Source organism: Pseudoalteromonas sp. 0802 (genome assembly GCF_013350085.1).
GTDB lineage: Bacteria > Pseudomonadota > Gammaproteobacteria > Enterobacterales > Alteromonadaceae > Pseudoalteromonas.
Genome location: NZ_JABVXE010000008.1, coordinates 115,344 through 159,086, shown reverse-complemented (window position 1 = coordinate 159,086; position 43,743 = coordinate 115,344). Strand labels below are relative to the sequence as shown.

The following is a 43,743-nucleotide window of genomic DNA, read 5'->3' as shown; positions in this document are numbered from 1 at the left end:
TGAGCGCCATTATCAAGCTGCGCCACAAATTATGAATAACCCTTGGTTACAACAACGCAGCAAGTTTTTTAACAAAGCGCGCCAAACTGTAAACTAAGCTATACAATCAACTTAATAAAAAAGGCCATTTCAGGCCTTTTTTATTGTCTGATAAATACTTAAATTTACCTTTAAATACATACAGATAACCACAAAATAGAATAGTAGGCATTAGTCAATCTAGTGGCTTACTCAGTGCCTTTGATAGTGCAATTGCTGAAATTAAAATCATTGTCCCATTTAATTTACAAAAGAGGCTTTGGCTAAATAATGCGGGGATCTTCCCCTTATTGAGATTCTGGTTAATCATCCGCTCACTACAGAACAATAATTCTTTTTTAGCGCAGTGCTTATAATTGCGGGAGTAATGACAATGAGCGAAGTAAATAATCCGTTAGGCCTAGTGGGCATTGAATTCACTGAATACGCAACACCAGATGCAGATTACATGGACAAAGTGTTTACTGATTTTGGCTTCTCAAAGCTAAAAAAATTCAAAGGTAAAGACATCGTTTACTATAACCAACATGACATTCATTTCTTACTAAACAATGAGCGTGATGGTTTCTCTGCTGAATTTGCTAAAAGCCACGGCCCAGCAATTTGTTCTATGGGTTGGCGTGTAGAGAATGCGCAAAAAGCATTCGAGGTTGCTGTTGAGCGCGGTGCAAAGCCTGCGACAGATTCAACACATAAAGATTTACCTTACCCAGCTATTTACGGTATTGGTGACAGCTTAATCTATTTCATCGAGCAATTTGGCGACAAAGGTTCTATCTATGAGTCAGATTTTGAAGATTTAAACGAGCAAAACATTGTTGAAGACAAAGGCTTCATCCGTATCGACCATTTAACCAATAACGTTTATAAAGGCACGATGGAAACATGGGCTAACTTCTATAAAGACGTATTTGGTTTTACTGAAGTTCGTTACTTCGACATTAAAGGTCAAAAAACAGCGTTATTATCTTACGCACTTAAATCTCCGTGCGGTACTTTCTCGATTCCAATCAACGAAGGTAAAGATAACAACAACAACCAAATCGATGAGTACTTAAACGAGTACAATGGTCCGGGTGTACAGCATTTAGCATTCCTAACGAATGACCTAGTAAGCTCACTTGATAAGCTTGATCAATCAACGATTGCAACGCTTGATATCATCCCTGAGTACTACGACACCATTTTCGACCGTGTGCCTTGGGTTAAAGAAGACAAAGAGAAGATCCGTAAGCATCAAATCCTAGTAGATAGCCAAAGCGAAAACTGTTACCTACTACAAATCTTCTCGAAGAACCTATTCGGTCCTATCTTTATCGAGATGATCCAACGTGTAGATGACGGCGGTTTCGGTGAAGGTAACTTCCAAGCGCTTTTCGAATCAATCGAACGTGATCAAGAGCGTCGTGGTGTAATCTAAATCATCATAATGAATAAAAAGCAGCGTGTGGTTTGGGTAAATTCACACGCTGCTTTTTGTCGTTTTAAATTCTGTTTTAAACTAACTGTTTAAATTGCGTTGATTGCCTCCATATAGATAACTAACAAATCAGCGCGAACAAATAAGGAAAGAGTATGAGCCTAATTAACGAAACCCACGATATTAATCTGAAAAGCTGGGTTGCATCTGCTAACGAAGCGAACTGTGACTTCCCAATTCAAAATCTTCCTTTTGCAGAGGTACGTCGTAAAGATTCAGACGAAGCGTTCCGTGGCGCTGTAGCAATTGGTGATCAAGTTATCGACTTAGCAAAAGTAAATGAACTTGGTTTATTCTCTGGTGATGCACAGATTGCCGTTAAAGCCGCAAGCCAAGCTACACTCAATGAATTTATGGGTCTTGGTCAGCAGTATTGGTCTGCACTTCGTCTAGCATTATCAAAAGCACTTCGTGAAGGTGCGAGTGAGCAAGCGCAATTAAGCGAAGCGCTTATCGCTCAAGCAGACATCGAATTTGCGCTACCGTGTCGTATTGGTGATTACACTGACTTTTATACTTCTATTTACCACGCAACAGCGGTAGGTAGTTTGTTCCGCCCTGATAACCCACTTCTACCTAACTACAAATGGGTACCAATCGGTTATCACGGCCGCTCTTCGTCAATTGATGTTTCTGGTCAAACGTTCCACCGCCCTAACGGTCAAACTAAAGCACCAGATGCAGAAGTCCCTTCATTCGGCCCTTGTAAACGCCTAGACTACGAACTTGAACTAGGTATTTACCTTGGTAAAGGTAATGAATTAGGCGATGCGATTGCCATTGAAAATGCTGAAAACCACGTATTTGGTTTCTGTGTATTTAATGACTGGTCTGCACGTGACTTACAAGCATGGGAATACCAACCGCTTGGTCCATTCCTTGCGAAGAACTTCGCTTCGACAGTATCTCCTTGGATTGTTACCACTGAAGCACTGGCACCATTTAGAACAAACTGGACACGTGACGAAAACGATCCACAACCAATGGACTATTTAGAGTCAGCTCATAACCGTGAGTTTGGTGCATTCGATATCAAAATGGATGTGCAAATTGAAACTGAAAAGATGCGTGCAGCTGGCGAAGCACCAACACAAGTATCTAAATCAAGCTTCAAACACTCTTACTGGACCGTTGCGCAAATGGTGACTCACCACACTGTAAATGGCTGTAACTTCCAACCTGGCGACATGTTAGGTTCAGGTACGCAATCAGGTCCTGAGCACGAAGAAGCGGGTTCATTATTAGAACTATCACGCGGTGGTAAAGAAAAGATCACCCTAGCTAATGGCGAACAACGTGCTTTCTTAGAAGATGGCGACAACGTAATCATGCGTGGTTGGTGTGAAAAAGACGGTTTTGCACGTATTGGTTTTGGTTCAGTCGAAGGTACAGTACTACCTGCAAAATAAAAATAACTAGCTATTTTTATTTCCAGAACAACGATTAAGGGCATTTTTTGCCCTTTTTTTTGCATTTTTTTCAGTTGAGTTACAATTTTTTGCTGGCTTTTTTAAATCAGATTGCTATCTTAGCTCGGTTATTAGCCAAATTTTGTACGCCATGTTAGTTAAACTTAAGTCTTTTTATCGCACGTTTTTTCCAGCTCGTCAGCTGTTGATCCGTCAAAATGGCGAGGTAAAACACTTAGTATTAGCCCCTTGGGTGCAATTAACGACTCTACTAGTCATTTTAACTGCTATTGTTTGGTTAAGCATTTCGACACTACAAATCATTTCTCAAGCTGACAAGATCACCAGCATTGAACAAACCCAGCTTACCAAACAGCAAGAATGGCAAAAACAGCATTATCAGCAACAAGCTGTCTATGAAAAACAGCTCGAGCAATTAGCCGTACTTGAACAAAAACAAGCGCTATTGCAAAGCATGATCGAGTCATTACCAGAATCAATGAACAAACCGGCACTGCCAACCGACGCAGAGCCATTGCTTTTACCTGTTCAGGAGCACGCTGAAGAGTTTCACGCACCTTTAGAAGATGAACAGCAACCAAAGCAAGTTAAACGCTTAGAAAGCATTTCTGAGCGCCTAGCTCGCCTTGATGCAGCTTATAACAACAGCTTTGTTGTATTAGATGAGCAAATTAAACTTCGCCACCAAGAAATTGTTGCTATGTTAGAGGGCGCAGGCCTTGATAGTAGCCTTGCCAATGGTTCGGTATTAGAAGGTACAGATACCGCACAGGGTGGTCCATTAGACTTATTCGATGAATCAAAAATCCCTCTTGAGTTTTTAGCAATTGCCGACAAATTGCTGGCATTAAATAACCTCGAAAACTTACTGAGCGAATTACCACAAACACTTCCTGCTGCCGATTACTACATTTCAAGTAGTTATGGTCTACGAAAAGATCCAATGAATGGCCGCCGCGCTTTTCACAAAGGCGTTGATTTAGCAGGTTGGCATAAAACCGAAATTTTTGCTCCCGCTGACGGCACCGTTTTACGTGCTGGTCGTAATGGCGGTTATGGCAACTTTATCGAACTACAACACAAAAATGGCTTCGTTACTCGCTTCGGTCACCTTAATAAAATTAAGGTTAAAAAAGGCCAAACAGTGACTAAAGACGATGTCATCGGCTTAATGGGTAGTACTGGCCGTAGTACCAGCACTCACCTACATTACGAAGTTTTAGTGAATGGCAAACATGTCAACCCGGTTAAAATAACAAAGGCGCTTTCTCGTGTTCGGTAAAAAAAAACAATCAGCAGCTAGCTCGTCTGGCTCATCTTTAAAAAGAACCAACCACACTCCTTCTATTATTTCTGAAGACGTTCGTTTAACTGGCGGCCTCAGCAGCCAAGGTGAAGTTCAGCTTGACGGTCGCATCGAAGGCGATTTACGTGTTAAACATTTAGTGATTGGTCACACTGGCATGATTGAAGGTGTTATTGAAGCTGACAGTGTCATCGTCAAAGGTAAAATTATTGGTTCGCTTATTGCCAATAAAGTGACTATTGAAAGCACTGCAGAAGTTCATGGCGATGTATTTCATGACACCCTGAGCATCGAAGCCGGCGCAATCATTGAAGGCAGCTTAAAACATCGTAATGAAGAAGATAATGTGGCGCCTATTAAGCCTGAAGAACAAAACAGCTCTTCAATACTGGCTGATGATGACAACGACCTGTCGTTTGTAAACAAACAAGCCGCTGATAAGTCTTAACGTTTTTTAGCGGTTACATACATTGTAATATCCGCGGTGAAAACGAGTTCATCGCGGCTATTATAAACCTTCACGGGTACTAGCAAGTCTTGCTTTTCTAACCACTCACTCGGCACGTCTATCTGGGCAACAGCACGCATGTCTGTGTCAATTTTCGCTAAATAATTCACTGTCATGCCTTTTGGGATCCAGCGATGTGTTTTTGTCGGCACAGTGGCATCAACCATTAAGCCAGCACATAGCTCAGCAACATTACATTGTGCAATTGCATGGATGGTACCAATGTGATTATGGATTGCTCGGCGATTTTTAACAGTTGCGCTGCAATGCCCAGCAGTTAAATCTGTGATCAATGGCTTTATTGAACCAAAGTAAGGGGCTTTAAAGCACACGGCTTTACTAAACAACCAGTTACCCTTCGGCAGTGACTGGCATTTAGTCCAAATTTTTAATAATGATGATTGTGAGCTCACGACGTTTATCCATTATTTTTATGATGTGAGATAAAAAACTAACACATCAGACCAGATAGCGAAATGGAAAATTTTTGTAAGCAGTTTTGATGAATACACATTTCGCTAAGTGAATGCTTTTCTTTTCCTTTAGGGGCACATAAAATACCGTTTTAAAGGAGAGCGAATGCAGTCACGCCAGCACAAAAACCTCAGCTTACTATTTATTCTTGGCCTTCTGGTTATTTTTAGCCCGTTAGCAATTGATATTTACTTACCCGCATTTCCGACCATTGCAGAACAATTCAGCGCTTCAGAAAAGCAAATTCAGCAAACCGTCGCTATTTTTATGCTTACCGTTGGGCTTGGACAGCTCATTGCAGGGCCATTAGCAGATAAATTTGGTCGTAAGCCTGTGGCAATCACCGGTGTGGCAATTTATGGTTTAGCGGCTTTTGGTGCGTACCTGGCACCTGATTTTGCGAGCCTGATGATTGCAAGAGCACTGCAAGGTTTGGGAGCCTGTGCCACATTTGTAGTAGCGTTTGCCATTGTAAGAGATAGATTTGGTAGTGAACGCAGCGGCCAAATCATTACTTATCTTAATGGTATCGTCTGCTTTATCCCTGCCCTCGCGCCAATTTTAGGCGCTTGGCTCACAGTACAGTTTGGCTGGCGCATGAACTTTTTATTCATGGCTGTATTTGCACTCATTGGTTTATTCATAACCTTGTTAATGTATAAAGAAACTCGCCCTGCAGATAGTGTATATAGTGGCCATATTCTTGACCTGCGCCGTTTTATGCCAATTATCAGCACGCCATTGTTTTTATTCCATAGCTTAATTTGCTTAGTAACTATGTCGGCTATTTTAGTCTTCGTTACGTTAGCACCTGGCTGGCTTATTACTGAATTAGGTGGCAGTGTTACCGACTTTACTTTCTGGTTTACCTGTAATGCGGTCTTGAGCATTGTTGCAAGCTTTATTATGCCACTGTACATCAAACGCCAACCAAAACGCGCGTTAAAAGCAGGACTCTTGTTGCTTGTAATCGCAGGTGCCTTAATGTTGGCCTTTAGCCAACAACGTACTGCGCTTGCGTTGATGTTTCCGATGTTTATTGCTGCGTTTGGTTTTGCACTGACACTTGGCTCATCAGCAGGCCGTGCATTAAGTTTGTTTCCTAAACAAGCAGGCACAGCTTCCGCACTTATTGGCTTGATGCAAATGAGTGGTGCAAGCTTATTAGTGTTTATAACGCAATTGTTAAATTTAACAACACCGGTATTAATTGGCGTGCACTTTTTAATGCTCATCCCATTTACCTACTTACTGTTCAAACATAAGCACTTGTCATAAAAAAGTTTTATCATACTTTTCGTTATAACGGGTAAATGAGAATCGTTATATTCTATTTACCCATTTAGACATCCTGTTATTTCCTACAGTTATAAAAAGCACCTTTCTAGAATAATTTGTTCCAGTTTTATGGATTATTTTGCTTGTACCTATAGCACCATTAAACTATTGTTTACTCACGTTAACATTTGGTTAACTCAACAACATGTTTGGGATACGAATTATGAAAAAGAATAAATTAGCATTAGCACTGATCATCAGTGGACTATGTGCAGCAGGAACTGCAAACGCAGCAAATGACCGTTACATCATTCAAGTAGACAACAATAAAAAAGGCGTAGTTAAAGCACTCGCTAAAAAGCTTGGTGGTGATATTAAAGTTGATGGTAATGGTTTTATTGCAGCGCAATTTACAGGCCATGACCTTGCAAGTGTAAAAGGCTTACTAAACAACCCTCACATCAAACTGGTTGAAGAAGACCAAAAACGTGTACCAATGGCGCTTTATAACGATGACGCTGGTAATGCAATGCAGCAGCAATTAACGCCTTACGCAGTTTACCAATCACAAGCTGATCAAGTTACCTTCGATGCGAATGCTGGCATGAAAGTATGTGTGATTGACTCAGGTTTAGATGCTACAAACCCTGACTTCATTTGGGGTAACATTACAGGTGATAATGATAGTGGCACAGGCAACTGGTACGACAATGGTGGCCCTCATGGTACTCACGTAGCAGGTACTATTGGCGCCGCAGACAACAATGTTGGTGTAGTTGGTATGGCACCCGGTGTGGCAATGCACATCATCAAAGTATTCAACGCTGAAGGCTGGGGTTACTCTTCAGATTTAGCACACGCAGCAGATTTATGTTCTCAAGCAGGTGCAAATATCATCAGCATGAGCCTTGGTGGCGGTGGTTCAAATAGCACCGAGTCTAACGCATTTGCTAATTTCACAAGTGCTGGCGGTTTAGTTGTTGCTGCAGCGGGTAACGATGGTAACAGCGTACGTTCATATCCTGCAGGCTATCCATCAGTAATGATGGTTGGTGCAAATGATGCGGACAACCAAATTGCAGATTTCTCGCAGTTCCCTAGCTGTACATCTGGTCGCGGTAAACGCGCTACTACAGATGAAACTATCTGTGTTGAAGTAACAGCAGGTGGTGTTGATACACTTTCTACTTACCCTGCAGGTATGGCAACATCAGCTAGCTTAGCAGCTGATGGCGCAGGCTTTGCTACTTCATCAATGGAAAACTCAGGTAATGCATCAGGCACGGCGTATTACATGGGTACTGCTGAAAGCGTAGATGCTGGTGCAGCGGGGAAAATTTGTATGATTGATCGCGGTAATATCTCGTTCTATGACAAGGTAAATAACTGCGAGAACTCAGGCGGTATCGGTGCTGTTATCATCAATAACGAAGCAGGCATGTTATACGCTACACTAGGCGAAACTAACGATACAACAATTCCAGCTGTAGGTGCGGCACTTGAAGACCGTTCAGCTCTTCTTTCAAGCACAACTATTGATATCGCAATTGGTACTAGTGATTATGGTTTCATGAGCGGAACATCAATGGCAACGCCTGCTGTTTCAGGTATCGCAGCGCTAGTATGGTCAAATCACCCTGAGTGTACGGGTACAGAAATCCGTGATGCACTAAAAGCAACGGCAGAAGATCAAGGTGCTTCTGGTCACGATGTTTACTTCGGTCACGGTATTGTTAAAGCAGCTGACGCAGATGCATACCTAACAGCCAATGGCTGTGCAGGTGGTGGCGATAATGGCGGTGGCACAACACCAGGTGGTGATGATATTAGTCTTTCTACTTCAGGTTATAAGTCAAAAGGCACTAAATACATTGATTTAAGCTGGAGTGGCGCTGCTACAAGCACTGTAGATGTGTACCGTAATGGTAGCAAAGTAGGCTCAGTGGCAAACACTAACAGCTACACTGACACTATCACAACAAAAGGCGGTGGTACTTACACTTACCAAGTATGTGAGGCACAAAGCACAACTGTTTGTTCAAACAATAGCACTGTGACATTCTAATACTTTCCCCAACCCAAATCAGCGGGCATTGATTGCCCGCTTTTTCTTTTTCTAGAAGCTTGTTAAAATCAACTACCTAGCTTTTTATCTTTGTGCCGATGATCAATCCAGAATTTCTACTGTCGTTTTTAGGCGCCAGCTTTTTAATTGCCGTAGCCCCCGGCCCTTCTAATGCATTTTTAATGGCACAAACCTTTGCCAATGGCCGTAAAGCCGGGATGCAAAGTGCCTTTGGTTTTGCCTTAGGTGGTGTGGTGCATACTTTTTTTGCGGTGGTGGGTTTAACAGCAATTTTAAAAGCGTCGACTGTTGCCTATACCACAGTGCAGTATTTAGGTGCGGCGTACCTGTGCTATTTGGGCGTAATGACGCTAAAAGACACCTTTACACAGCCTGAGCCAGACTGCGAAGAAAAACCCCATGTAAGTACCAGTAAAAAGCAAAATGTGATGTTTCAAGCAATGATGACCGAGGTACTTAATCCAAAAGTCGCTCTATTCTTTATTGCGTTTATTCCGCAGTTCGTCGATCCGAGCTTATCTTCAACGACCTTTCAGCTCGCTTTTTTTGGTTTACTCTACCCGCTTTTTGCTTTTCCTATCGACTGCACGTATATTTATTTCGGCGATAAGATAGCCAGTTATTTTCGTGAGCACCCACAAACCCAAATTTGGATTGATCGGATCACGGGGCTGGTGTTTATTGCACTAGCAATTAACCTATTGATATAAGAGCACTTATGGAACAAAAACAACAAGCCTTACCAGCCAAAAAGAATATTGCCCTCGTAGCCCATGATGGTAAAAAAGCTGCCCTTCAGGCGTGGTGTGAAAAACACCAAGACATTTTAAGTAAGCACACGCTATACGGTACGGGCACAACAGGTCATTTAATTGAGCGTACAACAGGGCTTGAAGTGATTAAGCTGCTAAGTGGCCCTATGGGTGGCGATCAACAACTCGGGGCTAAAATTGCTGAACATGAAGTGCACATGCTGGTGTTTTTCTGGGATCCACTTGCATCGCAGCCACACGACCCAGATGTAAAAGCATTACTGCGTTTAGCTGCGGTTTGGAATATTCCTGTTGCCTGTAATGAAGTCAGTGCCGATATGCTATTAAGCTCACCTATGATGGAAACTGAGCTGTGCCGCACGTTGCCAGATTACGAAAAATACCTTGCAACGCGCCAAGTGACTCTTTAATTCTATAAGTCGATATATCAAAGTGGGGGCTATTAGCTATAAAGCTTGTGCGCCCACTTAGTTAAACCTGCTGTAACACTACCAAAGTGATCCCCGTTCAGCATAGTAATATCGCCTAAATGGGATTTTAACGCGGCCTTGATCAGCGGTGATTGCGCGCTACCGCCTGTTAAGTAAATGACATCTGGCGTTGTGCCAGCTTCTTGAATCGCTTGTTTAGCTAGGCTCACTATCTGGCTTATCGAATCATCAACGGCTAAAGCTAGATCTTTTAGCGTTAAGCACTGCGTTAAGTCTGAATCTAAGAAGCGCAAATCTGTAGTAAATTCATTGGCTGACGAGAGCGCAATTTTTGCCGCCTCGCCTTGCTGCACTAATTGATGACCTTGCTTATTTTGCTGCAATTGAATTAAGCGTTTAAAAAGCGCAGGCTCTTTGACTTCACGAAGTTGAGTCAGTAACTCACGATGATGGGCATCGCTATAAAACTGGCTTTGCAGATTTACATCATTGATTTTACACGCTTGCCAAAACGGTTGATTCGGCAGAGGAAGACCCGATTTAAACTCAGTGCCTAAACCTAGTAATGGCATTAAACCATGAAAGCTCAGCGCAATATCTAAATCATTTCCACCCACACGCTTACCACTGTGAGCTAAAAAGTCATTGTCACGGCACTGCTTGTCACGAAAGCTAGGCCCCATTTGTACAAATGAGCAATCGCTAGTCCCTCCGCCAATATCGACAACCAACACTTTTTGGTCTTGCTGCAATGAGGTTTCATAATCAATCCCCGCCGCTAATGGTTCATATAAAAACGACACCTCTTTAAAGCCTGCACGCTTTGCTGCTCGCTCTAATATGCCGAGCGCTTGTTGATTAGACTCTTCACCACCGACTGATTGAAAGTTTACCGGTCGTCCAATTACCGTTTCTGTTAATGTGTCTTGCAATGATTGCTCGGCGCGTTGTTTAATTTTTAAAATCATCGCCGTGGCAATGTCTTCAAAGAAGTTTATTTGCCCTTGCTTTAAGCCCACAGCACCAAAAAATGATTTAGGTGACTTTACAAAGTAACCTTCTTCAGGAAACTGCACATACTCGCTAATTGCTTCGCGACCTATAAATAAGGTCTCATCACCAGCTTGTATATCGAGATCAGATTTAATACGAGGAATGGTATTTAAAAGCGCTTGTCGCTCAGTTTTAAAGTCGTGCTCAAATGGGCTACCCGTAAGGTGTTTTGTCACAAAATCGACAACTAATGCACTGTGATGAGTATAAAGTGTTGATGGTAAATATTGCTTGCCCTGCTCAAGCGGTACTAAAGAGACTTGTTGCTCGTTATCTATTACACCGATTGCACAATTTGAGCTACCGTAATCAAAGCCTGCAAACATTCTAACACCTATACATCAATAAAAAGGCCGCGAAATTTACCATAGTCGCAGCCGTTTTTGAATGACGCTATGGCGTTTCATGCAAAAAGCTTGCAAAACGTGGTAGGCCATTTTTAGTAAAGCCATGATATTTGTAGGTAATAGTACTACCTATCGCTGGGGGCGATGTTCTTTGTTGATCGGTAAACCCCGAGCCAATTTTAAACTCGGTACCATCACTGCTGCGCACCTTGAGTGCACCAAGCATATTTTTGTACTTTCCTTTTCCTGCGATATAACCGATTACAACCGCTTCAGCGTCAAAATAAGGCTTTAACTTTAGCAATGCATCACTTCGCCCTGCACTATGCTTTGCAGCTGCTAGATGCAGCATGACACCCTCAGCTCCTTGTGCGATTAGTTCATCCATAAACAAACTAAGTTGCTTGTTATCATTAAAGTGCATTTGCGCAACGGCTTTAATATGCTCACTTTGCAGCTGGTTTACTAACCTTGTGTAGTTTTCATAGCGTTGACTAAATGGCGTTGTCGCATCCGGCATATCAAATATCATGTAATTGACGGTTTGCCATTCTGATTCTACAGGTGTGACTTTTCGAACGATCCCGCTCACATTGGCAAAATCTTGGTGCTTAGTCCAAAGCTCTCCATCAAGCCAAACACCTGGCAGTGGATCTGTGAACCACTTGGGGGCATAAATTGGGTTACCATTTCGGGTTACTAATTGACTCCCTGTCCAAATAGCCCGAACGCCATCATATTTTTCACTAACTAAATAGTCAGATACATTTACCTTTTCAGCTTGATAGACGTTTGCTAAAAGGACTGAAGGAGCTTGTTGCGCTTCGGCTGAAAAGCCTATAAATAAAGTGATTGCGCACAAAAGCGCACGAGTGAATTTAACCATTATTGCTTCCTTGCAAATTTGTGAGTATTAACTGGCTCTGGCTTTGACTACTTAACAATAGCTACTTAACAATAGCTACTTAACAATAGCTACTTAACAAAAGCAGCTTAGCAATAGTCAGCTAATTATAGTTTAGTTTGTAGCCATTTGAAAAATTCGCTCAAATCAGCAAACACACCCGCGGCTTTACTAAAATCATGCTCTAACGTGAAATGATTCGGCACCGCATACACAGCAACACCGGCATTGCTTGCTGCAGTGACACCGGTAAAGGTATCTTCGACAGCTACAGCCTCATTAGCCTTTATTTCTAGCGTATCTAGAGCTAGTTGATAAGGGTCACCAGCAGGTTTAGGATTATTAACATCATCTTTGGTAACCACACAGTCAAACCAATCGAAAATGCCATAGCCTTTTAAAATAGGATAGGCTTCATCTTTTGCACTACCTGTTACTAATGCCATTTTTAAACCACTGGCTTTGACTTGCTCAAGCACCGCTTTTGCATGTGGCATAAAGGCGGGCAAATTAGTACTAACAAAACGGCCAAATGCAGCGTACTTATCATCCGTTAACTGTTCTGGGCTGATAGTAAGCCCATAATTTTTCACAACCTCTTTAGCGGCTTCAAGTGTTGGTCTTCCTGAGAAGCGCTGACAAAACGTAGCTTCATCATACTGCACGCCAAAAGGAGCTAACAAGTCATTCCAAATATTAAAATGCACACTTTCAGAATCAACCAAGGTGCCATCCATATCAAACAATACTGCTTTTAAAGTCATCCTCATTCCTTCAAAGTAAAAAGGTGCCATAGACACCTTTAAATATGATTATTCAGTTAAGCCCGCAGGTGGCTCAGCAAACGCTTCTTCGCCTGTTTCTACATCAACCAGCTCGTAGCCACGTTGCTTTCTTACCACTTTTAAAATCGGCTTAGAAAACGCTGTTTTTAAACGTTCTGCATCTGCTTCAAGTTCTTCGACTGTATTACCAAATGGTGCTGCACCAGTTTCTGACCAGTTAGTCACTTTACCATTTAAGTTATATTCAACTTCATGAATTTGATATTGTGCCGCTTCATCTTTTGTTGCTTCACAAAAAATTACACGGTAGTTCCAAAATCCAGCCATAGTTATTCTCTTTCTCTTCAATTAATCCTGCCACTTTAGCAGTTACCAACGCGATTATAAACGAAAAAACCCGCTATACAGCGGGTTTTAATAGGACTTATTATTTCAGCTTAGAAGAAGCTTACTTTGAACTCAGCACCGATGTAACGCTCTTCGTTCACCATTGCTGTGTTGTTATTGAAGTCGATAGCACCGATTGATTGTTGCTCGTCGAACATGTTACGAACGAATGCTGATACTTCATATTCGTTGTCGCCTTCAGCCCAAGCATAACCTGCACGTAAACCTACTTCAGTTAATGGCTTGCCTTCAAACTCAACTGACTCGTATAAGAAGTAGTTGATTTCGCTGCGGTAAGACACGTCAGCGTAAGTGAAGAATTCACCGTCAGCCACTTCGCGGCTATAGCGTAATGTAAGGTTAGAGATCCACTCAGGTGCGTGAGGTAAGCTGTTACCATCAAGGATAGCTTGGCCTGCGCTGTTTAATGAGTTTGTTACAGTACACTGCGCACATACGTCAACGGCTAGGTCTTTATCATCAAGCTCAGTGTTGTTGTAGCTTAAGTTAAATGTAGCGTTTAGGTTGTCAGTTAATACCCACTCAGTGTCTAACTCAAAACCGTAACCAGTTGTCTTATCAGCATTAACTAAACGGTTGAAGTTTGCACCACCACCTACAGCTGTTAATTGTTGGTCATCCATTGTGTAGTAGAACACAGTTGCGTTTACACGACCTTGGCCGTCAAGTACGTCTGATTTGATACCTGTTTCGAAAGACGTCACAGTTTCAGACTCAGCAACAGTTACTTCATCACCGAATAAGATACGACCTTGGATACTTGGTGCACGGAAGCTGTTAGCAACACGCGCGTACCAGTTTACGTCGTCGTTGATCTTGTAGTTAGCAGATAAATCCCAGCTAACGTGGTCGTCACTTGGATTTTCTGTTAGGAATAACGCACCGCCACCTGCAGGGCTCAGAGTACGGTTTGCAGAGAACTCTTTTTCGTCATCTGAGTAACGTAGACCTGCAGTGATTTTTAGATCATCAGTGATTGTGTAATCTAATGAACCGAATACCGCCCATGCTTTTGTATCTTGCTGCTGGATAACATAGCCGTTTAACTCACCTGGTGTTGAACCATAAGTGTCGTAGCTGAAGTTTTCGATTGTTAGCGCTTCATCAAAGTAGAAAACACCTACTTGGAAGTTTACGTCGCCAGCATAGTTGCTAGATAAACGAAGTTCTTGCGTGTATTGGTCTTGATCTGGAATACCGTCAGCACTTTCAGAATAGAACGGGATAAAACCTGGGCCCATATCTGGTAAGTAGCTTGCACCGTAACCACCGTCGATGTCAGCGCGAGAATAGATTTCAGCGCTTTCCCATGCAGAGATTGACGTAAGAGTTAAATCATTGATATCCCACTCAAGCTTTAAGCTTGCGCCTTGAGATTCAACTTGTTGTGTCGCACGAGAAGCAGCATCGTGGTAAACCACATCATGTTCGTAGTTATCAGCTAAATCGTTTGTGCCTGCTTTAATAGCGTTACCACGGAATGCGATTGGCGTACCGTCCATATCACGAACGTGGTAGTTGAAAAGACCAGTGAAATCGTCACCTTCATATAAGAACTGAACACGTGCCGCTTTTTCAGTGTAACCACCTAAAACGTCATCTTGTTCAAAACCCGGTGCACGGTTATCGATGTAATCGTCTTTTTCTTGCCAAAGTACAGAAACACGCGTTGATAAACGGTCTGTTAGGCCACCGCCAACAGCACCTTCAAAATCAACTGCGCCACGGCTACCGTAAGATACTGAGCCATAGCCTTCAAATTCTTGTGATGGCTTAACTGTATCAAATTTAACAAGGCCAGCCGGTGTGTTACGACCGAATAAAGTACCTTGTGGGCCACGAAGAACTTCTACACGTGCTACGTCAAATACAGGGAAACCTTTTAAGATTGCGTTCTCTTGAACAACTTCGTCTACAACTAACGAAACTGGTTGAGAAGCATTTAGGTCAAAGTCAGTGTTACCTAGACCACGAACATAAAAGCGTGGGAAAGAACGACCAAACGAAGATTCGATTGATAAGCTTGGGATCTTCGCATTCATAAAACGAATATCCATACCAGCTGAGCTGTAAGCGTCTAAGCTGTCACCTTGTAATGCAGATACAGCTACAGGTACTTCCTGAGCGTTTTCTACACGTTTACGAGCGGTGATTTGAATAACTTCTAGTTGGTTGTTTTTTTCTGCTGTCGCTTCGTCGGCAGCAAGAGTTGAAAATGAAGTACCTGCTACGGCAGAGAACAACGTTGCATTGATAAGTGTTGCTAACGTAGATCTTTTCATTGCTTTCATGTCGGGTTTTAACCTTTTTTATGCACTCTTATTCAACGGTGATGATGTTGCGTCAATTCATTTGACGGGCTCGGCCAATTTTTCGCGCCTTGTAATAAGCTGCGCGGACCTCTAGTTCGAGAGTGCAAAACGAAGTAAAGAGGCTGAACGAACGCTGACGATTATAACACTTTATGACACTTTTACTGCATTAAAAATTATAAATATACAATTTTTTTACAACAATTAGCGGCAACATCGCCGCATTTAGAAGATTTTATGCAATTATTTTTCACCAAAGCGGACATATGTCCTGTGCATCTAATTGCAACAATGTGTAGACATTATGTACAAATGAGAGTCGCTTTCATTTACCCCTTTTTTAGCAACTAATCAGTCACACGTGCGAATTCTGGGTTAGCTAATTCACACTCATGCTCATTTAATAAGCCTAAGATTGCTAAATTTAATTCTTCGATTACTTCCATATAAAAAGCAAAGTCGACGGTCTCTACGTAGCTTAGTACATCCACTTGTAAAGCCCAAGGCGTGAAGCCTTTAAAGCGAACACGGCAAGGCTCAAAGGCAATGTGCTTGTGTTGCTCTAAAAGCTCTCTTAGGGCTTGCATAAACGACATTAGGTTTTGTTGCTTAGTATTGGCACTGAGCATCAATTTAGGTCGATAAGAAATACGCTCCCGTTCCGAGATATTCTCAAGCTGCATATCAACAAACTTTGCATTCGCTACATAGATAACAGAACGATCAAGCGTTCGAATTCGCGTTGCTCTTAGCCCTATTTCTTCTACCGTGCCTAACTGGCTGCCAAACTTACATAAGCTACCTATTTTTACTGGTGCAGAGATATATAAGGTGATTGCTGCAATGATATTCTCAACAGTTTTTTGCGCTGCAAGGGCAATTGCAAGGCCACCAATACCTAAACCTGCCAGTAAGGTAGTGGCATTAAAGCCTAAGTTTTCAAACCACATGAATAGCAACGAAATGACAATCAGGGTTTTAGCTACATTACTTATAGGGCGTAATAAGAAAATCGCTTGTGGTTTATCTTGTCTAATAAAGCGCTGGCTTAATCTGTGTTTGGCAAGATCAACTGCCCGTAGGCAAATCCAGCCCCAAGCGATCAATAACACGGTCGCGCCATGAAATAGCGCCATCACAGCAATAGTTACATTAGATTGGTCGTTCAATGAACGCGCCATAAATACCGCAAGTAACAGGCTAACCGGCCCATTAATAAAACCAATAACGTCTTTTTCTACAGGGACTTTTAAGTGTGCGAGAATAAACGTGATTATGCGGGTAATGATAATCGCGACCGCTAAAAACAGTACAAATGTGAAGGCAAAATAAATCCACTGCCAAAGCATCACACCCAAAAACTCAATGTCTGGTAGGTAATCGTAAAGCCACTCACCAACTCGGTTATAGCCATACTCTTTGGTGAGTAGAGGGATTTGACTTACGGTGGCATTCGATATTTTCCAGATCCGGTTACCTGTTTTATCATCAGGTACACTTTGCAATAAAATTTGCACCTTACCTTGTGAAGTGCTGATTTCTCCAACCAAATCACGATAACTAGGCACGCTTTCTTTTTGTTTTCCTTTAGGCTTATTGCTCAAGTTATCAACATCGACCCATAAGGTACGATCAAGTACCACTGATAGATTTTCAGCAAGCTGAATTTTTCCTAATGCCTCAACTTCTTTGGGTAAGTTACGATAGTCAAGATAATGGCTGGCACGTTCAAAATCTCGGTCCCGGGCCGCTTTTAAGTACCCCTGCATGGAGCTGCGCGGCGTAATTCGGTCAAAAGCATCATAGGGTAAGTCATCTTCAAGAGGCTCCTGCACTTGTTCCGTTGTAGCAGGTGTATTCGTTTCAGATTCTTGTTTGGCCGGTTTTTGTTCGGCTTGCTCTTCCTTGTTGTCTTTATCAATTAAGGATTTAACGGTCACTTCTGGTGTGGTTGTTGCCCATAATGGCGCATTAAACAACAGTAAAAAACACACTAATAACTTACTAAATTGTAATGAAAACTTGGTATTACAACGGCTCACACTCTATTCCTTGTTCAATAAACATTAAATCACTGAAATAATCAGCTAATTAAATTAGAGCATGGTTTGTGTAACTGTACAAAAAATAATTAAAAATCTTTGCAAGCAAGCACTGAAATGTTAGTTATATAGAGACTTAAGCAAAGGATACTATTATGCAAATCTCAAGTTCACTGATCCCCCATTGGTCATCATTAATGATCCACGGTGCCATTGCCATCGTTTTTGGCTTATGTGGTTGGTTTGCCCCAGAAGCCTCATTAGCGATTCTGATGTTTATTTTCGCCGCTTACTTTTTTGTCGATGGTGCCATTAGAACTTGGTTAGCTATTGCTTCAAAAAATGAAAACCCACTTTGGTGGATGCTATTAGTGGGTGGTTTAATTTCAATTGCTGCTGCACTTGTAACCCTGTTTGCTCCCAACGTAACGGCTATCTTAATGCTGTACTTTATTGCCGCATGGGCCATTGCTATCGGCGTGATTGAAATATTGATTGCCAGTAAACTACGCAAAGAGATCAGTAATGAATGGCTGTTAATTGGTAGCGGTATTATTTCGATTATCTTTGGTGGTTATCTGATATTTAACCCTGGCGCGGGCATAATCACTCTACTTTGGCTAGTTGCAACCTATGCCATCGTATTTGGCATAATGATGGTGTTGCTTGCTATGAAGCTGAAAAAGCTCAATGAACAAGCATAAAAAAAGCGGCCTAGCCGCTTTTTTTATTTTTGGCTGTTACGCCTTGTTAAAGCAATCTCACCATCGATATGAATATCGCGCTGCGGGAATGCAATGGTAATGTTATTTTCGGCAAATACTTTATAAATGCTAAAACGCAGCTCACTGCGCACTTGGCGAAGCGGTGCTTCTGATTCAGCACATACCCAGAAAATAGCGCTAAAAGTTAAAGAGCTATCAGCAAAGTCATCAAATAACACAGATGATGCAGGTGTTTTTAAAATGGCAGGGTGATCATCAAGAATTTGCTTCATCAGCTTCTCTACAAGCACCACGTCTGAACCATAGGCAACGCCAACATTCACAAATGAACGGGCATTACGGTCAATTAAGGTCCAGTTAGTTACCGTGTTTTCTAATAACTGGCTATTTGGTACTAGCATATGCACCCCATCGTTACGACGGATACGAGTAGAACGGGTATTAATTGTCTCAACGACTCCTTTAGCTGTGCCCACTTCTAAAAAGTCGCCAATACGAATTGGTCGCTCCCACATTAAAATCCAACCACTAATAAAGTTATTGATAATGTTTTGCGCACCAAAACCAACACCAATTGCAATGGCACCAGAAACAAATGCAAACGCCGTTAGAGGAATATTGAGTACCTCTAGTGAGGTAAACACAAGCACAGCAATAGTAACGACAAGGTAAATACGGGTAAATAAGTGAACCGCGTCAGGGCCTAGGTTTTTTGCCAGTAATGCTTTTTTGATTAATCGACCAATCCAGGTAACCACAAACCACATTAAAAACAGCACCAAAGGCACTTGAATTACTTTTAGTACAGTAATTTGCACGTCATTGTAGGTGAACAATACAAACGATAATGCAGATTGCAGATCAGCAAGGGTCATAAATTAACATTCCTAGTAAAAATCAGTTTGGTTCAGTTGTGACTAAGTTTAGCACGGCATAATAGGTGAAAACTTGGTAAATACTAAGCTCTTTATGCGCAATATGCGCTAATTATTAACTATTTTAGACTACAGCTGCTATATACATAGAGAGAGCTTGAGGTTTCACAGGCTTTGAATAGCACGAGGAGAACACAATGTCACAAATGACACTCACACAAAAACTTGCCACTTTACAACCCTTGGTTGATCTAAACTTATTTGAATCAAGTTTAGAGTACCGTAACCGCATCTTAAACTTACTTGCTGAGCAAGAGCACTCACTGAATTTAATTAACAAAGAGTTTGGCAACGCTATGCCAGAAAGCTTTGGCTCAGAGAAAAAGTTTGTGTTGGGTTACAACTAACCTATGGTGATTTATTACCAACAAGATTTAAACTGGCAGCTAGTGCCACTTTTTACTTAAGTGAGCCATTAATACACAATTGATGGCTTTTTACACATTTTTATCCCTCAACAGCTTTATTTGCGTTCAAATTCCCCATTCAGACGACAAACTTGATTGTTTCTAACCAAAAATTTGATAAGTTAGAAAAGATTTATCCACATTTTTGGAGCTCTCATGCGTAAGACCTTAGTAGCAACTACGATTGCTAGTGTGCTTTTATTATCTGCTTGTAGTTCACAACAAGCCGACACTCAAACTCAAGTTGAAACTGCCGCTGAAACACAAACAGCTAATGTTGAAAACGTTCTTTTCAAGCCAAGCCCTTTACAATACATGGCCCCTGAGTTTGATAAAATTTCGACTAAAGACTACGAGCCAGCGTTTGAAGCAGGCATCGCACAGCAAAAAGCTGAAATTGCAAAGATTGCAAACAACCCAGAACCAGCAACATTTGAAAATACCCTTGTTGCAATGGAGTACTCTGGTGAGCTATTAGACCGCACGTCTGCGGCATTTTTTAATTTATCAGGTTTAATCTCTGACAGTGAGTACCAACGTATCGCCGCTAAAATGGCGCCGATTATGTCAGCTCACACTGATGACATTTACTTAAACAAAGCTTTATTTGCTCGCGTACAAAGCATTTACGACAACAAAGCGTCTTTAAATGCTGAAGATCAACGCCTTGTTGATTACTACTACAAAAAGTTCGTTAACGCGGGTGCAAAACTAACTGAAGCTGAAAAGGCAAAAATGCGTGAAATCAACGCAGAGCTTGCCAAGCTTTCAACTGAGTTTTCACAAAATATCTTAAAATCATTTAAAGAAGATGTGATTTTAGTTAAAGATAAAAGCGAATTAGCGGGTTTATCTGAAGGTGAAATTGCAAGCCTTGCAGCTGCAGCCAAAAAAGCAGGTAAAGAAGGTTACATGATCACATTGGTGAACACGACTCGCCAACCTATCTTACAAAGCCTTGAAAACCGCAAGCTTCGTGAAAAGATTTGGACAACTTCTTCAACGCGTGCACAAGCAACAAACAGCCCTATCATCATCAAAGAAACTAAGCTACGTGCAGAAAAAGCGGCATTACTTGGTTATAAAGACTGGGCTTCGTATGTAATGACTAATCGTATGGCGCAAACAACTGAAAATGTTTACGGCATCCTTGATGACTTAGCGCCGAAAGCGGTTGCTAAAGCAGAAGCAGAAGCAGAGCAAATCCAACAAGTAATCAAAAAGTCAGGTGAAACATTTGCGCTTCAACCTTGGGACTGGGCGTTTTACGCTGAAAAAGTTCGCCAAGAGAAGTACGACTTAGACCCAGCTTTAGTTAAGCCTTACTTTGAAATGCAGTCAGTGATCCACGACGGTCTATTCTTTGCGATGAATAAACTTTATGGCATTACCTTTAAAGAGCGTAAAGACCTACCGGTTTATCACGAAGACGTCATGGTGTTTGAAGTATTTAACGAAGACGGTAGCGCTATTGGCCTATTCTACATGGACCCTTACGCACGTGAAGGTAAACGTGGTGGTGCCTGGATGAGTGCCTATGTTAGCCAAAGCGGTCTTAAAGACACTATGCCTGTGATCTACAATGCACAGAACATTCCTAAGCCAGCTGAAGGTCAACCAACACTCATGACTTTCTCTGAAGTAACAACGATGTTCCATGAGTTTGGTCATGCTGCGCACGGTTTATTCTCTGATGTTAAATACCCAAGCTTAGCAGGTACAGCAACTGCTCGTGACTTTGTTGAATTCCCTTCACAAGCAAACGAAGACTGGAATATAGAACCGACAGTACTTGCAAACTACGCCAAGCACTACAAAACAGGTGAACCAATTCCAAAAGCGTTACTTGCGAAAGTACTTGAGTCACAAAAGTTCAACCAAGGCTTTGATACAACTGAGTACTTAGCGGCGGCACTGCTTGATATGGAATGGCACTCATTTGGTGTTGATGCTGATATCACTGACGTACAAAAGTTTGAACATGATGCATTAGACAAGCATGGTATTGCATATTACCCAGTACCACCACGTTATAAGTCTTGCTACTTCAGCCATACCTTTGCCGGTGGTTACTCAGCGGGTTATTACGCTTACCTTTGGACTGAAGTATTCGCAGCAGATGCGTTTGCACACATGACTGAAGAAGGTGGTTTAACACGTGAAAACGGTGATAATTTCCGCAAAGAGATTTTATCAAAAGGTAACAGCCGCGACTTAATGCAAAGTTACATTGAGTTCCGTGGTCAAAAACCAACAACAGACGCACTATTAAAGCGTCGTGGTTTAGTTGAATAATCACACTGTTGTTTAGAGTATGAGGGGCAACCCTCATACTTTTTAAGTATCAATTAAATTTTCACCCCACTTTTATTCCTATTCATCTCAAAGCCATTGTCAGTTAACTCGTTTTTGCTAATCTCAAAGAAAAACACGAGTTCACACATGAAAAACGCTTTACTTTTAGGACTTTGCTCAGCTTTAGCTGCATGTTCATCCCCCCCAGATGAGCGCGCTGACATCGTGATAGAAAACGCCCAAATTATTGATATGCAAACTGGGGCTATCTCAGCAAAGCAATCTCTTGCCATTCGCGATGGAATTATCATCAAACGTAGCGATAAACCTTTAAGTAGCCACTATCAAAGCTCAACATTGATTGATGCCAAAGGTCAGTATGTCATGCCTGGTCTATGGGATATGCATGTCCACTTTGGTGGTGGTGATGAACTTATTGAAGAAAATAAACAGCTATTGCCACTGTATTTAGCCTACGGCGTAACAACTGTTCGTGATGCTGCGGCTGATTTGAGTGAATCTGTACTTAGCTGGCGTGAACAAGTAAAACAAGGTCAGTTAGTGGGCCCAACTATTTTCACCTCAGGCCCGAAATTAGAAGGTAAAGGGTCTATTTGGCCCGGTGATTTAGAAGTAGAAACGACTGAAGAAATGCATGCTGCAATGGATCTATTAGACAGCATGGACGTTGATTTTATCAAAATTACCGACAGCGCTTTAACGCCTGAGCTCTACATAAAAGCCGTGCATGAGGTTAAAAAGCGTGGTTATCAAATTTCGGGGCATATTCCATTTTCACTGTCTGTGACTGATGTTTCCAAGGCGGGTCTTGATGCGATTGAGCATATGACCTATATGCTTAAAGCTGCGGCTAAAAACGAAGCAGATATTTCTGCAAAGGTTGCTTCAAAAGAGCTGAGTTATCGCACTGCGCTGCCTATTATCACCGCGCAGTTTGATGAACCGACAGCTATTGAGAAGTTTACGGTTCTTGCTAACAACGACACCGCCGTGGTGCCAACCTTGATTGGTGGCAAAATAACGGCTTACATTGATGAAGACAATCATCAAGACGATGCCTATTTAGATTATTTAGGTAAAGGTTTAAAAGCGACGTATCAATGGCGAGTTGATAGAGCTAACAAAGACACCCCTGCACAAATCAAACAGCGCAAAGAGCGTTTTATTAAAACCGCCCAGTTACTCCCTATCGCCCAACAGGCAGGTGTGAGCATTATTGCAGGCACAGACGCGGGCTTTTTAAATTCGTATATTTATCCGGGGCTTTCTTTGCACCAAGAACTGAGTATTTTTACTGAATATGGCCTAACACCACTGCAAACACTGCAAGCCGCAACACTCGCGGGGCCTAAATTTTTAAATAAACAACAGCAATATGGTGCCCTTAGTGAAGGGAAAGTAGCCGATCTCATTTTGCTATCAGAAAACCCGCTTATTGATATTCGTAATACACAAACGCTAAAGGGTGTTGTCTCGCACAGCACGTTTTACGATAGCAACGCACTCGAGCTATTAAAGCAACAAGCAAAAGCCTTTGTTGCCAGCCAACCCTAACCCCCCATTGCCCATGACCGCGTATTATCCGTCATGGGCAATTTTAATTTTCAGCCATCTCATATACACTGCCCTTTTTGCACATAACTCGAATAACATGACCTACTTATTTGCTGTAACCCTGCTTTGGGCCTTTTCGTTTAGTCTTATTGGTGTTTATTTAGCAGGCCAAGTGGATGCATGGTTTAGTGTGTTAATGCGCATTGGCTTGGCAACTTGCGTGTTTTTGCCCTTTTTACACTGGCGTAAAACCCCTAAAGCCTTAGCACTAAAGCTCATGGCAATAGGCGCAGTACAACTAGGCGTGATGTACAGCTTCTATTACCATTCCTTTTTGTACCTTAGCGTGCCCGAGGTACTGCTATTTACGGTAATGACGCCACTTTACATCACTTTGTTAAACGATTTGCTTGAAAAGCGTTTTAATGCCAAGTTTTTATTCGCCGCAATGCTAGCTATTTTAGGTGCCGTTGCTATTCGCTATGAAGGCGTCGATGAAAACTATCTCATTGGTATGTTAATGGTGCAGGCTGCTAATATTTGCTTTGCTACCGGTCAAGTAACTTACAAACGTTTAATGCAAGATGAGCAACTCCCCCACTCTCGGGTGTTTGCTTGGTTCTTCATTGGCGCTTTAATTGTCGCACTAATTTGTTACGGCTTATTTGGTGATACGAGTAAGCTACCCACCACAACGACACAATGGGGCGTGTTAATTTACTTAGGCACGATTGCTTCAGGGCTTGGTTATTTCGCGTGGAATAAGGGCGCAACTACTGTCAATGTAGGTGCCTTGGCCGTAATGAATAACCTACTGATCCCAGCAGGGATCATCGTTAACATTGTGATTTGGAATCGTGATGCCGATATCATCAAGCTTGCCATCGGCGCTGCGATTATCTTATTAGCACTTATTATAAATCAGAAACTTAATAAAACTGCCACGGAGTCATGATAGGCTAAACTCTATTCGATTAGAGGGATGCTGTTATGCGCGCACTGGTTTTATGTTGTTTAGGTTTCGTTATTCAAGGCTGTAAGAATCTGCCTGTCGAACAGGCAGTGCAAGTGGGTGCTAGGCCTTACTATTTAATCGACAAGATGACAGATGGGCCGTTAAAGCAGCAACTTGCTGAATGCGGTAATGGCCCTTTCTATAAAACTGATTTTGTAATTGGTCATCGCGGTGCCCCCATGCAGTTTCCTGAGCACAGCAAAGAGTCATATTTAGCCGCTGCAAGAATGGGCGCTGGCGTACTTGAATGTGACGTCGCCTTTACTAAAGACAAACAACTCGTGTGTCGCCATTCACAGTGTGATTTACACACCACTACCAACATTTTAGCGATTCCTGAGCTCGCTGCAAAATGCAGCCAGCCTTTTACTCCGACCAAAGACGGCCAACCAGCTCAGGCTAAATGCTGCACCAGCGATATCACCCAAGCTGAGTTTTTAACCTTAAAAGCTAAAATGGATGGTGCCAACCCAAACGCCAAAACGGTCGCTGAATATATGCAAGGAACACCAAGCTGGCGCACTGATTTATACGCAAACAGTGGCACTGTTATGACCCACCAGCAAAGCATTAAGTTATTCAAATCACTGGGTGTAAAAATGACACCCGAGCTAAAAAGCCCAGAAGTTAGCATGCCATTTAACGGTTTTAGCCAGCAAGATTATGCGCAAAAAATGCTTGATGAGTACCGAGCTTCAGGTGTGAATAGCAATCATGTGTATCCACAATCATTTAATCTTGAAGATGTGAAGTATTGGCTAAAAAATCACCCTGAATTTGCAAACAACAGTATTTATCTTGATGGCCGAGATGAGCAAGCAGACTTTGATGCGATGGATGAAACAACTTGGCAGCCATCAATGCAGGCTCTGTATGACGATGGAGTACGTATTATCGCACCGCCAATGTGGATGCTTTTAAGCCTTGATGAGTCAGGTGCAATCGTACCTTCCCTTTATGCTATTAAAGCTAAACAAGCAGGGCTGAACATCATTACTTGGAGTTTAGAGCGCTCTGGTCCATTAACTAAGGGCGGTGGTTATTATTACCAGTCGATTGCCAGTGTGATTAAACAAGATGGGCAAATGATGAATGTGATAGACGTCCTTGCTAAGCAAGTGGGTGTGATGGCTATTTTCTCTGACTGGCCTGCTACCCTTACCTATTACGCAAGCTGTATGCAGTATCCTGCCTCAATAAAATAGCTGAGCATCAATAAATTTCAAGGGCTTTGACTCGTCCAAAAGGTGGGGCTGAGGTATTATTAGCTAAACCGATTTTACAAGGATTAACATGATTATTCAGCACCATAGCCACGACATAGCGACCAACACAGGCACAATGCGCACCAGTATTTATCGCCCTGTAGAAGAAGGTAAATACCCGTGTGTTATTTTCTATTCTGAAATTTTCCAAGAAACAGCCCCTATTGCACGCTCTGCGGCAATACTTGCTGGTCATGGTTTTGTCGTGTTAGTGCCAGAAGTTTTTCATGAGTTAAATCCTATTGGGACGGTACTTGCTTATGATGATGCTGGTAAAGACAAAGGCAATGCCGACAAATGGGCAAAACCGCTTGAGAGCCATGACTCAGACACTGACGCTTTAATTGCATTTGCACGTCAGCAAGATTACTGCACAGGAAATGTCGGTGCCATGGGCGTATGTATTGGTGGTCACCTTGCATACCGAGCTGCATTAAACCCAAGTATCAAAGCCGCTTTTTGTTTATACGCGACAGATATACACAGCGATACTTTACCAGCACAAGCAGGTAATAACTCATTTGAGCGCATGGCAGATATTAAAGGTGAGATCCACTTTGTTTGGGGTAAACAAGACCCACATGTACCAAAAGAAGGCCGCCTTAAAATTTACCAACAAGCGGTGGCAACAGGCATTAATTACCAGTGGCAAGAAGTGAACGCCCAACATGCGTTTATGCGCGACGAAGGCGACCGATACGACCCAGCTCTTGCCATCAGCATGTATCAACAAGCCGTTGCTTTATTTAATCGCACACTTGTTTAAATCGTCATAGTGGCTACTTGATTAGTAAAATAATCCTTCAAGTAATCGAGTAAAACCCGCAGCTTTTTGCTTCCCGCCGCCCCTGGCGGGAATACGCCATAAAGTTCAATATCAGCAGTTTTGTAATCATCTAAGATTGTGCGTAACAATCCTGCTTTGATCCTTGGCAATGCATCATAAACTGGGATTTTCGCTAAGCCATGCCCAGCTTCTACAAAGGCAGTTCGAGCAGCAGCATTGTTGGTACTTATGCCACCACTAACTGCCACCTCAAAGCGGCGTTTATCTTTTTCGAGCGTGACAACAGCACTACTTGGTTGATACACCACCCATGTATGCTCTGCTAAATCGGCGATGCTCTTTGGTATAGGGTATTTTGTAAAGTAATCGACTGAGCCACATAAGCAAGTCGCCATGCTTGCAAGTTTAGTGGCTTGTAAGTTTGAGCTTTCAAGGGCCACGCCTCTAATCGCTAAGTCAAAGCCCTCTTTGATGATATCAACCACATCATCACTAAGCTGTAAATCAATATCTATTTTCGGATACAAACGCTTAAACTGAGCCAGTGCCGGTACCACAAGTTGCAAACCAACATTCACCGGACAACTCAATTTGATAACCCCAACCGGTTCACTCTTTAAGTTCTCAAGGTGTAAGTTAGCAGCCTCAGCGTGCTCAGTGATAGCCTGACAACGTTCGTAATAAGCCATACCTGCTTCGGTGAGAGCCATGGTACGCGTTGAGCGGTTAAGTAACGTGAGCTTTAATTGCTGTTCTAATTTCTTTAAGTGATAACTAACTACAGCTCTTGATAAACCAAGTTGTTGAGCCGCTTTAGTTAAGCTGCCTTGCTGCACAATGTGGGCAAACACCACCATGCTTTTTAATTGCTCAAACGATACTTTCATACAAACTCCTAATCTAACCTGAATAATTGTATCAATTATTAAACCAATGAAGTTAAATTTATCTGCGTTGTTTAACTCGATTTTCACCCCTATAGTGTTATTAACGATGTTTAATACACAAAAAGGGATTCACTATGTCAGCTAAGAAAATTTTAATGGTACTCACTTCACACGATGAACTTGGCGATACCGGCCATAAAACGGGCTTTTGGGTCGAAGAATTTGCGGCGCCCTACTACGCCTTTATTGATGCCGGTGCAGAGGTAACTTTAGCTTCTGTTAAAGGTGGCCAACCTCCGGTTGATCCAAATAGTGCAGCCCCTGATGCAGCAACCGATGCCACAAAACGTTTTGAGCAAGACAGTGCGGCAAAAACTTTAATGGCTAATACTAAACCTCTGGCTGAAGTTAAAGCCGATGATTTTGATGCGGTATTTTACCCAGGTGGCCATGGTCCGTTATGGGACTTAGTTGATAACCAAGATTCAATTAGCTTGATAGAGCAATTTCTTAACTCAGAGAAACCAGTGGGTGCAGTATGTCACGCCAGTGCCGTATTACTGAATGCGAAAAATGCAGCTGGTAAATCTGTGGTATTTGATAAAAAAGTAACCGGCTTTAGTAATTCAGAAGAAGATGCCGTACAGCTTACCAATGTTGTGCCATTACTTGTTGAAGATGAGCTAATCAAACAAGGTGGTCAGTATCAAAAAACCGATGATTGGGGCGAGCTTGCGATTGAAGATGGCCTACTAATCACAGGGCAAAACCCTGCAAGTTCTGAGCTTGCTGCGAAAAAACTATTAACCAAATTAGGTTAAACTAGCTCAATATGCTCTAGACCTTTAGTAAACACCTTGCATATCAAGGTGTTTACCTTCACTTTTAATAAGTTATACTCATTCGGTCACATTGATTTAAGAGCTTCTCATCATGACTGAAAAAAAAGCTGTCAAAATTCCTCCTATCAGTAGTAAGCGATTCGCAATTTTAGGCATTATGCTGGTGTGCTTGGTACTGCAAATAATTAATACTCTACCCGGCATAAACTTAAACGGCTTAGGTATTTTGCCAAGACAGATATCTGGTTTATCAGGGGTGTTTTTTGCACCATTTTTACATGGTGGCTGGGCACACCTTTTTAGTAACCTAGTGCCATTTGCTATTCTCGGCTGGCTAGTTTGCCAATATAGCGTAAAACGCTTTTGGCTGGTGTTTGCAGGTACAGCGCTCATTGGTGGATTACTAGTATGGCTATTTGGCCGCAGCAATATTCATGTAGGGCTAAGTGGTGTTATCTACGGTTTATGGGGCTATTTAATTAGCTACGGCATTATGCACCGCTCATTCAAAGCCATTTTAATCAGTATTGCGGTTGTTGTGTTATACAGCGGCCTGATTTGGGGTGTCTTCCCGCAGCGCATTCATATTTCATTCGAAAGCCATTTATTCGGCGCAATTAGCGGCGCATTCATCGGCTATATTATGGCAAAGCGTGATAAGCAAAAGAGCCCTAAGCTTTAAACTGACAGCTGAAAGCTGAAAGCTGAAAGCTGAAAGCTATTAGCTTCTAGTCTCTTAACTTCATTGTCACCATCACAACGCCATGGTCGGTACTTTGATCATCATAGGCAAACTGGGGGTTGATCAAGTGCTGATCATAGGTGTGATAATCAACCACCTCAAAAAAGCTACCCTGAAACCCGGCATCAAACTCACGGGATAACAAAATATAATCAAATACTGAGCTGCTACTACCAAAATAGTGGGTGGCTTCTCTGTCGTTCTCGGTGACAACATGGCGCTGATAGAGTTGCCAACTATCTTGTAGTTTGAACTCTGAACGAGATGGGCTATTTTGCCTATGACCGCTAAAACGAAGGTGGTCAGCGATTAAATGGTTAAGCACACCATCGTGTAACTCATTATTAAAGTCCCCCATCACAATCACAGGGTTATTGGTGTGCGCTCTGCGCTTAATAATTTCAACGAGTAACAGCGCTGCTTCACTGCCACGCTGCATACTTGATGCCCAGCGCCCAAGGGCTTGCGATTTTAACTGCATAACTAAGTTTTGCTGTTCGCTGTGGCTTTCATCATCTTGGTGATGGAGCATGCTGCGCTTTGATTTAAAGTGCACTACATAGCAATCGACGTGTCCTAAGTGTGGTACTTCAAGTGTCGCGCGAATAATACTGCGGCTAAAGTTAAAATTATCGCTCAAGCCCATCGCTAAAATATCATCTTGCTCTGCCTCAATCTGACTGACAGCAACAATTTTATAGCGTGAGGCAATGGCCACAACCGGATCGCGATAAATAAAGTCATCAATCACCGTTGGCTCATCAACCACTGCAAAATAAGGGTAACCCTCTGCGTTAACTTGTTGTTTCAGTTCATTGATACTGAACACTTCTTGAAAGCCAATAATGTCTGGCTGCTGATTTTTAAGGTAATCGGCCAGCCAGCGCTGCTTTTTGGCCCATTGCTCAGCGCTATAAATGCGCTGAAAATCATAAAAGGCGTCAGGTGGCGCTAAATAATTATATAAATTAAATGTCGCCACCTTTAATTGGCTGTTTTCTATCACTTAATTCCTTATTCGTGTAACCACTCAGTGGCAATGATCGGGTCTTCAAAGTATTTCACTTCGCCACTGATAAACCAGTTACCCACTTTGCTTGCCACTTGTTGCCAGTTTTTGCTACCAAGCACAGCTATACGGCAAAACTCTTTGTTATGTTTAAGGCCTAACTTAAAATCATCCCACGCCGCTTGTAACTCCCAGCCTTCTAACTCAGTAATATCAACATAGGCTCTTATTTTTGCACTCGGAACTGCTGCTACAGCATTATCTATAAGAGGAGTGAGAGTTTTATAATCCTCGTGGGTAAGCTTTCCGACTACTTTAATTGTGAGATAAAAAGTCGTGCCAGTTCGCTCAAGGCCAATGGCTAAACCATGCTTTTTCATGTCATCCTCCTTGTTATTCATAATTAATAACTGTACTTCCCTTGCTCTATCTGATCAACTAGGATGGTAATCTCGTAATGACATTCATTAAAGCACAATTTAGGAGTTTCAATGAGTAATACCGACAGTTATACGCCACCTAAAGTGTGGCAATGGGATGCAGAAAACGGTGGTGAATGGGCGAAGACTAATCGTCCGGTCTCAGGTGCAACCCACGAGCAAGACTTGCCCGTTGGTAAACACGATCTTCAACTCTACTCGCTTGCGACACCAAACGGCCAAAAAGTCACTATCATGCTCGAAGAGCTATTAGAGCTTGGTATTGATGAAGCCGACTACGATGCATTTTTAATTAAAATTGGCGATGGTGACCAGTTCTCTTCAGGGTTTGTCAGTGTTAACCCTAATTCAAAAATCCCAGCCTTAATGGATCACAGTACAACGCCCGTTACTCGCGTGTTTGAGTCAGGTGCAATTTTACAATACCTGGCAGAAAAGTTTGATGCGCTGATCCCAAGCGATCACGCCAGTAAAACAGAATGTCGAAATTGGCTATTTTGGCAAATGGGCTCTGCCCCATACTTAGGTGGAGGCTTCGGTCATTTTTATAGTTATGCCCCTTTCAAGATGCAGTACCCAATTGATCGCTTCACCATGGAAGTAAAACGCCAGTTAGACGTATTAAACCGCCATTTAAGCGACCATGACTACATGGCTGGTAGCGAATATTCAATTGCCGATATCGCTATTTGGCCTTGGTATGGCAGCTTGGTACTTGGCAATTTATATGATGCGGCAGAGTTTTTAGATGTTGAGTCATATAGTCATGTGATGCGCTGGGCAAAACAAATTGAGCGCCGCCCTGCTGTAAAACGAGGTCGCAGAGTAAATAAAACATGGGGTGATGAAGCTGAGCAGTTAGCAGAGCGCCACTCTAAGGAAGATTTTTAAGGGCTTAAATGCCCTTTTTCATAAAAATAAAAAGTATGCAAAAGCTCAGTAAAGAAGATATCTACCAACGCCTCAGTAACACCGAGGATGCCCGTGCCTGCAAAGCAATTGATGAAGCCGCTTGTAAAGTAGTGCCCGGCAATTTTCTTACCTTATTAGTAAGCCAACTATTTAGTAAGTTTGCAGATGCCCTGTTAAACCCTAAAGTGACCCTACCGTGGCTTTTACAGAGCATTAATGTACCAAGTAGTTTTATTGCTTGGCTTGTGCCTATTCGTGAGTCAGGCTCAATGTTGCCACAACTGGCCATCGCCAGTGCTATTCGTAGGCTGCCTGTCAGAAAGTGGGTTTGGGTGATTGGTGCCATAGTGCAAGCATTGTGTATTGTTGGCATGCTTATTTGTGCTTTAACACTCCAAGGTGCAACGGCAGGGTTTGCTATCATCGCTATTTTGATTATCTTTAGCCTTGCTCGTGGCTTTAATTCCATTGCTGCAAAAGATGTATTAGGCAAGGTCATACCTAAAAAACAACGAGGCAGCATTAGCGGTCTTGCTGCGAGTTTTGCCGGATTTGCAACGCTCACCTTTGGTCTTGGTTTATGGTATCTACAAAGCCTTGGCTATGAAAATGGGGTGTATGTTGCTTTAATGCTGGCTGCTTTAATGTGGCTGTTTGCAGCGCTCAGTTATAGCCGCATTCAAGAATACAAGGGCGCAACCGAGGGCGCTGAAAACGGCTTTTTGCATGCTTTGTCAAAATTAAAACTGCTTTACCAAGATAAGCAATTTGCTCACTTTATTATCACTCGTGCGTTGTTGCTATGTTCTGCTTTGAGCGCCCCGTTTTATATCGTTCTTGCCAGTGAACAGGCTTTCGACTTTTCTCTGCTTGCTACATTTATGGCGCTTTCGGGGCTTGCCAGCTTAGTCTCTGCGCCTATCTGGGGTCGACTAAGTGACTTATCGAGCCGCAAGGTATTAGTGTTTGCTGCAATGCTCGTCACCCTCAACGGTTTCGCCGTTTATTTAGTTGCTTATCTGAGCCCACAAACGCTCAATGAGTTTTGGCTATTACCGCTCTGTTATTTTTTACTCACCGTAGCTCATCAAGGGGTTCGCCTTGGTCGTAAAACCTACCTTGTTGATATGGCTGAAGGAAACAAGCGCACTGACTATGTCTCTGTTAGTAATACGGTGATCGGAGTTATATTATTACTGCTAGGTAGCGTCGGCTTACTAAATACCTACTTAACGACTGCTGAGTTAATTTTTTTCTACAGTATCTTAGGCTTACTTGGTGCAATTAGTGCGTGGTTTTTACCCGATGCCTAGACCCTGCAGTAAAAAAAGCGCATAATCGCGCTGATTTTATTTCCAAAAAGGACTTACTATGAAAAAGGCAGCTCTTGCACTTCTTACGCTACTTACACTTTCTGCTTGTAGCACCAGTGTGCCTATTCGTAACTTTGACGCAAACCCTGTACCGCAAATGGCGTCTGGCCAACATGACCTTGAAAGTATCAAAACCAATATTTTAAAAGCATGTATGAAACTAGGCTGGACGTGTCGTTCAAATGCCGAAGGTCAAATCTTAGGTAAACTTGATATTCGTAAACACCAATTACGCGTTGATATTACGTTTAACGAGCAAGAATATTCTATTGATTACAAAGATTCGATAAACCTTGATTACAATGGCAAAAAAATCCACCGCCAATATATCAATTGGGTTACCAACTTAATGCGCAATATTGATGCTGAATTAGCTTATAAATAAAATTGACTCAGAATCAGGTATTCAAAAAGGCGACCTAAGTCGCCTTTTTCTTTGCTAATTCTAGTTTTTTAAGTTCTTATCGAAGAACTCTAAAAACGCTTTCAACGTTTTAATTCTATACGGCTGGTGCGATAAGTAATGGTCGCCATCTTCGAGCTCAATGTAAGTAACATCTTTGCCTTCGTCTTTAAGTTCATCATCCATTTCACGACTATGATAAACAGGCACTACATTATCATCAGAGCCATGAACCAATAGCACCGGACGATTAATTTGCTTTGCAAAATTAACAGGCGACGCTTTTTCTAGTTTATCGCCATCAGTTCCAAATTGCTTACGCACAATTTCTTTATTAGTGAAATAACGCGCTTTACTAACAATACGCTCAAGATCAGTAACGCCAGCAAAGCTTGCTGCACATTTGAATGTTTCTGGGTGTTTAACCACCGCCATTAATGCAGCATAACCACCATAACTTGCCCCGCCAATACAAATTTTATCTCCATTAGCGATACCTTCTTCAACAAGCCAATTCGCCGCATCTTGCAAGTCATCTTGCATTTCTTTACCAAAACCTTGAACTGCAGCCATCTCAAATTCATGGCCATAGCCACTTGAACCACGGAAGTTTGGTTGCAGTACTGCATAACCATTATAAGCAAGTAACGCAGTCCAATAGTCAAAACCAGCGTAATCACGAGCCATTGGCCCGCCATGAGGGAACACAATAGTTGGTAATTTATCCCCTTCTTTGTAGCCCACAGGTAAAGTTAAATACCCTTCAATAGTTAAGCCATCACGAGCTTTATAACTAATTTTCTTTTTACCGCTGTAAACAGTTTCATCAACATCTGGAAATGCCGAGGCAAATGCAGTTAATTCGTTAGAATCCCGGTCACCCAACATATAGGTACCAGGGATTTGCTCACCTGAAACGTAAACCACATATTGACGCTGTTCTTTACTGGTATCAATAATATCAATATCAAACTTATCTGCCGGCAATACAGCGCGTAAGCCATTATAAAGGTTGTTTAAATCTTCATCCCAGTAACGGATCCCCTCATCTAATTGAGAGTGCGTAAACCCTGCTACTTCACCTGTAAGAGATGAATAGAATATATGACCGTCGAAGTCATAGTTATCATCGCTGAACACTAACTCTTTTTTCATGGTCGTTAGGTCCATTTTATAAAGCGCATCATAGCCATCTTTAAGAGCTTTGAAGTAAAGAATATTAGGGTCTTTATCGAAGCCCAAAACAGTCACTACATCAGGGCTAAATGCTTTATATTTGAATAACGTTTTACGGTTATCTCGATCTTCGTCATAAAGAATATATTCAAATTCGTCTTCATCCATTTTTAGGGCAATACGCACATTACCTTGGCGGTCTGCTGTCCAATCAATCACTTTACTACGTGAGCGCTGAATTTTTTTCTTACGAAGTGTACTTAAATCAAGTTCATACACGCCAGGGGCATTGGCAACATCAAAATCACCTTGAACTAAAATTTTATCTTTTTTATCGGGTAAAAAGCTGATGACCTGATCACCAAATTGCGGTTGGCGTTCATCACGATTAAAGTTAGGCTTTATAGCCAGTTTCGCCTTGCCATCACCACCAATTTTATATGCATATAAACGGGTAGAGGTATATTTAGGGCCACCAAATTGGCGTTGAATATAGCGGGCACCTAAAAGTAGTACCTCATCATTTGCCCATTCATACCAATCGAAGAAAATAGTGTGATTATCTGAACGAATAATAGAATCAGCTTCTTTAGTTTTACGGTTATAAACCATTAAAACCAGCTCACCATTTACATTTCGAATAAACGATAAATTTTTACCATTTGGCGAAAATTTTACTTGGCTAAAAGCGCGTAAAGAGGCGAATGATTCTACAGGGAGTTGTGTGTTTTCAGCAGCACGAGGCATTAAGCTCAGCACTGCAAAAAGAGTAAGCAGTAAGTACTTCATAATAAAGTCCATTTCTTTTTTATTGTCGCGGCAATAATAACATTAAATTAAAAGAAGACTAATTCAAAAAATTAGACACCTCTTCCATTCGTTTAAAACGAACGTAACGCTCGATTAATAGCATTATTAATTTAATTTTTGCTAATTATAATAGCTGCACAACTTCAGTTTTCTTAGGTGACATGATGAAAAAAGTACTTGTGTTAAATTCATCTTTAAATGGTGAACAAGGTAATTCAACCAAGCTTAGCCAACTATTTGTTGAGCAGCTTGCTAACAACCAACAAATTTCAGTAACAACTCGCGATTTAAGCGACAATGCGATTGCTCACTTAACGCAGACAGAAATGGCTGCTTGGATGACTGATGCAAACGAACGTAGCGATGAGCAAAAGCTACTTGCTGCAATTTCTGACGATTTAATTGCTGAACTTAACGATAACGAACTGATTGTTATTGGTATGCCAATGTATAACTTTGGTATTCCATCAACATTCAAAGCTTGGATTGATCGTATTGCTCGTGCTGGTATTACATTTAAATACACAGAGCAAGGCGCTGTAGGTTTAATTAAAGACAAAAAAGTAGTGGTACTTGCTGCGCGTGGTGGTGTATATCAAGGCACCGACATGGATACACAAACTAAATACTTAAAAGATGTACTTGGTTTTGTGGGTATGACTGATGTTAACTTTATTTACGCTGAAGGCCTTGCAATGCCTGGTGCAGAGCAAAGCTTAGAAGCAGCACAAAACGAAATAAAGGCTTTCGCCGCGTCACTTTAATGTGTGATTAATAAAGCTAGATATAAAAAAGCGGTCATCATGACCGCTTTGTGATTTACGCTGTGACCGATAACAGCGAATCACCTTCAGATAAACCAAACTTTTCTTGCACAGAGGCTAGAATCGCTTCTTTATCTTCTTCTCCCAGTTGATATGAATACCATCCAAAAGTGTGTGGGCAATATGCTACAAATGTGGAAACTTTGTGGATTGCTTTAGTAATTAATCTAAGTTGTGACTTGCTACGTATAACCACCAAAGCAATTTTCAACTCCACGTTTATGGCAGGCTCAAAAAAACAAAAAGTAAATCTTGTTTGGTTTAAACGTGACCTAAGACTATCTGATCATCAGCCACTTGCCAGTGCAATTGCATCAGAGCTGCCTTGCTTACTTATTTACAACTTTGAGCCCCTATTACTCGAAGACCCCCATTACAGCTTTAGGCACTGGCGTTTTGTTGCTCAGTCACTTAAAGATATCAACCAACAGCTCGAAAAATATAACGCTGAAATCGCCATTTATAATCAAGAAATGATTACCTTGTTAGAAACCCTTAGTGAAGATTTTGATATTGCAGGGGTTTATAGTCATGAAGAAATAGGTCTTTACAATAGCTTTGAGCGAGATAAACAGGTCAAACGCTGGCTAAACAGCAAAGTAATTCCATGGCACGAAACGCCACTTGGAGGTGTAAAACGAGCGCGACCTAAACAGTTTGATTGGCAAACACATTGGCATGGTGTGATGAACCAACGTCTTGTAACGCCAAATTGGCAAGCATTTAATGCAGTTCTGCCTAATAATTACCAAGCAGCGACCTGTATTGATGATTTTCTAAAGCACGACCCGCAGTTTCAATATGGTGGCCCTCATGCAGCCAGAGCTTGCCTACAGAGCTTTGTAGAAGAACGAGCAATGAACTACCAAAGTGGCATTTCAAGCCCATCAAAAAGTAGAGATTCATGCTCTAGGCTTTCGCCTTACTTAGCCTTTGGCAACCTGAGTCTCAGACAAGTTTATCAAACTCTAAAATACTATTTAGCAAAGCAGCCTTTAAGCTGGCGTCGCTCATTATATGCTTTCGAGTCAAGGCTTCACTGGCATTGCCATTTTATGCAAAAATTCGAAACTCAATGCAGCATGGAGTTTGCACCGCAAAATGCGGGCTACAAGCACTACCCTTATCGCGATGATGAACATGTTGCTGAGCACTTAAAGCGCTTTGAGCAAGGTCAAACAGGTATTCCCATTATTGATGCGTGCATGCGCTGCCTAGCAGCAACGGGTTACATTAATTTTCGAATGCGCGCTATGTTAGTCAGCTTTATGACTCATCATATGAACATTCATTGGCAATCAGTCAGCTTTATTTTATCGCGTTATTTTTTAGATTTTGAGCCTGGTATTCACTACCCACAAATCCAAATGCAAGCATCTGTCACAGGAACCAACACGATTCGTTTGTATAACCCAATAAAGCAATCTGAAGATAAAGACCCAGAGGGCATATTTATTAAAACATGGTGCCCTGAGCTTAAAAATTTACCCATAGAAGATCTCCACCAGCCATGGCAACAGCCGCCAATGGAGGCCTTATTTAATAACTTTAAACTCGGCGAAGACTACCCTGAGCCTATGGTAGATATTGAACATGCAGCCAAACAAGCACGTGAGCGATTATGGTCATTTCGAGAACGTGATGATGTAAAGCGTGGCACAAAAGCCGTACTGAATAAGCATGTGATAAGCCTTAAAAGACAACGACATGGCTCATAAAAAGCTTAATTTACCCAGCAAAACCTGCCCCGTTTGCGACAGGCCATTTATGTGGCGTAAAAAATGGCAACGTGACTGGGAGCATGTTAAATACTGCTCAGAACGTTGCAAGCGTGAAGCCAAAAGAAATATTGGCGTTTAAGTTGCACTTATATCGTTAACTTACAGTTTTCGGCACAAAACCCTGAAAGCCTTTCACGGTTGTCGAAAAAATTTACAAAGGAGATGACGATGACGATTAAAAAATCTGCACATACGAGTTGGTCTGGTGATATTAAATCTGGCAAAGGCTATATTTCTAGTCAAAGTGGCGCGCTTGAGAAACAGCCATTTGGCTTTAACACTCGCTTTGAAGATAAGCCAGGTACTAACCCTGAAGAACTTGTTGCAGCGGCACACAGTAGCTGTTTTAGCATGGCGCTATCGCTTGCACTAACTGAAGCAGGCTTTGTCGCTGACGACATAACGACCAAAGCAACAGTGAGCCTTGATGAGGTTGATGACGGCTTCGAAGTGAGCCTCATTGCACTTGATGTTAGTGCAAAGATAAAAGAAATTTCGAGCGAAAAATTTGAGCAACTTTGTGAGCAAACTAAGCAAGGCTGCCCTATTTCTAAACTGATGAATACCGAAATATCACTCACCACAACACTTAATTAATCTCTGTAGGCCAAGCACTGCTTGGCCTTTTCACAAACTAACAGACCCACAACACTTTATTACAATGTAAGTAGCTGCTTGTTGTATTATCTTTATGAAACAAAACCAAATACAACAAGGATATGTATGTTTAAACAACTAGCCCCTATTGCTCTGGCAACACTTGCTTATTCAAACTGCTCTATCGCAACAGAACAACAGGTGAGTAAACAATGGTTCAATAGTATCGACTATACGCACATAGAGAATCACAGATATAGTTTTAATGCTTACCAATTAGTGAGCCATTACTACTTTGAGGAGCAGCAAAGCTCTGGGGTACTTGATGATTATGGCTACCTAGATACAGATTCCAACATTCGATTGAATTACTTTAATAGCGATTACACTGATTATCTTGGCATGTTTGGTGAAGGGTATTATAAAAACTGGTTTGTTACAGGTGAAATTTACGATGTTGATGATACTGATCACTATACCTTAGGAATAGGCTACTTATTTGCCGATGCCTTAAAAGTCTCTGTAAATAGGGATGTGCGTGAATATGGTGATGATTATTTCCGCTTGAAAGCGCAGTATAACCTCCAAATCAACGATAAGGATTACCTTGGTTTTAGCGCAGAAACAGATGATGAACTCGACGTTTGGAATGTCTCTGCCAGATACTTTAATCATTTAAGCGGCAGCCATTACATTACCGTCGATGTTGGCCACCAAGACAGCCTTTATGAATCAGCAAGCAGTGCCATGATCAGCTATTACTTCGGCGATCACTATGCCATAGGTGCAGGGTTGGATGATTCTGAAATCGTTTTACAAGGTAAGTACTTTATTAACGATCGCTATTATTTAACCGCGAATTACACTGAAAGCGGCTCTGCTGAACTTTATAACCTTAAGTTTGTTGCCCAATTCTAAATAGGAATGAGTCACCAGTTTTAAACAAAAACGCCGCTATAAAGCGGCGTTTTCAGTTTATAGAATTACATATTACCTAGCTTCATCATCATTGCCGTGTACATTTTTAAGTTCAGTGCTAACTGCTCTTCAGTAATAAACTCATGCTCTGAGTGGCCTGTGTACTTTTTACCTGGCATTGATGGACCGAATGACACTGCATTATCAAATAACTTAGCATTTGTGCCACCACCAATTGACACAAAGCCCGCGTCTTTATCGCCGGTAAAGTGCTTAAAGATATCGAGTAATGCTTCTGCATGAGGCGCACCATCTAACAGCATTGGCGTACCAATTACCACTTTAGTGTCTTTTAAGGTGACATTATTAGTGGTTTGCCAAGCGCTAAGCGCTTCATTAATTTGCTGCTTAAGCACCGCTTCTTGTTTACCTACCGGACGACGCATATTAATCGACAATTTAATGTCGTTACCGTCACGGCTTAATAAGGTTGGCGATACAGTCATCGGGCCCATAAAGTCATGCTTGTAACCAATTTCACCGAATTGCGCGCCGTATAAATCAAGACCAATTAGCTGATTGATAAACTCAATTGCTTGGCCATCGCTATTGTTCTCAAGATCAATACCTTTGAAGATTTCTGCAAGGTGCGCAATGGCATTTTCACCCGCTTCTGGCTCAGATGAATGCGCTGAAATCCCCTTCACTTGGACTAACAAGCCATTGTCTTGCTCTGTCATCGCCACTTTGACGTTTTTAAGCTGAGCAACATTGTCGTGTAATTTAGCCACTGTCGCCGCATCAGCGTTATGCACTAACACGCTGGCATCTTCAGGGATTTGGCTAACAAAGGCGCCGCCTTTTAAGTCACTTACATATAAGCCTGTTTGTGCAGAGGTCGCAGAGAAAGTCGGCGCAATTAAGCTCCAGCCTTTTTCTGCAACAACCACAGGGTATGAAGCATCAATAGTGATAGCATATTTAGGTTGCTGATAGGTTTTCATGAACTCTTCGAGTGGTGCCCAGTCAGACTCTTCTGCAAGGTAAACCATTAATTCAATACGGTTATTTAATGTAATACCGTTGTCTTTAATCGCCTTCATTGCATGCAGTGCAGTCGCAATTGCGCCTTTATCATCTTCTGTACCACGTGCAATTAGCTTACCTGGCTCAGAGGTTTTATCCATTTCAAATGGACTTTGCTGCCATTTACTGGCATCAGCAGGTTGCACATCACCATGGGTTACTATGGTTACTTTGTCAGCTTGGTTACCCATGCCAATTAACACTGTGTAGCCTAAATCTTGATAATCAAAACCAAACTGCGCCGCTTTCATTTTTAAGAACGACTTAAAGCCAATGAAATCTGGGTTATCAGGAGTCGCTAGACCTTCTTTATTTACCGTTGGATACGAAACTAAATTCTCTAAGGTATGAATTTGCGCTTGTTGATATTGCTCTACCGCGTAGTTAGCCAGCTTTTCACTTTGCTCAGACACAGCAGCCTGACTAGAGAAAGCACTTAATAAAAATGCAGCAAGTAATGAATGTTTCAAGATAAGCTCCAGAGTTTAAGAAGGTTTTTAGAAAGTCGCCTTGATTGTAACGCTTATAACGCCGACATAACATCTCTAATTCAAGCAAAATAGATCGCTTAAAAATACCAACAAGGTACAATAGCCACTCACCCTATTAATTCGTTTGTTAGACTCATGAACCGCAGAAAAAAGATCTTCACTAAACTTAAGCAAAAAGATAAGCGCGCCAATGCAAAATTGCATAAAAGCAATAAACCGGCCTACATCTCAAAGGCAGAACGCGAAAAATTAGCACAACAAGAAGCTGAGCAGGAAAATTAAAATACCTAGCGGTCAGCGGTAAGGTTGTAGGCGCGATTTTATATCGCGCAACATAAAAAGATAACGCGCGAAATAAATTTCACGCCTACATCAAAAAACGTGGGAGCGGCTTTAGCCGTGAATAAAATAAAGCTGTTCGGCGTTAAAGCGCCTCCTACACCGTAGGCGTCACGCTTGCTTGGCGCGTCTCAAACGCCACCACAAAACAAACACCCTCGCGAGAAATAAATTTCACGCCTAGCAACTCAACTCTTTTCACACTCATTCACAAATTGTGCTTCACATAGTTCCGATTTTTAAGTATTTTAAAATTAATAAAATAACAACAATAAGATACAAGGGAATGAGACGTTTATTGCTGCTTAGCTGTGCGCTTTTATTAAGTGCATGCTCATCTAAAGTTACAAACATAAAAGAAGACCGAGACACACTATCTAAAGCCGATGAAGGCTACCTACTGATTGGCATTGAAACTAACCGCAGTTTAAAAGCCATTTATATTGATGGACCAAAGTCGCTTGTTCTTACGGCTAAGGATATTCGAAGTGGTAGCAATTATATTTTAGCGAATCTACCACTGGGTGATTACACCATCACACGCTTAAACTTAAATCGATATTCCTATCTTGAATTTGATAACGATGAAGAAAGTTGGCAATTCACTCTTTCTGCTAAAAAAATCAACTATGTAGGTCATTTAGATATTTCCACGATAGGTTTTTGGTATACCCGCTCTCACATTGTTTTAGAAAACAGAAGCTCTGAAGCACTGCAATACATGGAACAAAACTTCCCAACGATTTTGTCTGGTCGCTCGCTAAATTATGGCGGCCCCGGCGAAGACTCATTCTTTGATTATTTGGAACAAACATTTTCGCAGCAGGAAGCAAAATAATGAAAAAGCTACTTATCTTATTATTTTTTATCTTTCCCTTGCATGCTGAAATATTATCGAGTGAAGATTTAATGTATTCACCCGATCAAAGCCAAGTTATGGTCTCTCCCAGTGGCCGTTGGATCAGCTTTTTAGAAGCGCAAGAAGACAAAACCAAAACCCTCAACATCATCGATATGAAAACGATGAAAATGTACTATGCAGTTAAACTCAATGAAAAAGATAATTTTTATAATTATGAATGGCTGAGTAACGACAATATTTTCGTTCGTGTAAATAGCAAGTATGACTCAGACTATAACGCAGTAATTAATGTCACAGAAGGTGAAGAAAAGCCAAAGTTCGAACAGCATAAAGTAACAACCAAGGGATACATAGTTGATAGGTTATTAAACGATGCTGAACACATTTTATTCGCCAAACCAGGTAAAAAGAATACGCATCTTTATAAGGTTCCGCTCACTATCTTGTATAAAGATAACATAAGCTCCTTCTCCCCCATTGAGAAGGGCTTAAAAGGTGCTAGCAGCTATTTTTTTGATGAGCATAAACAGCAATTATTTACTGTTAAATTTGATATTGATGAAAAAAGCTTACAGTTTTTCTACAAGGTTATCGGGAGTGATAAGTGGATACCACTTTTTACACTCACAGACGCAGATTATCAGTTTTTACCAATTGGATTTACTGACCAAGATCACCTTGCCGTCATTACCAACAAAAATACCGATAAGAGTCAGGTGAGCCTTTTTAATATCAACACACAAGAAATCACCGACACACTCTATCAGCACCCCAAATATGACATTCAGTCGGCAGAACTTGATGATAATGGCAAACTTATCGCCGCCTCGTATATCAAGCATGGTAAATATACGACTGACTATTTTGTGGATACGTATAAACAGTTGCATAGCAAAGTTGCTGAAGCATTAGGGGATGAGCAATTCTTCTGGGTAAATAGCTCATTAGATGGAAAAAACCATATTCTTTACAACCATTCCTCAACGATTCCTGGTAAATACTTCTTATATAACGCCGAAGCTAACCACATTGAATTATTATTCTCTACCGATAAAAATGAAGACGTTAAGTACGCTAAAACAACGTTTTTTAACTTTAAAGCCTACGATGGAACTAACCTTGAAGGTTACTTAACCAAACCTATTAACAACGATAAGCAGGTATTATTAGTGATGCCACATGGTGGCCCGATTGGTATTCGTGAAAGTGATGAATTTAGCCCTGAGGTGCAATATCTTGCTTCCCGTGGTTTTTCTATCTTACGTGTTAATTTCAGAGGCTCAGCAGGGTTTGGTAAAGAGTTTTTAGAAAGCGGTGTTGGTCAATTTGGTAACCTTATCGAACAAGACATTTCTGCCGCAGTGGCACATATTCGTTCACAATATAGCTTTAAACATACCTGCTCTATTGGCGCAAGCTATGGTGGTTATTCTGCGGTGATGCTGGCAATTAAACACCCTGATATTTATGAATGCGTGATTGCAAGTTTTGGTATTTATGACTTACCTCTACTTTATAACGCAAGTAATATCGCTTTAACTAAAGATTATCAAGAGCTTATTGAGCGTACTGTTGGTGAATATAACCAAGA

At 41.6% G+C, this 43,743-nt stretch carries 41 protein-coding genes (1 of these 41 cut by a window edge); 28 read left to right on the top strand and 13 right to left on the bottom strand.

The features are described from left to right. The first annotated feature begins 412 nt into the window (after positions 1–412). The 4 genes from hppD to HUS61_RS13990 all read left to right on the top strand — a co-directional run bounded on the left by hppD (position 413) and on the right by HUS61_RS13990 (position 4,703). Complete coding sequence (hppD, locus tag HUS61_RS14005; protein ID WP_130166975.1) at positions 413–1,459, top strand: 4-hydroxyphenylpyruvate dioxygenase; 1,047 nt, start codon at positions 413–415, stop codon at positions 1,457–1,459. A 155-nt stretch (positions 1,460–1,614) separates the two neighbouring features. Beyond that, positions 1,615–2,928 carry a fumarylacetoacetase gene (fahA, locus tag HUS61_RS14000; protein ID WP_175082772.1) on the top strand — a complete coding sequence of 438 codons (1,314 nt, stop codon included), beginning with the start codon at positions 1,615–1,617 and terminating at the stop codon, positions 2,926–2,928. Positions 2,929–3,079: 151 nt separating this feature from the next. Further along, complete coding sequence (locus HUS61_RS13995) at positions 3,080–4,231, top strand: M23 family metallopeptidase (RefSeq protein WP_054561943.1); 1,152 nt, start codon at positions 3,080–3,082, stop codon at positions 4,229–4,231. Beyond that, positions 4,221–4,703 carry a polymer-forming cytoskeletal protein gene (locus HUS61_RS13990; protein WP_054561944.1) on the top strand — a complete coding sequence of 161 codons (483 nt, stop codon included), beginning with the start codon at positions 4,221–4,223 and terminating at the stop codon, positions 4,701–4,703. Before HUS61_RS13995 ends, HUS61_RS13990 begins: the two co-directional genes overlap by 11 nt. On the opposite strand, the gene HUS61_RS13985 is transcribed toward HUS61_RS13990, so the two are convergent. Then, a complete protein-coding gene (locus tag HUS61_RS13985) occupies positions 4,700–5,176 on the bottom strand; it encodes a hotdog fold domain-containing protein (RefSeq protein ID WP_175082771.1) in 477 nt (158 codons plus the stop codon). The two genes, HUS61_RS13990 and HUS61_RS13985, sit on opposite strands and share 4 nt — an antisense overlap. Before the next feature lie 166 nt (positions 5,177–5,342). On the opposite strand from HUS61_RS13985, the gene HUS61_RS13980 reads away from it, so the two are divergent. The 4 genes from HUS61_RS13980 to HUS61_RS13965 all read left to right on the top strand — a co-directional run bounded on the left by HUS61_RS13980 (position 5,343) and on the right by HUS61_RS13965 (position 9,784). After that, positions 5,343–6,515: a multidrug effflux MFS transporter gene (locus HUS61_RS13980; protein WP_175082770.1), complete on the top strand. Its 1,173-nt coding sequence runs from the start codon at positions 5,343–5,345 to the stop codon at positions 6,513–6,515. Positions 6,516–6,738: 223 nt separating this feature from the next. Beyond that, the gene (locus tag HUS61_RS13975; protein WP_175082769.1) at positions 6,739–8,580 is read left to right on the top strand and encodes a S8 family serine peptidase; all 1,842 of its coding nucleotides are present in this window, start codon (positions 6,739–6,741) and stop codon (positions 8,578–8,580) included. 98 nt (positions 8,581–8,678) lie between these two features. Next, positions 8,679–9,311 (top strand): LysE family translocator, encoded by a 633-nt coding sequence (locus HUS61_RS13970; RefSeq protein ID WP_175082768.1) that lies wholly within the window; start codon positions 8,679–8,681, stop codon positions 9,309–9,311. 8 nt (positions 9,312–9,319) lie between these two features. Continuing rightward, a complete protein-coding gene (locus tag HUS61_RS13965) occupies positions 9,320–9,784 on the top strand; it encodes a methylglyoxal synthase (RefSeq protein WP_054551787.1) in 465 nt (154 codons plus the stop codon). A gap of 32 nt (positions 9,785–9,816) precedes the next feature. On the opposite strand, the gene yegD is transcribed toward HUS61_RS13965, so the two are convergent. From yegD to HUS61_RS13935, 6 genes are all read right to left on the bottom strand, one after another. Then, a complete protein-coding gene (yegD, locus tag HUS61_RS13960) occupies positions 9,817–11,184 on the bottom strand; it encodes a molecular chaperone (protein WP_175082767.1) in 1,368 nt (455 codons plus the stop codon). A 67-nt stretch (positions 11,185–11,251) separates the two neighbouring features. Further along, complete coding sequence (locus HUS61_RS13955) at positions 11,252–12,091, bottom strand: DNA ligase (RefSeq protein WP_175082766.1); 840 nt, start codon at positions 12,089–12,091, stop codon at positions 11,252–11,254. A 125-nt stretch (positions 12,092–12,216) separates the two neighbouring features. After that, positions 12,217–12,873 (bottom strand): HAD family phosphatase, encoded by a 657-nt coding sequence (locus HUS61_RS13950; RefSeq protein WP_175082765.1) that lies wholly within the window; start codon positions 12,871–12,873, stop codon positions 12,217–12,219. A 48-nt stretch (positions 12,874–12,921) separates the two neighbouring features. Further along, on the bottom strand, positions 12,922–13,221 hold the full coding sequence (locus tag HUS61_RS13945) for a hypothetical protein (protein ID WP_119853425.1): 300 nt from the start codon (positions 13,219–13,221) through the stop codon (positions 12,922–12,924). A gap of 110 nt (positions 13,222–13,331) precedes the next feature. Then, positions 13,332–15,593, bottom strand: a complete 2,262-nt coding sequence (locus HUS61_RS13940; protein ID WP_058585507.1) for a TonB-dependent receptor — start codon at positions 15,591–15,593, stop codon at positions 13,332–13,334. A 368-nt stretch (positions 15,594–15,961) separates the two neighbouring features. After that, positions 15,962–17,656 carry a mechanosensitive ion channel family protein gene (locus HUS61_RS13935; protein WP_282658917.1) on the bottom strand — a complete coding sequence of 565 codons (1,695 nt, stop codon included), beginning with the start codon at positions 17,654–17,656 and terminating at the stop codon, positions 15,962–15,964. 155 nt (positions 17,657–17,811) lie between these two features. Between HUS61_RS13935 and HUS61_RS13930 the strand changes: the two genes are divergently transcribed. After that, positions 17,812–18,360: an HdeD family acid-resistance protein gene (locus tag HUS61_RS13930; protein ID WP_062564249.1), complete on the top strand. Its 549-nt coding sequence runs from the start codon at positions 17,812–17,814 to the stop codon at positions 18,358–18,360. A gap of 23 nt (positions 18,361–18,383) precedes the next feature. Here HUS61_RS13930 and HUS61_RS13925 read toward each other — a convergent pair whose 3' ends face one another. Then, complete coding sequence (locus HUS61_RS13925) at positions 18,384–19,256, bottom strand: mechanosensitive ion channel family protein (RefSeq protein WP_175082764.1); 873 nt, start codon at positions 19,254–19,256, stop codon at positions 18,384–18,386. 197 nt (positions 19,257–19,453) lie between these two features. Between HUS61_RS13925 and HUS61_RS13920 the strand changes: the two genes are divergently transcribed. The 6 genes from HUS61_RS13920 (at position 19,454) to HUS61_RS13895 (ending at position 26,639) form a co-directional block, all read left to right on the top strand. Then, entirely contained in the window at positions 19,454–19,663 is a 210-nt protein-coding gene (locus HUS61_RS13920) for a hypothetical protein (RefSeq protein WP_054561957.1), read from the top strand. A gap of 216 nt (positions 19,664–19,879) precedes the next feature. After that, on the top strand, positions 19,880–22,018 hold the full coding sequence (locus HUS61_RS13915; protein WP_175082763.1) for a M3 family metallopeptidase: 2,139 nt from the start codon (positions 19,880–19,882) through the stop codon (positions 22,016–22,018). A 147-nt stretch (positions 22,019–22,165) separates the two neighbouring features. Continuing rightward, entirely contained in the window at positions 22,166–23,593 is a 1,428-nt protein-coding gene (locus HUS61_RS13910; RefSeq protein ID WP_175082762.1) for an amidohydrolase family protein, read from the top strand. 97 nt (positions 23,594–23,690) lie between these two features. Next, positions 23,691–24,548 carry a carboxylate/amino acid/amine transporter gene (locus HUS61_RS13905; protein ID WP_175082761.1) on the top strand — a complete coding sequence of 286 codons (858 nt, stop codon included), beginning with the start codon at positions 23,691–23,693 and terminating at the stop codon, positions 24,546–24,548. A gap of 35 nt (positions 24,549–24,583) precedes the next feature. Next, positions 24,584–25,813 carry a glycerophosphodiester phosphodiesterase family protein gene (locus HUS61_RS13900; protein ID WP_175082760.1) on the top strand — a complete coding sequence of 410 codons (1,230 nt, stop codon included), beginning with the start codon at positions 24,584–24,586 and terminating at the stop codon, positions 25,811–25,813. An 88-nt stretch (positions 25,814–25,901) separates the two neighbouring features. Further along, the gene (locus HUS61_RS13895; protein WP_175082759.1) at positions 25,902–26,639 is read left to right on the top strand and encodes a dienelactone hydrolase family protein; all 738 of its coding nucleotides are present in this window, start codon (positions 25,902–25,904) and stop codon (positions 26,637–26,639) included. Here the strand turns inward: HUS61_RS13895 and HUS61_RS13890 are convergent. Beyond that, positions 26,636–27,547: a LysR family transcriptional regulator gene (locus HUS61_RS13890; RefSeq protein ID WP_175082758.1), complete on the bottom strand. Its 912-nt coding sequence runs from the start codon at positions 27,545–27,547 to the stop codon at positions 26,636–26,638. The genes HUS61_RS13895 and HUS61_RS13890 overlap by 4 nt on opposite strands. Before the next feature lie 134 nt (positions 27,548–27,681). Here HUS61_RS13890 and HUS61_RS13885 point away from each other — a divergent pair, with 134 nt between their 5' ends. Further along, entirely contained in the window at positions 27,682–28,368 is a 687-nt protein-coding gene (locus HUS61_RS13885; protein ID WP_062565094.1) for a type 1 glutamine amidotransferase domain-containing protein, read from the top strand. A 112-nt stretch (positions 28,369–28,480) separates the two neighbouring features. Beyond that, complete coding sequence (locus tag HUS61_RS13880; protein ID WP_175082757.1) at positions 28,481–29,071, top strand: rhomboid family intramembrane serine protease; 591 nt, start codon at positions 28,481–28,483, stop codon at positions 29,069–29,071. A gap of 46 nt (positions 29,072–29,117) precedes the next feature. Here HUS61_RS13880 and HUS61_RS13875 read toward each other — a convergent pair whose 3' ends face one another. Continuing rightward, positions 29,118–30,137, bottom strand: coding sequence for an endonuclease/exonuclease/phosphatase family protein (locus HUS61_RS13875; protein WP_175082756.1), 1,020 nt, complete (start codon positions 30,135–30,137; stop codon positions 29,118–29,120). Between the two features lie 8 nt (positions 30,138–30,145). Beyond that, positions 30,146–30,520: an STAS/SEC14 domain-containing protein gene (locus HUS61_RS13870; protein ID WP_175082755.1), complete on the bottom strand. Its 375-nt coding sequence runs from the start codon at positions 30,518–30,520 to the stop codon at positions 30,146–30,148. Between the two features lie 111 nt (positions 30,521–30,631). Here HUS61_RS13870 and yghU point away from each other — a divergent pair, with 111 nt between their 5' ends. From yghU to HUS61_RS13855, 3 genes are read left to right on the top strand one after another with little or no spacing between them, the layout of a single operon-like run. After that, positions 30,632–31,471, top strand: a complete 840-nt coding sequence (gene yghU / locus HUS61_RS13865) for a glutathione-dependent disulfide-bond oxidoreductase (RefSeq protein ID WP_055021453.1) — start codon at positions 30,632–30,634, stop codon at positions 31,469–31,471. Between the two features lie 8 nt (positions 31,472–31,479). Next, positions 31,480–32,805, top strand: coding sequence for an MFS transporter (locus HUS61_RS13860; RefSeq protein ID WP_258536008.1), 1,326 nt, complete (start codon positions 31,480–31,482; stop codon positions 32,803–32,805). Positions 32,806–32,863: 58 nt separating this feature from the next. Beyond that, complete coding sequence (locus HUS61_RS13855) at positions 32,864–33,250, top strand: hypothetical protein (protein WP_054561969.1); 387 nt, start codon at positions 32,864–32,866, stop codon at positions 33,248–33,250. Positions 33,251–33,310: 60 nt separating this feature from the next. On the opposite strand, the gene HUS61_RS13850 is transcribed toward HUS61_RS13855, so the two are convergent. Continuing rightward, positions 33,311–35,233 carry a S9 family peptidase gene (locus tag HUS61_RS13850; RefSeq protein ID WP_175082754.1) on the bottom strand — a complete coding sequence of 641 codons (1,923 nt, stop codon included), beginning with the start codon at positions 35,231–35,233 and terminating at the stop codon, positions 33,311–33,313. Positions 35,234–35,418: 185 nt separating this feature from the next. On the opposite strand from HUS61_RS13850, the gene HUS61_RS13845 reads away from it, so the two are divergent. From HUS61_RS13845 to HUS61_RS13825, 5 genes are all read left to right on the top strand, one after another. After that, entirely contained in the window at positions 35,419–36,018 is a 600-nt protein-coding gene (locus HUS61_RS13845) for an FMN-dependent NADH-azoreductase (RefSeq protein WP_175082753.1), read from the top strand. Positions 36,019–36,299: 281 nt separating this feature from the next. Beyond that, entirely contained in the window at positions 36,300–37,796 is a 1,497-nt protein-coding gene (locus HUS61_RS13840; protein WP_175082752.1) for a cryptochrome/deoxyribodipyrimidine photo-lyase family protein, read from the top strand. Next, on the top strand, positions 37,786–37,938 hold the full coding sequence (locus HUS61_RS13835; RefSeq protein ID WP_082401584.1) for a DUF2256 domain-containing protein: 153 nt from the start codon (positions 37,786–37,788) through the stop codon (positions 37,936–37,938). Before HUS61_RS13840 ends, HUS61_RS13835 begins: the two co-directional genes overlap by 11 nt. A gap of 89 nt (positions 37,939–38,027) precedes the next feature. Then, positions 38,028–38,456, top strand: coding sequence for an OsmC family protein (locus HUS61_RS13830; protein WP_175082751.1), 429 nt, complete (start codon positions 38,028–38,030; stop codon positions 38,454–38,456). 126 nt (positions 38,457–38,582) lie between these two features. Beyond that, positions 38,583–39,374, top strand: coding sequence for a putative porin (locus HUS61_RS13825; RefSeq protein ID WP_175082750.1), 792 nt, complete (start codon positions 38,583–38,585; stop codon positions 39,372–39,374). A gap of 65 nt (positions 39,375–39,439) precedes the next feature. Here the strand turns inward: HUS61_RS13825 and HUS61_RS13820 are convergent, their stop codons facing one another. Next, a complete protein-coding gene (locus HUS61_RS13820) occupies positions 39,440–40,930 on the bottom strand; it encodes a dipeptidase (protein WP_175082749.1) in 1,491 nt (496 codons plus the stop codon). Between the two features lie 156 nt (positions 40,931–41,086). Between HUS61_RS13820 and HUS61_RS13815 the strand changes: the two genes are divergently transcribed. The 3 genes from HUS61_RS13815 to HUS61_RS13805 all read left to right on the top strand — a co-directional run. Continuing rightward, positions 41,087–41,233 carry a DUF2986 domain-containing protein gene (locus HUS61_RS13815; RefSeq protein ID WP_082389188.1) on the top strand — a complete coding sequence of 49 codons (147 nt, stop codon included), beginning with the start codon at positions 41,087–41,089 and terminating at the stop codon, positions 41,231–41,233. Between the two features lie 343 nt (positions 41,234–41,576). Further along, positions 41,577–42,128 (top strand): hypothetical protein, encoded by a 552-nt coding sequence (locus HUS61_RS13810; RefSeq protein ID WP_130166958.1) that lies wholly within the window; start codon positions 41,577–41,579, stop codon positions 42,126–42,128. After that, positions 42,128–43,743 carry the 5' portion of a prolyl oligopeptidase family serine peptidase gene (locus HUS61_RS13805; RefSeq protein ID WP_175082748.1) on the top strand. It continues 1,252 nt past the right edge of the window, so only the first 1,616 of its 2,868 coding nucleotides appear in the window; it begins with the start codon at positions 42,128–42,130; its stop codon lies off the right edge, out of view. Before HUS61_RS13810 ends, HUS61_RS13805 begins: the two co-directional genes overlap by 1 nt.

Bases quoted from the DNA above. Each gene is read 5' to 3' on its own strand.
- hppD (WP_130166975.1), top strand. From the start codon at position 413: ATGAGCGAAGTAAATAATCCGTTAGGCCTAGTGGGCATTGAATTCACT.
- fahA (WP_175082772.1), top strand. From the start codon at position 1,615: ATGAGCCTAATTAACGAAACCCACGATATTAATCTGAAAAGCTGGGTT.
- HUS61_RS13995 (WP_054561943.1), top strand. From the start codon at position 3,080: ATGTTAGTTAAACTTAAGTCTTTTTATCGCACGTTTTTTCCAGCTCGT.
- HUS61_RS13980 (WP_175082770.1), top strand. From the start codon at position 5,343: ATGCAGTCACGCCAGCACAAAAACCTCAGCTTACTATTTATTCTTGGC.
- HUS61_RS13975 (WP_175082769.1), top strand. From the start codon at position 6,739: ATGAAAAAGAATAAATTAGCATTAGCACTGATCATCAGTGGACTATGT.
- HUS61_RS13970 (WP_175082768.1), top strand. From the start codon at position 8,679: ATGATCAATCCAGAATTTCTACTGTCGTTTTTAGGCGCCAGCTTTTTA.
- HUS61_RS13965 (WP_054551787.1), top strand. From the start codon at position 9,320: ATGGAACAAAAACAACAAGCCTTACCAGCCAAAAAGAATATTGCCCTC.
- yegD (WP_175082767.1), bottom strand. From the start codon at position 11,184: ATGTTTGCAGGCTTTGATTACGGTAGCTCAAATTGTGCAATCGGTGTA.
- HUS61_RS13955 (WP_175082766.1), bottom strand. From the start codon at position 12,091: ATGGTTAAATTCACTCGTGCGCTTTTGTGCGCAATCACTTTATTTATA.
- HUS61_RS13950 (WP_175082765.1), bottom strand. From the start codon at position 12,873: ATGACTTTAAAAGCAGTATTGTTTGATATGGATGGCACCTTGGTTGAT.
- HUS61_RS13945 (WP_119853425.1), bottom strand. From the start codon at position 13,221: ATGGCTGGATTTTGGAACTACCGTGTAATTTTTTGTGAAGCAACAAAA.
- HUS61_RS13940 (WP_058585507.1), bottom strand. From the start codon at position 15,593: ATGAAAGCAATGAAAAGATCTACGTTAGCAACACTTATCAATGCAACG.
- HUS61_RS13930 (WP_062564249.1), top strand. From the start codon at position 17,812: ATGCAAATCTCAAGTTCACTGATCCCCCATTGGTCATCATTAATGATC.
- HUS61_RS13925 (WP_175082764.1), bottom strand. From the start codon at position 19,256: ATGACCCTTGCTGATCTGCAATCTGCATTATCGTTTGTATTGTTCACC.
- HUS61_RS13920 (WP_054561957.1), top strand. From the start codon at position 19,454: ATGTCACAAATGACACTCACACAAAAACTTGCCACTTTACAACCCTTG.
- HUS61_RS13915 (WP_175082763.1), top strand. From the start codon at position 19,880: ATGCGTAAGACCTTAGTAGCAACTACGATTGCTAGTGTGCTTTTATTA.
- HUS61_RS13910 (WP_175082762.1), top strand. From the start codon at position 22,166: ATGAAAAACGCTTTACTTTTAGGACTTTGCTCAGCTTTAGCTGCATGT.
- HUS61_RS13905 (WP_175082761.1), top strand. From the start codon at position 23,691: ATGACCTACTTATTTGCTGTAACCCTGCTTTGGGCCTTTTCGTTTAGT.
- HUS61_RS13900 (WP_175082760.1), top strand. From the start codon at position 24,584: ATGCGCGCACTGGTTTTATGTTGTTTAGGTTTCGTTATTCAAGGCTGT.
- HUS61_RS13895 (WP_175082759.1), top strand. From the start codon at position 25,902: ATGATTATTCAGCACCATAGCCACGACATAGCGACCAACACAGGCACA.
- HUS61_RS13890 (WP_175082758.1), bottom strand. From the start codon at position 27,547: ATGAAAGTATCGTTTGAGCAATTAAAAAGCATGGTGGTGTTTGCCCAC.
- HUS61_RS13885 (WP_062565094.1), top strand. From the start codon at position 27,682: ATGTCAGCTAAGAAAATTTTAATGGTACTCACTTCACACGATGAACTT.
- HUS61_RS13880 (WP_175082757.1), top strand. From the start codon at position 28,481: ATGACTGAAAAAAAAGCTGTCAAAATTCCTCCTATCAGTAGTAAGCGA.
- HUS61_RS13870 (WP_175082755.1), bottom strand. From the start codon at position 30,520: ATGAAAAAGCATGGTTTAGCCATTGGCCTTGAGCGAACTGGCACGACT.
- yghU (WP_055021453.1), top strand. From the start codon at position 30,632: ATGAGTAATACCGACAGTTATACGCCACCTAAAGTGTGGCAATGGGAT.
- HUS61_RS13860 (WP_258536008.1), top strand. From the start codon at position 31,480: ATGCCCTTTTTCATAAAAATAAAAAGTATGCAAAAGCTCAGTAAAGAA.
- HUS61_RS13855 (WP_054561969.1), top strand. From the start codon at position 32,864: ATGAAAAAGGCAGCTCTTGCACTTCTTACGCTACTTACACTTTCTGCT.
- HUS61_RS13850 (WP_175082754.1), bottom strand. From the start codon at position 35,233: ATGAAGTACTTACTGCTTACTCTTTTTGCAGTGCTGAGCTTAATGCCT.
- HUS61_RS13845 (WP_175082753.1), top strand. From the start codon at position 35,419: ATGAAAAAAGTACTTGTGTTAAATTCATCTTTAAATGGTGAACAAGGT.
- HUS61_RS13840 (WP_175082752.1), top strand. From the start codon at position 36,300: ATGGCAGGCTCAAAAAAACAAAAAGTAAATCTTGTTTGGTTTAAACGT.
- HUS61_RS13835 (WP_082401584.1), top strand. From the start codon at position 37,786: ATGGCTCATAAAAAGCTTAATTTACCCAGCAAAACCTGCCCCGTTTGC.
- HUS61_RS13830 (WP_175082751.1), top strand. From the start codon at position 38,028: ATGACGATTAAAAAATCTGCACATACGAGTTGGTCTGGTGATATTAAA.
- HUS61_RS13825 (WP_175082750.1), top strand. From the start codon at position 38,583: ATGTTTAAACAACTAGCCCCTATTGCTCTGGCAACACTTGCTTATTCA.
- HUS61_RS13815 (WP_082389188.1), top strand. From the start codon at position 41,087: ATGAACCGCAGAAAAAAGATCTTCACTAAACTTAAGCAAAAAGATAAG.
- HUS61_RS13810 (WP_130166958.1), top strand. From the start codon at position 41,577: ATGAGACGTTTATTGCTGCTTAGCTGTGCGCTTTTATTAAGTGCATGC.